The following is a 57,671-nucleotide window of genomic DNA, read 5'->3' on the forward strand; positions in this document are numbered from 1 at the left end:
TGAAGAAAATCACAGAAACACGTTTAAGTGTTCAGATAGCAAACAAATTGCACCTTTTTTGACTGAATTCGCCAGATTTGAGCCCAATAACTATAGTTTAGTTTTAGTGCTTTATTATGGGCCTTAGCTACCGTGACCATATATATGTTGGTTTTGTTGTAATACTGGGTTTACTTCACCTGTGTATTGGATACCATAGCCGCCCTTTTTCCTGTGGAGTCTCTTGCTGATGTCATTTTCTATCGGCCAACGCTGGATCAGTGATTCAGAATCTGAGTTAGGTTTAGGTACCGTAGTTGCTATTGAAGGTAGGATGGTTACCTTGTTGTTCCCTGCTAGCGGTGAGAATCGCTTTTATGCCATGGCGGACGCACCAGTTACTCGAGTGGTATTTAATGTTGGTGATGACATAACCAGTACTGAAGATTGGTCGATGACCATTACTGAAGTGGAAGAAGCGGATGAGTTGATTGTTTATCATGGTGTTCGTCACGATACTGAAGAAACGCTTCAGCTACGTGAAATGTTCTTAAGCCACTTCCTCAAGTTTAACAAACCTCAAGACCGACTTTTTGCTGGCCAAGTTGACCGCTTTGACAGCTTTGTAGTGCGTTACCAAACCTTAGTGAAACGCTTTGAGCAACAGCAGTCTGAGTTAAAAGGCTTAATGGGCGGTAAAGTTAGCCTAATTCCACACCAGCTTTATATCGCGAGCGAAGTAGGTCGACGTATTTCTCCTCGGGTATTGCTGTCTGATGAAGTGGGTTTAGGTAAAACCATTGAAGCAGGTTTAATTATCCACCAGCAACTTATTGCAGGCTTAGCTAAACGAGTATTGATTATTGTGCCAGACGCGCTGCAATACCAGTGGCTAATAGAAATGCTGCGCCGCTTTAACATGCACTTTAGCTTGTTTGATGAAGACCGCTGCATTGAAGCTTATGCCGAAGCAGACAACCCTTTTGAAACCGAACAATTAGTATTATGTAGCCTTAGCTTTTTACGTGGCAGCAAAAAACGTTTTGAACAGGTTGCCGAAGCTGATTGGGATTTGATGATTGTAGATGAAGCACATCACCTGCAATGGGATGAAGAAACACCAAGTCGCGAATACCAAATCATTGAAACACTGGCCAAACAAATTGCCGGCGTTTTGCTACTTACCGCGACACCGGACCAACTTGGCCACCAAAGTCACTTTGCCCGCTTAAGGTTGCTCGATCCTGACCGCTTTTACGACTATCAAGCGTTTATAGATGAAGAACAGCACTATCAACCGGTAGCGGAAGCTGCCCAGTCTTTGCTGGCCAGTAGCCCACTAAGTACCGAGCAAGCTAATCAACTTAGTGAACTGTTAAGCGAAAATGATATTGAGCCTTTGCTCGCGCTCATAAATGACAGCGCTTCAAGTTATGAACAGCAACAACAAGCGCGTGAAGAATTACTGCAACATCTTTTAGATCGCCACGGCACAGGCCGAGTATTGTTTAGAAATACCCGCAGCGCGATTGAAGGATTTCCGATGCGCCAATTGGCTAGCTACCCTCTCAGCTTACCTAGCCAATATAAAACTGCATTAAAAGTACAACAAATGATGCAAGGCAGTAACGCTGGTGCCAATAATCAATTAATGTTCCCCGAAGAGCTCTACCAGCAATTTGAAGGTGAAAGCGAAGGGGAAGCCAGCTGGTGTAAGTTCGACCCGCGTATCGACTGGTTAATTGGCTTTTTACTGGCACATAAACAAAAGAAAGTGTTATTAATCTGCGCTAAAGCTGCCACAGCGCTAGCTATAGAAGATGCAGTACGCACTCGCGAAGGTATTCGCGGTACCGTGTTCCATGAAGACATGTCGTTAATTGAACGTGATAAAGCCGCAGCTTATTTCGCTCAAGACGAAGCCGGTGCACAATTAATGGTGTGTTCAGAAATTGGCTCTGAAGGGCGCAACTTCCAGTTTGCGCACCATATCGTGTTATTTGATTTGCCAACGAACCCTGACCTCTTAGAGCAACGAATTGGTCGCCTGGATCGTATTGGCCAACAAAACGATATTCAAATTCATGTTCCTTATTTAGAAGGTACACCACAACAAACACTGTTACGTTGGTACCATGAGGGTTTAAACGCCTTTGAACAAACCTGTCCAGCAGGCTCAGCCATTTTTGCTGAATTTGGTGAAACCTTAACAGGCTTGCTTGGGCAAAATACGCCAGACGAAGCAGAATTAAACACACTTATAAAAGAAACAGCTAAGCGTTACCAAGAAGTAAAAGCCAAGTTAGATGCTGGTCGTGACCGCTTGTTAGAAATACACTCAAGTGGTGGCAACAAAGCTGCAGAGCTAATTGAGAAAATTCAAGCAGCAGAGCAAGACCCACATTTTGTGACGTTTAGCCTACGTTTGTTCGATACCATCGGCATCAACCAAGATGACAAAGGTGAAAATGCCTTGGTACTGCATGCGAGTGAACAAATGCTAGTGCCGTCTATTAATGGCTTGCCGGAAGACGGTTGCACTATTACTTATGACCGAGACACGGCGCTTAGCCGAGACGAAATTCAACTTATGTCTTGGGAGCACCCGCTGATTCAAAGCTGTATCGATACTATCTTGGGGGCCGACTTAGGCACAACGTCAGTAGCCTTACTCAAGAATCGCGCCTTACCAGTAGGTAGCTTATTTGTTGAAGGGATCTTTGTAGTAGAAACCAGCGCACCTGCCGAGTACCAAATTGAGCGATACTTGCCCGCTACACCGGTGCGTATTTTGCTGGATAAAAACGCCGGAAACTTGTCTGCCAATGTGGATTTTGAACAGTTCAATCAGCAGCTTTCTGCGGTTAACCGCCACTTAGCCGCTAAGTTGATTAGTGCTTCACAAACACAAATTCATCCTTTGCTTGCACAAGCCAATGAGCTCGCCCAACAACAATTAGCAACTATTGTTGAACAAGCGAATGAGCATATGAAGCAAAGCTTAAATGGCGAGCTTGAACGCCTTGAAGCCTTAAGCGCAGTAAACCCAAGCATTCGTAAAGATGAATTAGATACCTTACGAAGCTTACGTGACAATGCTGGCGACTACCTACAGAAAGCCCAAGTAAAATTAGATGCGCTGCGGGTAATATTGGTTTCGCACAACTAGCAAATCGAAATTCTATTTTATTTAATAGCAGGCCTTAGCTTACACTAGGGCCTTATTTTTTAGAGCTGTACTGATGCCAGATTTTGTTTATCGCCCTCCAATGTCCCCCTACTTTAGTGTTGTTTACCAAGACGAAGCTGTAATTGTATTTAACAAAGCCAGTGGTTTACTGTCGGTACCTGGTCGGCTTGAGAAAGATAGCTTGTGGGATCGCGCTCAACGAGTTTGGCCAGACATTAAAGTTGTGCACCGGCTAGATATGGCAACCTCGGGGCTAATAGTTATGGCCTTAGGCAAACCAGCTCAAAGCCACTTAAGTCGTCAGTTTCAGCAACGACGCACCACTAAAACCTACTATGCCGAGATCTTTGGTCATCCAGAACAAGAGCAAGGCGAAGTGAACCTACCACTACGTTGTGATTGGCCTAATCGCCCCAAACAAATTGTAGATTTTGAACAAGGCAAAGACGCTTTAACACACTGGCAGATTATTGAGCAAAGGCCTCAAACAAGCTTAGTTGAACTGAAACCGATCACTGGACGAACTCACCAACTACGGGTGCATATGCAACAACTAGGCTGCCCCATTGTTGGCGATGGATTTTATGCATGCCAACAGTCAAAAGCGCTAAGCGAACGCTTACACCTTCATGCTGCCAAATTAGGTTTTTATCATCCAGAAACTGAGCAATTTATGGAATTTGAGTGTGCTCCGCCATTTTAGTTAAAGCAAAGCTAGGTATTGTCCGATACATTAAGCATACACCCGCCAAGGAACCCAAATTGTGCAGCTTGCTAAGTATTGCTTTCTCTCCAGTTTATTAGCAATAAACTGCGCATTTGCTGAGGTTCAGCCTCAAGATTTTAGCCATTGGCCAGTAAATGGTGAATTAAAACAGCTGGATGTAGAGCAACAACAATTTGTTAGTTTGTGGCTAGAAGAAGAAACCCCGCAAAAACGTGGCACCATTATTTTACTTCCCGATTGGGGTATATCACCAAGCGCTCCCAACAGTATTGATTCACTTCGCCAGGCTCTTCCCAAACTAGGCTGGGAAACTGGGGCTATTTTACCTCCTAAGCCCATGTCAGGTTTAATGCAGCAAGCAGAAACCGAGAATGATGAGCAACTGCAGCAATACAAGCAAAGCTTACAAGCTGTTATTCAAGCAGCTAAACAAAATCAGGCTGAGCAGTTTGGTTTTCAAGTGATTATTGCACAGGGTGTTATGGGAGCATGGCTGGTTGAATTGCTAGCCGAAGACGAGCTAGAACAACCCGATGGCATTGTACTTATTAGCGCTTATTACCCTAACCAAACGCTGAATAAAAAACTGGCCGAGCAAACTGCAACACTGGCTATTCCAGTGCTAGATATTTATGCCGAGCACTATAACCATTGGCAGCAACAAGCCCGAGAGCAACGTTTAATAGCCAGTAACAAAAATCAAAAGCTAAACTACCGACAAACCCATTTACCCGCCACTGCCGATACCGCGCCCAACAGCGCAAAACTAAATAAAACCGTTTACGGCTGGTTTAACGCACTAGGCTGGTATTAAGCTAAGACTCCTCTCTAGTGCTGGAGGCAACCACAAGATATTGCTAAGCTGAGGGCCACAAACTCTCGCTAATAGCTTGCCATGAAAATAGTTTTTTTAGATCGCCTCACCCTAGCTAGCCATATCAACTTGGCGCGTCCCAGTTTTGCTCATCAATGGCAAGAGTACCCCAGCACCACACCACAACAAGTACTTGAGCGCTGCCAAGATGCAAACATCATCATTGTGAATAAAGTGCAATTAAGTAGGGATACCTTAACTCAATTGCCACAGCTAAAAATGATTGCGGTTGCAGCTACCGGGACCAACAACGTGGATCTAGCGGCAGCCGAAGAACTTGGCATCGTTGTTAGTAATATAAGAAATTATGCCGCTCAAAGCATTGCCGAACATTGCTTGGCGCTAATGTATAACCTTAGGCGCAATGTATTAGCCTACCATCAGGCGATTCAACAAGGTCGCTGGCAACAAGCCAAGCAATTTTGTTTTTTTGATTTCCCCATCGATAACTTGGCTAAGCAAACACTGGCAGTAATAGGCGGCGGTAACTTGGGCCAAGCGACCGCCCAATTAGCCAGCAATTTAGGTATGGAGGTGGTAATGGCAGAACACAAAGGCCAAACTCCTCGCCCTGGCAGAGTTGCCTTTGAAGAAGCAATTAGCAGTGCAGATGTGATTAGCATCCATTGTCCACTTACTCCGCAGACTAAGGATCTATTTGGCGAACTAGAATTGGCGATGATGAAGGAGACGGCCTTACTGATTAACACAGCCCGCGGTGGAATAGTTAACGAACAGGCTTTGTTGCAGGCTTTGCAAAACAAGCAAATTGCTGGCGCGGCAAGTGATGTCTCTGAATGTGAACCACCTGCGCACGACAGCCCACTGATGCAAGCACTTAGCCTAAATAACTTTATACTTACCCCACATGTGGGCTGGGCGAGCAGCCAAAACATGCAAGTTCTGGCTGACCAATTGATCGACAATATTGAAGCATTTGTAGCAGGAAAACCACGCCACCAAGTATTCGCTAATTAGCGCTCTTACGTTGCTGTTTGACTAACTCGTAAGCCTGTTGAATATCTTGAGTACGCTGCTTAGCTAGCTCCATCATTTCTGGTGGTAAGCCCTTGGCGACTAGCTTATCGGGATGATGCTGACTCATTAATTTGCGGTAAGCACGTTTGATTTGCTGGTCACTATCTTGTTGGTTAACGCCTAAGATTTGGTAGGCTTCTTCTAGCTGTTTAGCGCTACTTTGCGCGCTTTGGCGTTGACCACCATGGCGGTGAAACTTGAGCTCGGCTTCCCAGCGTGAAATCATCGCCTGAAGCTCTGCTTCCGAGAAGCCTAAAGCCTTGGCTACACGCTTTAATAAAGCATGTTCACTGTCGTCGATTACGCCATCTGCAAATACCCCTTGCAGCTGGATTTCCATGAACATCTGCAATAAATCACGACGACCATTAACTGCGCTAACAAAGCGAGAAATTTGCTCCTCCAAGGGGAAATCTGCATCTTTGCCTTGGCGAAAAGCATCTTGAGCTTGGCGCCTAGCTTCGCCTTGCAGCCGCATTTGATCCATCAAAAAGTTAGCGACCTGAATCTCTTGTTGAGTCACCACGCCTTTTGACTTAGCAATATGGCCAAGTACCGCAAAGGTAGAGAACAAAAAGGCTTGCTGAACAGCTTGGCTACTCGCTGCCGAGAAGGCAAAATTGCCGCCTACCGCTTTATCAAACCGATGGCCTAGCCATAGGCCAAGCAAGGCACCAAAAGGCCCACCAAACATAAAGCCAAAAAATACGCCTAATACTTTTCCCCAAATTCGCATCACTATTCTCTATCTTTGGTTAATTGCTGGTCTAGTTGTTGAAGCCGCTCAGGTGTCCCCACATCTACCCATTTGCCGCCTTGTAGTTGACCACTCACTTGTTGGCTTAACATTGCTGCACGCAATAAAGGTGCAAGAGCTTGTTTACCGCTAGGCACATGCTGAAAAAAGCGTTGATGATAAATGGCTACACCACTATATGTAAACTCAGGCTTATCTATCACCAAACCTTGCTCCAAGCTAAAATCACCCCTTAAATTGTGGCTCGGATTGGCCACCAAGTATAAATGGGCATCACTGTCTGTTTGACTATTTTGGCAAATAGCTTGGTAATCCCAATCATTCCAAACATCCCCATTAATCACCAAGAACTGCTCGCTAGCGATAATCGGTAAGGCGTTAACAATGCCCCCGGCCGTTTCTAAAGCACTAGGTTCATGACTATAAAGAACCTCTATTCCCCATTTGTCACCTTGGCCCACATGTGCTTCAACCATCTCGCCTAAATAAGCGGTATTTATTACAATGCGCGTTACGCCTGCGGTAACCAATTTGTCGATATGCCAGTTAATCAAGGCTTTGCCAGCAACGTTTAACAATGGTTTTGGGCAATTATCAGTTAACGGACGCATCCGCTCGCCGCGTCCCGCTGCCAAAATCATTGCGGTGCGAATTTGGCTCATGCTTTTAACTCTTTTGCGATAGGGCTAATCCACTGATGAAATGCCTGTAATTCAGGATAACGCTTGGTCACTTGAAGTACATATTCGAGTGTTTGAGGAATGGCTTCACGATAGGCAGTTTTACCATCCCGATGATCTAATCTGCAAAAAATCCCTAGCGCTTTAATATGCCGCTGCAATCCAGTGAGATCAAACCAGCGCTGCCAAGTGCTTGGTTCGATACCCTCAACCAAATATGCCGACTTTTGGTTGAGGTATGCTTGCTGCAAGTTGCTCACTAACTCTGGTGGCCAAGCGATATAACAATCACGCAGCAATGAAACTACATCGTAAGCAATAGGCCCCCAAACCATATCCTGAAAATCAATCATCACCATTTGCTGCTGATTGAGCATCAAATTACGACTATGAAAATCACGATGCATAGGTGCATAAGGCTGTTTTAAAATAGCTTGGCTAACAGTGTCACATAAGCCTTGCCAATCACAACGCTGCTGCCAACCTTCTCCCGCCTGCAACTCTGCTTTAACAAACCAATCAGCAAATATATCTAATTCACGTTGAATAAATGCTTGGTCAAACTCTTCCATTTCTACCAAATCTTCACGCTTAGTAGCCTGAAGTTGAACGATTAATGCAAGCGCTTGTCTATAAAGTTCAGAAGCAGTATCGGCACTTAGCACTTGCTCAAGCATGGTGGAGCCGAGGTCTTCGACACATAGAAAACCGGCATCAATATTTGCTGCTAGCACTTTAGGCACAGGCAGCACTTGTGCGCTTAAGGCATTAGCAATATCAACAAACTGTTGGTTTTTCTCGGTGGAGGGCGGCGCATCAACGGCAATGGCAGTGTCACCATTAGAAAGTTGAAAACGAAAGTAGCGCCTAAAACTGGCGTCGCCACTGATCATCGTTAGCTTAGGAGAAACAATGTCTAAGGTTTTTGACAGCCATTGCTGTAAAGCAGATTCGCGCACTAAATTACTCATAATTTCTTATACTAATAACAGCCTTTAAATAGCCGCTCACCAATAAATCCAGTATTATAAGCGGCTAACTTTAACCACAGAATTCATTAAGCACAACGTTGACGTTACAAGCTTGGAATTTGTTTATATCAGGGAATGGTTCACATTTATATGTTCGTAACTAAACGGTGCCTGCAAACATCGCTAGGATTAGCGGCGTTGCTTTCCAGCCTCAGTGCCCACGCAGAAACACCGTTATCCATGCCTCAGTGCCGAGCACACATCCCAGAACGTGTTAAATCCGGCCCGGTAGATCCTGCCGCGCCTTATGTTATTGCCGCCGATGAGTTACATGCGAAACAAGGTGATAAAGCCAGCTTCAGCGGTAATGTTGAGTTCTCTCAAGGCCCTCGCGCATTAAAAGCCGAAAACACTGTATTAGATGAGCAAGCGCAAACCCTAAAAGCGAGCGGCAACATTGAGTTTCAAGATAACTTAGTGAGCGTGAAAAGTGATACTTTTGACGCCAACTTAAAAGATCATCAAGCCTCACTTAACTCTGCTGAATACCAACTGTTTGAACAACAAGGTCGTGGCGAAGCCAGCAACCTGATGATCAATGATGAGCAGAACTTATCATTAGAAGATGCCAGCTATACCGCTTGCCCCCCTGATGATGTTACTTGGGAAATTCGCGCAGAGAAAATTGATATCGACTCAAGTGAGCAGTGGGCCACCACAAAAAATGCCACTGTTAGGTTATTTAACGTGCCGGTAATGTACTTACCGTATTTCTCTTACCCCATCGGCGACCAACGCCACAGTGGTTTCTTATTTCCGAGTATTTCTACTTCAACTAAAAACGGTGTGGATGTCTCCACCCCATACTATTGGAACATTGCTCCGAATTTTGATGCAACCATTACCCCACGTTTGATGACACGCCGTGGTTTACAACTGCAAACTGAGTTCAGGTATTTGCTCGGGCAAAACAACGGTAACTTAAATGTAGAATATCTAGCTGATGACCGTGAACTAGACCGCGATCGATACTTACTTCACTGGGACCACAAAGGGCAATACCAGCGTCATTGGCGCTTTAATACTGATTACACCCGTATTAGTGATGATAACTACTTTAATGACTTAGGCGACAAGCTTGGAAAGGTTAACGAGAACCAATTGCTGCAAACCGGCGATGTGGGTTATCACACTAAGAACTGGTATACCGAGCTGTTAGTGCAAGACTTTCAGGTACTTGGTAACACCGAGCAACCACATACTCTACTTCCGCAGTTAAGCTTTGTGGGTGACTGGGATTTAAACTGGCAAACGCTGCAGTTTGGCTTTGATTCAGAAATCAGTAATTTCACCCACAGTGACAGTAGCTTATACACTGCTCAACGGGTGCATTTTGAACCTAGTTTAAGCTTGCCATATGTTGTGCCAGCAGGCTTTTTCAAAGCTGACTTAGCCTTAATGCATACCTACTATAGCCAAGATAAAGGCAGTAACTTTGAGTATGATTATTTAGCCAGCTCGGTTAATCGCACCTTACCTAAAGTGAGTGTTCAAGGTGGCTTAAACTTCGATCGAAATACCCTTTGGTTTGGTGATAACTACACCCAAACCCTAGAACCGGTGATTAAGTACTTATATATCCCTTATACCAATCAAGATGATATTGGCATTTATGATACCGATAACCTGCAACAAGATTACTACGGCTTATTTAGAGACAAACGCTATAGCGGCTTAGACCGGATTGCCGATGCGAACCAAATCACTCTTGGGGTGCATTCGCGCTTTTTATCGCCCAGTAACCAAGAGACATTGCGTTTGAGTCTAGGTCAAATCATTTACTTTGAGCCAAGCCGTACCACCTTAATTCCGGGTAGTGAGCCCTCTGATAACTCAAGTTCAGCATTGGCCTTTGAGGCTGATGCAAACATCCAACAAGATTGGTATGGCCATACCGGCTTTCAAATCGACACTTTGGAAGGTCGACTTAACAAGGCGAATGCGGCTATAGAATGGCGCCCGGAAGCGCAAAAGCTAGTGCAAATGAACTACCGTTATTCTCAAGCCACTGAAACCATGGTTAGCGACGTAAACCAAGTAGGAACTAAGGTTGCTTGGCCAATTACCGATAGCGTTTCCGCTGTAGGTAGTTACTATCGCGACATGATTTTAGACCGCAGTATCGAGAGCTACTTGGGTGTTCAATATAACTCTTGTTGTTGGGGCATTCGCCTTACATATCAACGAGGCTTACAAAGCACCTATGTGGATGACTCCTCAGGCGTTGACCGAGTGGGCGAATTTGACACCTCGTTACGCCTCGACTTTGAAATTAAAGGCTTAGGTGGCAGCGATACCAGTAGCCGAGAAGAAATGCTAGAAGGCGGCAATTTCAAATACGGGCGCCCCTTTTACCTCAACAATTAAAACCTTTAACCCAAATATGGTAGAGTAAGCGGCGTTTTGCTCGCAGTAATGATAGGAACGAAATGAAAAGATTAATTTTGCTTAGTGTAAGTGTGTTTATGCTTGCTACTGGGCTAGTTCAGGCTCAAGAGCAATTGCTCGATAAAGTTGTCGCCATTGTCAATAATGATGTGATCACTCAGAGCCAAGTTGATGAACTCACCAATAAAGTTCTGCGCAATGCCCAAGGGGCAGAACAAGAGCTACCACCTGAAGATGAATTACAGCAACAAGTGATGGACAGGCTTATTTTGGAGAGCTTGCAACTTCAATTGGCCGACCGCCTGGGTATTAAAATTAGCGACAGCCAGTTAGAAAACACCATCGACAACATTATTGCTGGTGAAAACAAAACCCGTGAAGAGTTCTTAGATGACTTAACCAAGCAAGGCATTAGCTATAACCAGTTTCGTGAAGATATTCGCACTGAAATTGTTCTTGGCGAAGTAGGTCGCAGCCAAGTACAGCGTCGAGTTAATGTTTCAGAGCAAGAAATTGATGCCTTAATGAAACTGATTGAAGAGCAAGATAAAGGCACTGTTCGCTATCATGTTGGTCACATTTTACTGCGTATCTCTAGTGACGAACAAGCCACTCAACAGCTGGCAGAGAGCCTAGTTCAACAGCTTAAAGATGGTGAAAACTTTAACCAACTGGCAATGACACATTCGCAAGGTCCAAAAGCCTTAGAAGGTGGTGATTGGGGGTGGATGACCATTGAAGAGATGCCTACTTTGTTTGCGGGTGTGGTAAGAAACCAGCACCAAGGGTCAGTAATGGGCCCTATTCGCACAGATTCTGGGCTGCATATCATTATGGTATTGGATGCTGAAGGTTTACAAAAGGTAGAAACCTTGGAAGTGAATGCTCGTCATATTCTAATTAAACCTTCAATAATTCTGAGCGATAAAAAGGCGCAGAGTTTATTATCAGAATTCCGCCAACAATTAATCTTAGGTGAAGTGACATTTGAAGAGCTAGCGCGCCAATACTCTGAAGACCCAGGCTCAGCCGTACGTGGTGGTGAATTGGGGTGGTCTGATCCTAGTGTATTTGTACCAGCATTCAGAGACACAGCAACACGTTTGGAGGTAGGAGAATTAAGCCAACCTTTCCGTTCTACCTTTGGCTGGCATTTGATGGAAGTTCTAGACAAACGCACCACCGACACTACCAATAAAGCCAGCAAAAACCGTGCATATCAGATGATCTTCAATCGTAAGTTCAATGAAGAAACTCAATCATGGCAAGAAGAGCTGCGCGAAGAAGCCTACGTAGAGATATTGGACGGTGATGCATGAGTAAGGCCGTTGCTAGAATAGCCATCACCCCTGGTGAACCGGCTGGTATTGGTCCAGATTTAGTGCTGGCCATTAGCCAACGTGATTGGCCAATGGAGTTAGTGGTAGTTGCTGACCCTCGCTTGCTAAAAGAGCGCGCTAATGAATTGGCAATGGATATTACCCTACTCCCTTATCAGCCAGAACAAGCCGCTAAACCGCAAGCGGCTGGCACCTTAACGGTTGCGCCAATTGCGATGGCAAGTCCGGCAGTAACTGGTCAGTTAGATGAGGCCAATGGCCACTATGTGCTAAATACCTTAAAATTTGCTAGTGATGGCAACATGAATGGCCAGTTTGCTGCAGTAGTTACCGGCCCTGTGCACAAGGGTATTATTAATAAAGCTGGCGTGTCTTTTAGTGGTCATACCGAATTTTTTGCTCAGCAGTCAGGTACTGCCGATGTGGTTATGATGCTGGCAACTGAAGGCTTGCGGGTTGCCTTGGCAACCACTCACCTGCCCTTAGCTTATGTAGCCAAAGCCATTACTCATGAGCGACTACATAATATTATCAGCATTTTACATCACGACCTGCAAACCAAGTTCGCGATTAAACAACCTAAGATATTTGTCTGTGGCCTAAATCCCCATGCTGGTGAAGATGGCCACCTTGGTCGCGAAGAGCTAGATATTATTATCCCTTTGCTTGATGAAATGCGTGAGCAACATGGTATGAACTTAATCGGTCCATTACCTGCAGATACACTCTTCCAAGATAAGTATCTGGCAGAAGCTGATGCAGTGTTAGCCATGTACCACGACCAAGGCCTACCAGTGCTAAAATATAAAGGTTTTGGTCAATCAGTAAACATTACCCTTGGCCTACCCTTTATAAGAACCTCAGTTGACCATGGAACAGCCTTAGAGCTAGCGGGAACTGGTAAAGCCGATCATGGAAGTATGATTACCGCCATCGAACAAGCCATTGATATGGTAGAGCGAGAACATGAATAAACAAGTTCATCAAGGGCACCGCGCCCGTAAACGTTTTGGTCAAAACTTCCTTAACAACGACTCGGTTATTAGCCAAATTGTCGCGACTATTTACCCTCAAGCAGGTGAAAACCTGGTTGAAATTGGCCCAGGCTTAGGCGCTTTAACTGAGCCCGTTGCTACCACTGCTGGCCACCTACAAGTGGTAGAGTTAGACCGCGATTTAGCGCAGCGTTTACGCGAGCACCCAACGCTAGCTAGCAAACTAACTATTCATGAAATTGATGCACTTAAATTCGACTTCATGCAGTTAGCCAAGCCTGAGCAGAAAATGCGGGTATTCGGTAACTTGCCTTACAACATTTCTACACCGCTTATTTTCCACTTGCTTAGCTTTACTAGCGCTATTTCTGATATGCACTTTATGCTGCAAAAAGAAGTGGTGAAACGCATGGCTGCTGGCCCCGATAGCAAAGCGTACGGCCGTTTAAGTGTAATGACCCAAGTGCAATGTAATGTAATGCCAGCTCTAGAAGTACCGCCTGAAGCGTTCGCACCACCACCAAAGGTTGATTCAGCGGTAGTTCGCTTAGAGCCCTACGAAACGACTCTTTATCCGCTGAACTCATTAGCAACCCTAGATAGAGTATGTAAAGAGGCCTTTAATCAGCGCCGTAAAACAATTCGTAATGCTTTAGGCAATTTACTTACGGTTGAGCACCTCGCCGAGCTCGATTTAAAGCCCACGCTGCGACCAGAAAATTTAACTATTCAGCAATTTTGTGATATTGCTAATTACATTGATAAAAATCAGTTATTGCAGGCTTCTAGCAGCGATGAGTAATACGCCAGAATATGATTTGGATATTGAAGTTGAATCAGGCTTTTTACCTGAGCACTCTGTTCCAGAAAAACAACAATTCGCTTTTTTTTACACCATCACTATTTGCAACTGCAGCGCTGAAGCGCTACAACTATTGCGTCGCCATTGGGTAATCACCGATGGCGACGGTAAAGTAAATGAGGTGAAAGGCGACGGTGTAGTAGGTAAGCAACCCCACCTCAAGCCTGAAAAACCTTTTTCCTATACTAGCAGTGCAGTGTTAGCGACCGAAGTAGGCGTAATGCAAGGCAGTTACACCCTGATTGACGAAGCTGGTAACGAGTTTGAAGCGGAGATCCCACCGTTTCGCTTATCACTTCCAAATAAGCTTCACTAATTATAGGTGAGCCATGGCGACTTATTTTGTTGGTGACATCCAAGGTTGCTTGGATGAATTAAAAGCACTACTAAAACAGTGCAAGTTCTCCACTAAAAAAGATCAACTCTGGCTCGCCGGAGACTTAGTTGCACGAGGCCCTAAATCTCTAGAAACCTTACGCTTCGTTAAGGAACTAGGCAGCGCTGCTCAGGTAGTTTTAGGTAATCACGATTTGCACTTGCTAGCCGTAGCCAACGGTATTCACCGGGCTAAACGTCGCGATAAGCTACAAGATTTACTCGAAGCCCCCGACAAAAACGAATTACTATATTGGCTGCGCCAGCAACCCTTAATTAAGAAACACCCAGACTTCGATGTAGTAATGGTGCATGCGGGCATTTACCCCAAGTGGAAAGTCAGCAAAGCACTCAAACTCGGCAAGGAAGTTCATAAACAGCTTTCAGGTAATGACTACTTGTCGTTACTTAAGAATATGTACAGTAATGAACCTGCTCATTGGAGTGATGAATTAGTGGGATATGACCGCCTGCGGTGCATTATCAATGTGTTTACCCGGATGCGTTATTGTTTCCCTGATGCTAGCCTTGATTTTGAATCAAAGTTGCCTCCCAACAAAAATACTAACCCTAACCTAAAACCTTGGTTTGAAATCCCCGGAAAGCACCTTAAAGAAACGCACATTGTATTTGGGCACTGGGCTGCGCTAATGGGCAAGAGTAAGCACGACTTAGTCTCTGGGCTGGATACAGGCTGTGTATGGGGTAATCATTTATCCATGCTGCGCTGGGAAGACCAGCGCATGTACACTCAAGATTGCTTAGACAAAAATATAAGCAACTAAACGCGCTCTAAAGTAACAAACTCATAGTTGTAAGGATTCTTCTCATCAGCTAGGTGCTTTTCGCTAGCAAGTTGTTGCCATTGATACTTTTGGTAATCTGGGAAGTGGGCGTCTCCTTCCACCTCTTTCTCGATAAAAGTTAAATACAGGGTATCGGCAAACGCTAAACACTGTTGGTAAATATTTCCGCCACCAATAACCATCACCTCGGCTTCGTCTTTAACTAAATCTAAAGCCGCCTGAACGGTGTTAACTACCGTAACCCCCTCTATGACCAAATCCACATTGCGACTTACCACTATATTTAATCGACCCGGCAGTGGGCGACCAATTGACTGATAAGTTAAGCGCCCCATAATTACCGGCTTGCCCATAGTAACCGCTTTAAAATGCTTAAGATCGGCCGGTAAATGCCAAGGCATTTGGTTATCTTTGCCGATGACTCGTTGCTTCGCCATTGCCGCTATCATTGCTACTTTCACTGTTTTACCTTTTTTAAACTTAGGGCTCTAAACGATTGGCCGACCACGGTATATCACTACCGATGGTATCGCCAAGCCAAAACTCAAGGCCATTAAAATAAACATTGTTCTTAAACCATTTTCGATAATGGTAGCTAATAAAGGTTCACTAAAACCATTGCTGTATAAGCTAATAATGCCCACCATGGTAGTAAATGCATAACTACCCGGAATCATCGGAATAATAGAGGCTACCGTAAATACTGGCCGTGGAATTAAATAACGACGAGACCAATAAACGCCAATTAAGCCCACGCTGGTAGACGCCACTAAGGTTGCCCATTCGAGTGGTACTCCCCAGTAAATACATAAAGTTCTAAGGCTATGTGCAAACGCACCACCAATGGCACAAAAACCTAACATGCGAGTAGGCACATTAAACACCATAGCGAAGCCAACCGCAGGCACCGCTGAAAACAGCGCATCTTCGAGTAGTAATGCTAGTAATTCAATCATCTTATAACCACCCGCTTACGCCAGTAGCCCACATCGACAATGCGATTCCCATGGCCACGCCCAAACTAAGCAGAGAGGCAAAAAACCAGCGTGAGATCCCCATACTGATATGACCTTTAACCATGTCTGAAACAGCATTAATTAGTGGGAAACCTGGTACCAACAGTAACACCGAAGCTGCCATTACCGTTTGTGGCTGATTGCCTATATCATAACGCACCGCTAAACCCGCGATAGTAGTAGCAACAAAGGCGGTCATGCCAAAATTAAGAATGGGGTTATGGTGGCGATGCGCCATTTCTTGGCGAAACAACATAGCAACAGCAGAGGCGACAAAGGTCATTGCAAATACCGCCCAATCACCGCCAAATAATCGGCTAAAGCACGCGCAAGACATACCAATCATAAACACCACTAACCAGCGATTATGTTTGTATGGCTGCAAGCGTTCTAAACGTTTAACTACGTCATCAACATCTAATAGCTGCTTCTCCGCCATAATGGTGATCCGCTGCACTTCGCATACCATATGCATGTTAATGCCGCGATCGTACACCCGGCGAGTAGTTGTAATACAACGCCCTTGAGACAAACCTGTGAGGATCAGCGCATTAGCAGTGATTGCCAACTCTACGCTATCCAGCCCTAAGGCTTTGCCTAAACGGACTGTCGTTTCTTCAATTAGCTTACTTTCAGCGCCATGCTGCTGCATGATTCTGCCAGCTTGCACTGCAACACGACAAATTCGAGTTTGTTGTTCTAGAGAAATAGTACGAACCGGAGCCTGAACAGGCTCCGGAGAGTTTCTAAATGAGCGTAACATGTAACGATCCAAGTAATACTACCACTACAGATAGCTTACTATGGCTGGTAGATAACCTCTACATCATAATCGTCATCATCCCAATCATCATCGTCGTCTTCATCATCCCAATCTTCTTGGTTTGCTTTGTCGATTTGTTGTTGATGATAGTCATCCCACTGAAACTTAACTTCTTCACGCTCGGCCATTTCTTCTTCAACCACTGGTAGGGTTTCGATAAATTGACCAATCGCTTTACAAATGTCTTTAGTTCCATTGTTTTCTAAAGCAGAAATTGAGAAAACCTCTCCTTGCCAATCTAGTGCTTCAATCACTTTTTGGCGGATCTCTTCAGCTTCTTCTTCTAGCACTAAGTCGACTTTATTAAATACCAACCAACGTGGTTTTTCGAATAGCTTTTCGCTGTATTGCTCTAGCTCGTTGATAATGGTGATGGCATTTTCCGCTGGGTCGCTACCATCTGCCGGCAGCACATCTACCATATGCAACAATACACGACAACGCTCTAGGTGCTTCAAGAAACGTACACCAAGCCCTGCACCATCTGCAGCGCCCTCAATCAAACCGGGAATATCAGCAATAACAAAACCGCGGTTTTCTGATTGACGCACCACGCCTAAATTAGGAATAAGTGTGGTAAATGGGTAGTCTGCCACCTTAGGTTTAGCAGCAGATACACTGCGAATAAAGGTGGATTTACCCGCATTTGGCAACCCCAACATGCCTACGTCGGCAAGTAGCAATAGCTCCAATTGAAGGTTGCGAACTTCACCGGGAGTACCGTTAGATTTACGACGAGGCGCACGGTTAGTACTGCTCTTAAAGCGAGTATTACCTAAACCATGAAAACCACCTTTAGCCACCAACAAACGTTGTTTATGTTGGGTAAGATCGCCAAGGATCTCTCCAGTGTCTTGATCACGCGCTCGCGTACCAACCGGCACAGGCAGCTCTAAATCCTCACCACGCTTACCAGTACAATTAGAACCCTGGCCATTTTCGCCACGCTCTGCTTTATGAAAACGTTCAAAGCGGTAATCAATCAAGGTGTTTAGGTTTTCATCGGCAACTAAATATACACTGCCGCCATCTCCGCCATCACCACCATCAGGACCGCCACGTGGAACATACTTCTCGCGACGGAAACTAATGGTGCCATTGCCGCCGTCACCCGCGTCTACTTTAATTACCGCTTCATCTACAAATTTCATTTTTCACTCCAGCATTATCGCTTAACTATAATGCACCACGCCTACTTCGTAAGCGAAATAGTGGTTTCTTGGAAAAAAAAAGCCCCGCAGTTGCGGGGCTTTTCAAATATCGAGTTGGACGTTTATTCAGCTTCGATGCTTACAAACTTACGGTTTTTAGGACCTTTAACTTCAAATTTCACTTTGCCTTCGGCAGTTGCGAAAAGAGTATGGTCTTTACCGATACCAACGTTAGAGCCAGCGTGGAACTTAGTACCACGTTGACGAACAATAATGCTACCCGCTAATACAGACTCGCCACCGAAACGCTTAACACCTAGGCGTTTGCTTTCCGAATCGCGACCGTTACGAGTACTACCACCAGCCTTTTTATGTGCCATGAGTATTTTCCTCTAAATTAACCGTTAATGCCTGTAATGCGAACTTCAGTGAACCACTGACGGTGGCCCTGTTGCTTACGTGAATGCTTACGACGACGGAACTTAACGATTTTAACTTTATCGCCACGACCATGAGAAACAACTTCAGCTGTTACTTTGGTACCATCTACATAAGGTGCGCCTACTTTAACGTCTTCGCCATTAGCAACTAGTAATACGTTATCAAATTCAACTGTGTTACCAGTCTCAACGTCTAGTTTCTCAAGGCGAAGTGTTTGACCTTCGGCCACACGGTGCTGTTTACCACCACTTAGGATAACCGCGTACATTTTCTTCAAACTCCGCTTACACCTGATATTTCAAGGTGTCTATAATTCTCAACAATGACGGCGGATTCTACGGAAAAAGATCTGTTCCCGCAAGGGGAATTTCAAAAAAGTTTAAAAATCACGCAAGGCCAAGAATTTTAAGCGGTGAAAGCTGCTTAAACAAAGGAATTGAGATACTATTACAGCATTAAATTATCACCATAATATTGCTGAATCATCGGCAACAACCTCTAATAAGAAATTATGCAATTGGATGCGATAAAAAAGCTGTCTGATCAAGACATGTCTGCGGTAAACGAGCTTATCTTTAAAGAACTCGAATCAGATGTGGCTCTTATAAACCAAATCTCTTTTTATATTGTAAATAGTGGTGGCAAAAGGATCCGACCGCTGTTGACCGTATTGGCAGCGCGAGCTTTAGGTTATCAGCAAGATCAACACATCAAACTTGCGGCCATTATTGAATTCATTCATACCTCTACTCTCTTACACGATGATGTAGTTGATGAGTCCGAATTACGCCGCGGTAAAGATACTGCCAATGCACGCTTTGGCAACGCAGCCAGTGTATTAGTTGGCGACTTCCTCTACTCACGCTCTTTCCAGTTAATGACCCAACTGCAAAACCTTAAAGTGATGGACATACTAGCCGATGCCACCAATGTTATTGCGGAAGGTGAAGTATTACAGCTAATTAACTGCAACGACCCTGATACCGATGAAGCACGTTACTTTGAAGTTATTTACTGCAAAACAGCCAAACTGTTTGAGGCGGCCACTCGCTTAGCAGCAGTAATTGGTGAACAAAGCGCTGAGATAGAACTTGCAATGCAAGACTACGGTAAATACCTAGGCACAGCATTTCAAATTATGGATGACGTATTGGATTATGTTGCAGACCAAGCTGAGATGGGCAAAAACGTGGGTGACGACCTAGCAGAAGGTAAGCCAACCCTACCGCTTATCTACGCCATGGAACAAGCTGAGCCAGCCGATAAGGCGCTAATTAGCGAAGCCATTAAACAAGGCGGCTCGCGCGACCAACTCGACGCGATATTAGCGATTCTAGACAAAACCAAGGCACTTGATTACTGCCGAGAGCGCGCAGCTGAAGAAGCACAAAAAGCGATTGACGCTTTAGCCTTGATTGCTGACAGTAACTACAAGCAAGCGCTTATGAGCCTAGCCAATATCGCAGCCGACCGTGCCGCTTAGCTAGTTTTAATAAATGGATACAAAAAAGGCTGCCTAAGGGCAGCCTTTTTATTAGCTCAACATTAATTAAGCAAAAGGATGGCGTAAAATAATAGTTTCTACGCGATCTGGGCCAGTTGAAATAATGTCAACCGGCACTTCTAATAGCTCTTCAATGCGCGCTATGTAGTTTAATGCTGCTTGTGGCAGTTGCTCGCGAGCAGTTACACCAAAGGTGTTCTCCGACCAACCAGGCATTGATTCATACACAGGCTCAGCCACTTCGTAACCTTCAGCTGCCATAGGCGGTACTGAAAGCACATCGCCATTAGGCATTTTGTAACCGGTACAAATCTTTAACTCTTCCAAGCCATCTAGCACATCAAGTTTGGTTAAACACAAACCTGACAGGCTGTTAATTTGTACTGCGCGACGCATAGTTACTGCGTCTAACCAACCACAACGGCGTTTACGGCCAGTGGTAGCACCAAACTCATGACCTTTCACACCTAAGTGTTGGCCGATGTCATCATCAAGCTCTGTTGGGAAAGGACCAGAACCCACACGCGTGGTGTAAGCCTTAGTAATGCCCAAAACATAATCTAAATGGCAAGGGCCAAAACCACTACCTGTAGCTACGCCACCCGCAGTAGTGTTTGATGAAGTAACAAACGGATAGGTACCGTGGTCAATGTCTAATAAAGTGCCTTGAGCACCTTCAAACATAATTGAGTCACCACGACGACGTGCCTTATCTAGCAAGTCAGTAACGTCTGTTACCATAGCCGTAATTACTGGCGCCATCTTGGTCATTTGCTCAAGCACTTCTTCATAACTTACGCTTGGCGCGTCGTAGTAATGATTAAGTTGAAAGTTATGGTACTCCATCACTTCTTTTAGCTTGGTAGCAAATTGCTCCATGTCGAACAAATCGCCAACACGTAAACCGCGACGAGCAACTTTATCTTCATAAGCTGGACCGATGCCACGACCAGTAGTACCAATAGCGTTTTTACCACGCGCTTTTTCGCGCGCCATGTCTAAGGCAACATGGTAAGGCAAAATTAGAGGACAAGCTTCACTGATCACCAAGCGTTCTTTTACAGGAACGCCGCGCTCTTCGAGCATAGCCATTTCTTTAAATAGCGCATCAGGTGCTAATACCACACCATTACCAATTACACAGGTAACGTTGTCGCGAAGTACACCAGATGGTATTAAGTGGAGGACAGTTTTTTCACCGTCAATAACTAAGGTATGACCAGCATTGTGACCGCCTTGATAGCGCACCACATAGCTTGATTTGTCGGTAAGTAAGTCTACGATCTTACCCTTGCCTTCGTCTCCCCATTGGGAGCCAAGGATCACTACGTTCTTTCCCATTGTCTTTTGTCGTCTCAGTTAAAAAGCGATTCTAGCAGAAATCGGACAGTCAAGGGGTGCATGTTATACCGATTTTATGTGCCAAGGTCAAAGATTAATCACATACAAGAGTATAATAGAAACACCCACTAAGCCGAGTCCAATTTGCCGAATATTACTCGCCGGCGCTTCCGTTAATAATTTTAGTAGGCGTTTCCAACGCTTAGGAAACAATAAAGGCCCTAGGCCTTCGATAAGGCACACTAGAGCCAATGCAAGTAATACAGAATCTGTCATAAAAAAGCCCAGCGTTAACTGGGCCCTCAGTATTATTGTTTCGCAGGTTCTTTCATATAACGGAAGAATTCGCTATCTGGTTCTAGCACCATTACGTCTCCACCGTTATCGAAACTGGTGCGATAAGCCATTAAGCTACGCCAGAACTTATAGAACTCAGGGTTCTTAGTATAAGCGTCTGCGTAAATTTTAGCGGCTGTAGCATCACCTTCACCACGCATTTCGCGACCACGCTTATCTGCATCGGCCAGCAATACATTTACACGGCGGTCAACGTTAGCGCGAATAATTTCGGCTTGCTCTTGACCTTGCGAACGGTGCTCTTTAGCTACTGCTAAACGTTCTGCACGCATCCGTTGGTAAATACTACTACTTACTTCATCAGGTAAGTTGATTTGCTTAATACGCACATCGGTAACTTCGATACCAATCTCAGAAGAGCGCGCCATACGTTTAAGCGCATCTTCCATTACTTGGCCACGTTCACCAGATACGATATCGCGAATAGTACGCGCACCAATTTCGCTACGAAGACCATTGTTAATCTTACGCGTTAACAGAGACTCAGCTTGAAGTACTGAACCACCTGTTGATAGGTAGAATTGTGAAAAATCAGCGATTCGCCATTTCACGTAAGAATCAATAATTAAGTCTTTTTTCTCAGAGGTTACAAAACGGTCAGCGTTGCCATCTAAAGTTTGAATACGTGCATCTAAAGTACGCACAGAATCAATAAATGGAACCTTAAACTGTAAACCCGGTGGGTAAACCTTGGTTGCGCCATCAGCGGTACGTTTTACTTTACCAAACTGAATTACAATACCGCGCTCGCCTTCGTTCACTACAAATACCGACGAGTAACCCACCAACAAGGCTAAAATAATGCCAAAAATAGCTAATTGTTTCATGGCTTAGTTTCTCCCCGAACTAGAGCGGTCACTGCTTCGAATCGACGAAGGGCGCGACGGAATCGAGCTAGCAGGCTCTGAACTTATAGTAGATGGTTTGTTGCCCGAGCTAGATTTACGTTGAGTAGGCTGCTGGCCTTGCTCCATTAGCTTGTCGATAGGCAAGTAAAGCATGTTGCTGTTATTTGAAGCATCAATCAGCACTTTGTTCGACTTACCGTAAATCTCTTCCATCGTCTCTAGGTATAAACGGTGGCGAGTTACGTCTGGCGCATTTTCGTACTCTGGAAGCAATTGCTCAAAACGAGCCACTTCACCTTGAGCACGTAATACAATCTGCTCTTGATAACCTTGGGCTTCTTGCTCAATACGCTGAACTCGACCACGTGCTCGCGGTTCAATTTCACGTTGATAAGCTTCAGCTTCACGAATGAAACGCTGTTCATCTTCTTGTGCAGAGATAGCATCATCAAAGGCATCTTTAACTTCTTCTGGCGGACGAGCCGGCAGGAAGTTCACGTCAACCACTTCAATACCTAAGTTGTAAGGTTCGATGATTTTGTTTAATAAGGCTTCGGTTTCGCTACGTACAACTTCACGACCCGTGGTTAAAATATCATCCATGGTGGTGTGACCGATCACGTAACGCAAGGCACTGTCGGTAGCTTGTGCCAAGCTATCATCTGGCGCAGTTACACTAAACAGGTAAGCATGTGGGCGAACCACTTTGTACTGCACATCCATCTCAACGCGTACAACGTTTTCGTCTTCAGTCAGCATAAAGCCCGATGCTGGTAAAGAACGAATAGCCTCTACGTTCACTGGAATCACTTCTTGAACAAAGGTTGCTTTCCAGTTCAAACCAGAATCTACCAAACCTGATTCAGGGTCGTATTTACCAAAGGTAAGAATTACGCCCTTTTCAGCTTCTTTAATGGTGTAGAAACCGCTCGCTACCCAAATAACAGCCAAGATGACCACTACTACAGCAATGCCAAAACCACTCACACCACCGCTGCTGCCACCAGATGATGGCTTTTTACCACCACCAAAAATGCCACCAAACTTACGGCTTAGCTTAGTAATTACTTCATCTAAATCAGGCGGACCCTGATTACCATTCTTATTGTTATTGCCCCAAGGGTCACGGTCACCGCCGCCACCTTTGTTGCCAGGCTCATTCCAGGCCATCTGTGTCTCCAGAAATTAAAGTTAATGCCTACTCACATTGAGCAATAAAACTTTCCAAACTATGGTCGAACTGTTTATCTAACCGTTGCCATGCAATAGCATCAAGTCGGATATCTACAACGATATTTCCTTCATCGTCTAAACGTTCACCTGCTACGCAGTCTAACTGATACAGACGACTACGCAAGCGCCCTTCGCTAGGAGGCAAACGTAAAGTGTGGTTAACCATATCACCGACCAAACGCTCGCTGATTGCCTTAAACAACAAAGGCAAACCTTCTCCCGTTAACGCCGACACCCACACTTTTTGGGGTAAACCTTGGTCATCACGCTCAATGCGCGGACTCATATCAGGGTGTTGATCTACTTTATTGTAGACCTGCAAGAAAGGGATCTCTCCTGCCCCTATTTCATCTAATACTACCTCAACCTGCTCAACGTTTTCAGCCATTCTTTCATCACTACAATCAATCACATGTAATAATAGCTGGGCTTCACGGGTTTCGGTTAGGGTGGCTTTAAAAGCCGCCACTAAGTCATGAGGAAGGTGGCGTATAAAGCCCACAGTATCGGCAAGTATCACCTTACCTACGTCCTCAATATCGATTTTCCGTAGTGTTGGATCTAGGGTTGCAAACAACTGATCTGCGGCATAAACCTTAGATTCAGTAATTCGATTAAACAAGGTCGACTTACCTGCATTGGTGTAGCCAGCTAAGGAGACAGTGGGTAACTCGGCACGTTGCCTTGCTCTTCTGCCCTGCTCTCGTTGTTTACCAACCTTTTCTAAACGCTGTTGAATTTGTTTAATACGCGCACGCAATAAACGTCGATCGGTTTCCAACTGAGTTTCACCTGGGCCGCGTAAACCGATACCGCCCTTTTGTCTTTCTAGGTGAGTCCAGCCGCGTATTAATCGGGTCGACATGTGGCGCAATTGCGCTAGCTCAACTTGCAGCTTACCTTCGTGGGTTCGCGCGCGTTGGGCAAAAATATCTAAAATGAGGGTGGTACGATCTAAAACCCGCGCCTCACAGAGCATTTCTAAGTTTCGCTCCTGTGCTGGCGATAAAGCGTGATTAAAAATAATCACATCCGCTTGGGCACTTTTCACTAATTCTGCGATTTCTTCTGCTTTTCCGGCACCTACAAAGTACTTAGGGTGGGGAGAAACTCGGCTACCGGTGATGGTAGCCACCGCATTTACGCCTGCAGAGCTGACTAACATCTTCAGCTCTTCCAGGTCTTCTCGCTCATCTTCGTCACTAAAATTTACATGTACTAAGATGGCTTGTTCACCTGCTTCATAACGGTCAAACAAGCTATTTTACTCCTTGGCATTTACCAAGGCTGATAAGCCTTCGCAAATGCTATTCGTCGTTCTTCGAGTCGTCAGATACTGGGGTATGGTGTGGAACAGCGCGAGCTGGTACCACAGTAGAGATAGCATGTTTGTATACCATCTGGCTGACAGTGTTCTTCAACAAGATGACAAACTGATCAAATGATTCAACTTGGCCTTGCAACTTAATACCGTTTACTAAATAAATTGAAACGGGAATACGCTCACGTCGTAACGCATTCAAAAATGGGTCTTGTAATGATTGCCCCTTCGCCATGTTATTGTTCCTTTTTTCTTATTAATTAATTGGCATAGATCAAATTCGATTATATACCACTAACTTGGAGCCTTATAGCGACAATTTCAAGTATCACTTAGCGAATTAGTAATTATTTTGTTATTTCTTGGATCACCACTCTGTAACCAAGTGAGATTTGACCAGCTTTTTAACCAATTCATTTGTTTTTTAGCCAGTTGCCGTGTAGCCACTACACCACGAAATACCATTTCATCATAATCCATCTCGCCACTTAGATATTGCCACATTTGGCGATACCCAACGCTCCGCATAGACGGCAAACTTAAATCTAAATCCCCCCTCTGCATCAGCGATTTGACCTCGGCTTCAAAGCCAAGTTCCAACATCATCTTAAATCGCACTTCTATGAGATGGTGCAGTTGGGCTTTTTCTTTCGGCGCTATAGCAAACTGATGGATTTTATAAGGTAAAGGGGCAAGCGGTTGATTATTAATCTCAGTCAGCGATTTACCGGTTAAACGATATACTTCAACCGCCCTCATTAAGCGCTGATGATCGTTTACATTGATCCTTGCTGCGGAGGTGGGATCGTATTGGCTAAGTTCTTGATGCAAACTTTCCCAAGAACCGTCTGCTGCTTGCTGCTGAATCTCACTGCGTAAGGCTGCATCAGCTTCTGGCAAATCAGCAATGCCGTCCACTAAGGCTTTAAAATACAACATGGTGCCGCCCACCAACAGCGGGACATTACCACGCGCATGAATGGCATCAATTTGCTCGAGAACATCGCGGCGAAAATCGGCGGCTGAATACACTTCAGTAGGATCGCAAATATCAATTAGAGCGTGTGGGGCTTGCTGCTGTTCTTCGGCAGTTGGCTTAGCGGTGCCGATATCCATGCCACGATAGATTAATGCAGAATCAACACTAACCAATTCAGCGCCCATTTGCTGATGAAGCTGAATAGCTAATGCGGTTTTGCCTGAGGCTGTAGGCCCCATCAACGTAATAACAGGCAGGCTAGTTGTCATGATTGAAACTCTCGATGCTGGCACTTAAATCCACCGCTCGCCAAAGATGCTTAGGAAGTTGACTCGGATAGTGACTATGCAATTGTTGGCTTAGCTCTATCGCCTGTTGCCAAGTGTGCTCTTTAGGTTTGCTTTGTAGCTTAATTAGCCCACTTAACAAGGCTTCGGCTTGCTGCCATTCTGAATCCGGAAGCTGACTCATCGCCGTTAATAAACTTGGGATTAACTGAGCAAAGTCAGCTTTGCGTATCAACTTTGGCACTTGAGCCACGATAACTTGCTGCTTGTTAGCAATATTAAACACAAAGCCGATACGCCGCAGTGCTTCTTGTTGTTGGCTTAGTAAAAGATGCGTCGGCTCATCTAAAGCTAGTTTTAGCGGCAATAGCAAAGGAACGCTATCTAATCCTTGCGGCCACTGCTGCATTGCTTGGGTATAGGCCAAGTGTTGCTGGCAAGCCCAAAGGTCTAGCAATATCAACTTCTCGCCAGTACGCGCTAACAAATAGGCGCTTTCAACTAAATGCAAAGGATAAAGCGCATCGGCCTGTGGCTTAGCACTCACAGAACTCACTTGGCTAGTAGAGTCTGCTCTAGCTGCTTCACGAGTAAAATCAGCAGAACTGCTCAACCACTGATGATTAGCTGATAATTCTGAGGTTCGCGGCTTATCAGCTCGCTGTAGGCTTGACTGATAGCTCTGGCGACCTTCGCTCACTTTCGGCATGGCAGGAGCTGCACTGGCGTAGCTATGAGCAACTTGCGCTAGTGGTGGAGCGAATATTTCATTTACTGGTTCATCTTGGCAAATCGGCAGTTCGCCAGAGTGATTATGGGCCGGTATTTTGCTTAAGGCTGATGCCAATACTTGTACGATGTAGTCATGCACCAAACGGGCTTGATGAAAGCGCACTTCATGCTTAGCCGGATGCACATTCACATCGACTTGGTCTAATGGCAACTCTAGAAATAATACATAGCTGGCATATTGTTCATCGGGTAAATAGGCTGCAAATGCTTGGCGAATAGCGTGTTGTAGCAACTTGTCGCGCATCATTCGACCATTCACATAAAAATACTGCTGGTCGTTTTGCGCTCGTGCCACTTCCGGTAAACCTAACCAACCGTGTAAACGTAATTGGTCATGTTGATTATCTAAATGCAAACAGTAGTTGGCAAAAGGAGCACCAAATACCGTGCTTACTCGCTTCAGCTGCTTATCCAAGTTTGTGGCTATGCGATACTGACGGATTAATTTGCCATTGTGTTTTAAACTCAGCGCCACATCAAAACGGCTTAAGGCTAAACGCTTCAACAGCTCGTCAATGTGCGAAAACTCGGTTTTCTCAGTACGTAAGAACTTGCGTCGTGCAGGCGTACTAAAAAACAAATCGAGCACTTCTACCGAACTGCCAATAGGATGAGCGCAAGGTTGCAAACTAACTTGCATGTCACGGCCAGCAGCTTGAGCTTGCCAAGCTTGTTCTTGCTCAGCAGTACGAGAACTTAAACTTAAGCGAGAAACCGAGCTAATACTTGCCAAGGCTTCACCGCGAAAACCCAAGGTGGCTATCGCACTTAAATCATCAAGGCTGTCTATTTTGCTGGTTGCATGGCGACTAAGCGCTAAACCCAACTGCTCTTTAGCAATGCCGCTGCCGTTGTCGCGAATTAGTATGCGCTTTGCGCCACCCTTATCAATGTCGATATCGATACGTGTTGCGCCGGCATCAAGGCAGTTTTCAATTAGCTCTTTAACTACCGAAGCAGGACGTTCTACCACTTCTCCGGCGGCAATTTGGTTAGCCAGCTGCGCTGGCAATATTTGAATAGGCATCGAATTAACTATTTGGGATGGTCAGCACTTGACCGATACGCAAGGTATTTGAAGTTAGTTTGTTGGCCTTTTTCAAACCCGCAACGCTGGTATTGTAACGAGCAGCCAACACCGATAAAGACTCGCCCTTTCTCACGGTATGCTTACGCACGCCATAGGTTTGCGCATACAAAGTGCCCGCCAAAGGCTTAGTACGGTAATGGGCTTTAATGCCTTTCACTACCGCCTTGGCAATCTTTTCTTGGTGATTACCCGTTTTTAGTAACTTTTCTTCTTTGTGGTTGGTAATGAAACCGGCTTCCACCAAAATAGAAGGAATGTCTGGCGACTTAAGCACTGCTAGGCTGGCATGCTCGGGACGTTTTTTATGTAGCGAGGTTACTTTGCCTAGCTCACCCAATACTTTTTTAGCCACTTCATAAGCGGTGTTCATTGAGTAGTCCATCTGCATATCAATCAAAGCGAAGTTAAGATGAGCATCATTTTCCACACTGCCCATTACTTCGCCCACACCACCCAAAAGGTCAGACTCAGCTTCATGCTGCTCTAAATGTCTACCTACTTCACTTTTTGCCCGGCGAGTAGAGACCACCCAAACCGACGCGCCTTTGGGTTGAGAGGAGGTAAATCCATCAGCATGAATCGACACCAAAAAGTCGGCTTTGTTTTTGCGCGCTATTTGCGAGCGTTTATTTAGATTAACAAAGTAGTCACCTTCTCGAATCAACACCGCTTTTAAACCGGGCTCTTGATTAATAAGGCGTTGTGCACGCTTAGCGATAGCCAGCGTGATGTGTTTTTCGTAGGTTCTTTTGTTGCCGATGGCACCGGGGTCTTCCCCACCATGACCAGCATCGATAGCAATAATAATGTCACGGTTGCCCGCTAACTGTTGCTGCGTTTTAGCTTTAGAAATCTGCTGTTGTTGCTTTTTAATTTGTGCGCTACCGGCTTTGTCCGGCAAGTCTATCACCAAGCGATGGCCATAATTTCCGGTAGGCTTAAGGGCAAATACAGTAGGATTAACCGCTTGTGAAAGCTCAATAACCAAGCGAAAATCGCCTTTAGCCTTTGGGGTACTAGGACGGATTTTTTTAACCAAGTCGCCAGATAAGGGGACTTTACTCAAATCACTGAGCATTTTACTAGCGGAGAGATCCAAGACAAGGCGGTTGGGTTTACTTAAGTTGAAATGGCTAAACTGTGGCGCGCCAGATAAATCCAATACAATACGAGTGTTATCTGGGCCGCTCCAAACACGCACCCCAGATACATCGCTACTGGCCATTGCCAGCCCACAAAGCAAATACAATCCTAAGCCTATCCAGCGACTTAATCTAAAACTACCCTGCATGTTGACTCAACCACTCCACTACTTTTTGTCCTTGCTCGCTCAATGCTTTCACTTGAGCACTGCGCTGCTCGCCTCGATAAGCTAGCTCAACCAACAAGTCTGCTGCTGGTAAAAAGCCCAGCCCCTTTTCAGGCCACTCCACCAAACACAAACAATCGTCGGCAAAGTAATCGCGAATACCAATAAATTCTAGCTCTTCAGGGTCGGCCAAACGGTACAAATCAAAATGATTGACTCGCCACTCACCTAATTCATAAGGTTCAACTAAGGTGTAGGTTGGGCTTTTTACCTTACCGGTGTGGCCTTTACCTTGAATAAAACCACGGGTTAAAGTGGTTTTCCCAGCGCCTAAATCACCTTCTAAATAAATAACTGATGCCTGCTGACAAGCTTTAGCCAATAATGCGCCTAAAGCTACCGTTTGTTCTGCGTCAGCTAATTCAATATGCCACGTTTTCATTACAATTTTGGATTCACTAGTTGTCTTATAAAAGGCATTAGATCTGAGGCCAGCATGCCTCTTTCTCCCTGTTCTGCAGCTTCATCTGCAGCCATACCATGAATACACACCCCAAGGCAGGCAATATCAAACAATGAGTGCTTGGCTGCAAATTGGGCGATTAAGCCGCCGATTATACCAGACAAAACATCTCCCATCCCGCCCGAAGCCATGCCGGGGTTACCTACTGTACAAATTTTCACTTGTCCTTGCGCGCCTGCTACAACGGTGCCGGCACCTTTTAATACACATACACCGCCAAAACAGCGCTGTATGTTTTGAGCAGCGACAATTCTATCACTTTCTACTTCTGCCACAGAGCAATTCAACAAACGCGCTGCCTCACCTGGGTGTGGAGTTAGTACCCATTGCTCATGCTGCATCGGTGCTTTAGCCAACAGATTAAGTGCATCGGCATCTACTATGCAGGCTTTGTCCTCACTTAATACAGCTGAAAACAGCGCTTGCGCCCACTCATCTTGTCCCAAGCCGGGACCTATCACCTTACAGCTAGCCTGGATTAAACTCCTATCTAGCAGCTGCAGAGAATGCTTAGTCACTGCTGCAACCATTAACTCTGGTCGTCCGCTACTCACCACCGACTGATTTTGCGCCTGAGTAAATACATTAACCAAACCAGCACCAGTGCGTAAACAGGCTTCGGCGGCCATACGTATAGCGCCGGCCATTCCAGTATTACCGCCTACTAAAGTCACTCGGCCACAACTACCCTTATGAGCTGTTTTTGCCCTAGGCGTAAGCATCGAGCGTAACTGAGCATAATCTGCGCGGCTAACTTCAGTAGTATTTTGTAGCCCGAACAAATCACTTAGCCCCAAGCCAGCAAATACAAGTTTGCCAATATATTCAGGTGCTTGCCCAGTAAACAAACCTTGTTTGGCAGCGATAAAACAAATCGTAGCGCTAGCTTTTATCGCACTACCTAACAGCTTTCCGGTATCTGCAGATAAACCTGAAGGTAAATCTAAGGCAAGCACTGGCACGCCGCTTTGATTGACTTGAGCAAACAGCGCTTGCAATGGCGCACGCACATCACTGTTTAAACCAATGCCCAATACGCCATCAATAATCACATCACAAGGCCAATCAAAAAGTTTGCTAAGATCAAGCTGTCCGCCCTCAGCTTGCCAAGCAGCTAAGGCTTGTTGTGCTTCACTAGGCATTCGGTCTAAATCACCTAAGGCGAGCACGTTTACCTGTTTACCCGCTTGCTTGGCCAACCGCGCAACCACCAAGGCATCTCCGCCGTTATTGCCACCGCCCACTAATACCAAAATACGCTTGGCATTGGGCCATTGGCACTGCATCAGTTTAAAGGCAGCCAACCCCGCCTGTTCCATCAAAGAATACAAGCTAATACCTTGCTGCTCAGCCAGCACTGCTTCTTGGCGTTTCACCACTTCGGCGCGCCATAAACTCTGTGGTAAACTGTGCGAAAACAATCGGTGCTCTGGAGCCATGTCCCTACTATCCGAAATCGACCTAAAACAGCTGGTTCAACATATCAAGCTAACCGCTAAATCGCTAGGTTTTCAGCAGATCGGCATAACAGATGTGGATCTTAGTCAACATCATCAAGATGTTGAGCAATGGCTGGCAAAAAACTACCACGGAGAAATGGACTATTTAGCCCGTAACCTTGAGCTTCGCAAACATCCAGAGCAGCTGCATGAAGGCACTCAACGGATCATTTCGGTGCGCATGGATTATCTACCAGAGGACGCTAAGTTTGCCCAAAGCCTCAGCGCCAGCGATCAGGCATATATTAGCCGTTATGCGCTAGGGCGCGACTACCATAAACTAATGCGTAAACGGCTAAACCAACTGGGAAAAGCGATAAATGATTACTGCCAACAGCAGCTAAATATGCGCCCATTTGTCGACTCAGCCCCGGTAATGGAGCGCCAACTGGCCACTAAAGCAGGCTTAGGTTGGACCGGTAAACACAGCTTAATCATCAACCAAGATGCTGGTTCGTGGTTTTTTTTAGGTGAGTTGTTTGTTGATTTACCCCTGCCCATAGACCAACCAGTAGACGAGCAATGTGGTGATTGTGTTGCCTGCATCACCATTTGTCCCACCCAAGCCATTGTTGAGCCCTACCAAGTGGATGCACGTCGCTGTATTTCTTATCTCACCATTGAATACGATGGGATCATAGATGAAGAATTACGACCGCTAATGGGCAATCGCATCTACGGCTGCGACGATTGCCAGCTTACCTGCCCTTGGAATCGCTACGCCCAGCTAACTCAAGAAGCCGATTTCGCTGCCCGAGAGCAACTGGATCAACCAACACTGTTAGCGTTATTTACCTGGACCGAAGAAGAGTTTTTAAAGAAAACCGAAGGCTCGCCAATTCGTAGGATCGGCTATCAACAGTGGCTACGTAATATCGCAATTGCCTTAGGCAACGCCGCCTATTCACAACAAGCTATTGATGCGCTAAGCGCCAAGCAAGGGCTTGAAGCCGTTGCCCAACACCATGTTTATTGGGCGATAGAGCAACAACAGAATAAAGCGGCAAAAGCTTCTCGCAAAACCGCACGTTTGATCCGTATTATAGAAAAAGGATTAACTCGTGATGCTTAATGCATCAGTAGAATAAGTTCTGTTACACTTTTTAAGAACAAATAAAATGGAAGCAGCTCATGCACTTACTTGGCGTTGATATTGGTGGCACCGGCATAAAGGCAGCCATCGTAGATTCTACCACTGGCGAGCTTATTAGCGAGCGTCACCGCATTGCCACCCCACAGCCTGCCACGCCCAAAGCAGTAGCCCAAAGCTTAAAGCAAATGGTTGAGCACTTTTCTTGGCAAGGTCCTATTGGTTGCGGCTTTCCTGCAACGGTTCACCATGGGGTTGCCCAAACCGCCTCTAATATTGATAAAAGCTGGATTGGCACCAACGTTGAAGCCTTATTCGCTGAATATACCGACTGCCCGTGTTATGTAGTGAACGATGCCGATGCGGCCGGTATGGCCGAAATGGCCTTTGGCGCAGGTCACCAACACCAAGGTGTGGTAGTGATTATTACCGTTGGCACCGGCTTAGGTAGCGCTGTGTTTGTAAATGGCGAATTGCTTCCCAACACCGAGTTTGGCCATATTATTTTGGAAGGGCGAGTAGCCGAGCACTATGCCAGCGCCAGAGTGCGCGAAGCAGAAGAGCTAAGCTGGAAGAAATGGGGCAAGCGCTTCAACCTTTACCTACAGCGCCTCGAGTTTTTAATGTCGCCCGATTGCTTCATTATTGGTGGCGGTGCCAGTAAAAAATTCGAAAAGTACCAAGCGCAGCTCAATTTAAAAGCTGAAGCATTGCCTGCACAGGGCTTAAACCAAGCAGGCATTGTTGGCGCAGCCATGTACGCCCAACATCAAAGCTAATTAAGATTCGAGGATAGAGCCGCTTAAATAAGATTGGCGAAGCGGCTCGTCAAAATGCTCAATGCTATAGCGAAGCAGCTCTCTGGGCAGTTCGCTAAGATGCTGTTGCAAAAATGCCTCTACCGCTGGCTTATCTCGCTTGGCCAGCTCTCTCAGCATCCACCCCACCGCTTTGTGCATTAAGGGGTGAGCATGGGTATGAAAGCGCTTAGCTAGCGCAATTGTTAAATCAACATCATTTTGGCGTATATAGTAAAAGCAACTCACCATAGCAATACGTTGCTGCCACATACTACTGCTGCTAGCGAATTGCTCAAGCAGCTCCCAGTCTTGATGCTGCCAGATATAAGGACCAACAATTTTAGGCGCTGAGCAGTCAACCAAATCCCAATTATTCACATACTCTATGTAGCGCTGGTAAAACGCCAACACCGCGTGTTGTTGCTGATGATTTTTCGCTTTTTGATAATGTTGACACATTACTACCAAGGCAAAAAAGCGCTCCTCATGAAAGGCTGAGGAGATTAAGTCTGTAAGCTCCTCTAGAGGCAAAGGATAGGCTTTGGCAACCCTTCTAGTATTAGGCACACGAACACCTAGAAACTGATCACCTTCGCCATAACCACCTGGCAATGCTTGAAAAAATTTCGGCAAGTAAACTGCTTTTTCTGGCTCAGCATATTCACGTAAAGCTTTTTGAACTTGTTCTACTTGATTCATCACCCACCCTTTTATGCTCAACAAAATGCTTACCTTTAACACAAGCTTATACCAATCACACTAAGTAAGTGATCAGAAATAACGCAGGAAAAATACTCGAGAATAAGACAGAAACTTTCGATAAGTAGTTATTCTACAATCAAAAATTCTAACGCAGTGATCGAGTATTTTAACCAGATAGAATGAACAGGTACTTAGTACGATTGGTATTAACCCACCATCAACCGCGTGAGTATTTGATTGACCATAAACAACAGGCAAAAAAAAGCCCCGCATCAATGATGCAGGGCTTCAATTTGGAGCGGCACATCGGGTTCGAACCGATGACCTCAACCTTGGCAAGGTTGCGCTCTACCAACTGAGCTAGTGCCGCTTAATTTTTATCACTATTGAGCGCTGTGTTCTTCCACGCTGAGCTAGTGCAGCTCAACTTCAACTACTTGGTATTAGTTAAAGTTTTAAATTTGGAGCGGCACATCGGGTTCGAACCGATGACCTCAACCTTGGCAAGGTTGCGCTCTACCAACTGAGCTAGTGCCGCTTAAATCTTTATCACTATTTAATGTGTTGAGAGCTTAGCCAAAGGTTGCGCTACTCTTTATATCCACACTGAGCTAGTGCTGCTCAACTTCAACTACTTGGTATTAGTTAAAGTTTTAATTTGGAGCGGCACATCGGGTTCGAACCGATGACCTCAACCTTGGCAAGGTTGCGCTCTACCAACTGAGCTAGTGCCGCTTAATCTTTATCACTATTTAGTGCGTTGAGAGCCTAACCAAAGGTTGCGCTACTCTTTGTTACCACACTGAGCTAGTGCCGCTTAATTTGCTAAATCAAAGTTAGGCCATGCCTTCACGTTGTTTAGGGCTGCGAATTATACGAGGAAATTTTGCCTTTGCAAGAGCTGCAAAAGAAAAAATTACAGCTCTTAAACTGTTTGTTTAGTTTTCGCCCAGTTTAAAGAAGGTTTTTTGATAATGCTGCATTTCTGCTATTGATTCGCGAATATCATCCAAAGCTAGATGAGTACCGCTTTTAGTAAAGCCATCTAAAATTTCTGGCTGCCAACGGCGAGCCAATTCTTTTACCGTACTTACATCTATGTTTCGGTAATGAAAGAACTGCTCAAGCTCAGGAAGGTACTGGTGCATAAAGCGACGATCTTGACCAATGCTATTGCCACACATCGGAGATACACCCTTAGGCACCCATTGCTTGATAAAATCAATCGTTTGCTGGGCAGCTTGCTTCTCATCAACACAGCTGGCGCGAACTCTAGCAACCAAACCAGATCCAGTATGAGTATTAGTACACCACTCATCCATGCCCGCTAAAACTTCGTCAGATTGGTGAACAGCAATCACCGGCCCTTCTGCAAGAATGTTTAATTGAGCGTCGGTAATAATCGTCGCGATCTCTAAAACGCGATCAGTCATGGGTTCGAGACCAGTCATCTCCATATCAACCCAAACTAAGTTCTGTTCACTAACAGTCATGTTGACCCTATTTATATTTCGGAAATATTTTCCGCAAATCTTTGATAAGCGGTATCATAGCGATTTATTACACTTACTTGAATAGCAGTTTTCGTGACAAAGAGAAAGAAACTGAGCCAAGGTCAGCTTCGCCGTGTGCGCAGCAACCAAGAAAAGCGCTTAAAAAAACAAGATAGCCACCAATGGTTAGATGACCAATTAGGTCCTCAACAAGAGGGAACTATCATTAGCCGCTTCGGCCAACATGCCGATGTGGAAGCTAACAATGGAGAAATATTCCGTTGTAATATGCGCCGTTCAGTAGGCTCTTTAGTCACTGGAGATGAAGTTGTTTGGCGAGCCGGCAACGAAGAACAATCCGGTATTCGAGGGGTAATTGAAGCCTGCCACGAACGCCGTTCGGTACTAACCCGCCCTGATTTTTACGACGGCATTAAAGCCATTGCCGCCAACATCGACCAAGTAGTGATAGTTTCTGCGGTATTACCCGAATTCTCCACCAGCATTGTAGATCGCTACCTAGTTGCCGTTGAAGATGTAGATCTTGAACCCATTATCCTGCTGAACAAAGTTGATCTGCTTGATGCCGAGCAACGCAAAGTAATTGAAGAGCAACTCAAAAATTACCAGCAGCTTGGCTACAAAGTTATTTACGCTAGCACCAAACAAGCTGAAGGGCTTGATGATTTAAGCCAACAATTAAGCAATAAAACCAGTATTTTTGTTGGCCAATCAGGCGTAGGCAAAAGCTCCCTGGTAAATAGTCTTCTGCCAGAGCAAAGCATCGATACCAAAGAAGTATCTGAAGTATCAGGCCTAGGCCAGCACACCACCACCACCGCTCGTTTATATCACTTAGTATGTGGCGGCCGCTTAATCGACTCCCCCGGAGTACGAGAGTTTCAACTTTGGCACCTTGAAAAAGACCGAGTAGCTTGGGGCTTTATCGAATTTCGTCCTTGGTTAAATCAATGCCGTTTTCGTGATTGCAAGCACCAAGGAGACCCTGGCTGCGCGATGCAAGAAGCGATAGACTCAGGCAAAATTTTGCAACAGCGTTTCGACAGCTACCAGCGTATTCTCGAAACGATGGAAAATAACAAACCTTCTCGGGTTATTCCCGGAAAGAAATAATTAAACCAATAAACAACGAGAACGTAGCGTGTTAGACAAAATTAAAGTTGCCGCCCAGTACTGCTTCCCTCAACACGGTTTATCCCGCTTAGTGGGTAAGCTTGCTCAAGCTGAAGCAGGAAAGTTGAGTCATTGGATCATTAAAAAGTTCATAAACCACTATCAAGTAGACATGAACGACGCGGTTCACAGCGAAGCCAATGCTTATCCAAGCTTCAATGCGTTTTTTACTCGTCCGTTAAAGCCTGGCACCCGCCCTATTGTTGAAGGCAACAACAAGCTTGCTCACCCGGTGGATGGCGCAGTAAGCCAACTTGGTCCCATTCAGCATGGTCAGTTAATTCAAGCCAAAGGTCATGACTACAGCGCCCGTGAGTTGCTTGGTGGAGATAAAGCCTTAGCAGAAGAATTTAGCGACGGCGACTTCGCTACCATCTATCTAGCTCCCAAAGACTACCACCGCATTCACATGCCTTGTAAAGGCAAATTACGCAAAATGGTGTATGTACCAGGGCAACTTTTCTCGGTTAACCCTCTCACTGCTGCCAACGTGCCCAACCTATTTGCCCGCAATGAGCGCGTCGTGGCCATTTTTGATACTGAGTTCGGCCCTATGGCCATGGTATTAGTAGGTGCAACTATTGTTGCTAGCATAGAAACCATTTGGTCTGGCACCGTAACGCCGCCGGGCGGGAAACAAGTATTCACTTGGGATTATCAAGACCAAGATATTAGCCTAGACAAAGGCGCCGAAATGGGCCGCTTTAAATTAGGCTCGACCGTAGTGATGCTATTTGCCAAAGACGCCATAGAATTTGAGCAATCATTAGCGCCAACAGTTGCCACCGTAATGGGTACTCACTTTGCAACTAAAGCTGAATAGCTACTATAAGCCTTGGTAATTCTTTACCAAGGCTTATTCAATTCTGCTTATTATTACGCTATTTCAAATATTTAATATAAAATAACTAACAAAGCTAAGCGCAATGATGCGGTCTTAACCATGGCTGTTTACCAATGACTTTATCGATTTTCTCTCGCGGTTTCCTCGTATCGCTACTGTTTTTTTGCTTAGCAGCACAAGCAAACGTGGGCGGAGAATCTCATCTCAAAGGCTTAATCAGCTCCCTAGATACCCAGCCTAGCAACTTAAACACCCAGCAGCAGCAACTCATCTATGAGGAATCCTTAGCGCTATTAAAAGAGGGCAATAGTTACCGCGAAAAAGCCAAATACTACCGCGGAATTATCAACAACTTCTCCCGCCTACGAAAAGAGCAACAAGAGCAACTAAATCAATATCAAGCGCCGGTCATTGAAAACTTAGCTGAGCTAAACTCGAATCAATTAAATGAACAGCTCACTATTTGGCAGGCTAAGCTCAGCAATACCAATAGCCAAATTGACGAGCTAAAACAGCGCCAATACCGCATCGATTTAGACGTTAGCGAAAACCACCAGCGCAGCGGACCGCTGCGCGAACAATTAACCACGGTTCGCGCGAAGCTAGAGCAACTTGAATTTGGCGTGCTTAACGAAGTGGAAGAAGCCGAGCGAGTTCGAGCTCAAGTTAACGAAGCTAGCCTAACGGCCCAGTTAGCGATGCTGGAACTCGCTGCGCAAAGTGCTAACCACCGAAACGAGCTGCTACAGCTTGAAATAAGCTTGCTACAACGCACTCAGTTGGCAGAAAAGCGGATTGTAGAAAGTGTTAAAAATCGCTTGTCACTAGAGCATCGAGCAGAAGCTCAACGGCTATCTGATCAGCTAGCTTTTGCCGCTCCCGAGTTACTTAATGACCCGATAGTGAAAAACTTAGTAGAACAGAATCAGTTACTACAAACAGAGCTATCAGCCTTATTTGAACAAAGTGAAGAGATTGCCGACTTACAGGAAGAGGTAAACGACGAGCTTGAACACATCAAACTCACCTTTGCCAATTTTAAAGAACAAGTATCCTGGTTAAAGGTCACTCGCTCCTATGGTGAATACCTAAGAGAGCAGATCTCGAGTTTGCCAAAATTCAAAGCAGTTGCGCCAATAGAGCAACAGATCATTGAAGTGAGAATCAGTAAACATCGTCACCAAAATCTACTTTATACCCAACGTAATCAGAGCCAAAGAAAGGCTCAGCGCGAGTTCATCGCCACCTTAAATCAAGAACAAGCCAGAATATTTAACAAACATTTGAAGCTTAATCAGCAGCTTTCAGACAAATACTTACTGGAGTTAGACGCAAGACTATTTGAGTTAGCTCGACTTAAACTGGATTACTCAAAACTAAACAGTCAACTGAACACCATTAACCAAGAAGCCAACCAAGAGCTATTTTGGACGGCCGATGTAAAAGCCATCGATTTAAGCTTTTTCAGTGATATTCGTTACTCTTTGATATGGTTATTTAGCGCTCAGCAATACTCACAACTCAGCGATGCCATCGCCAAACTGTCTTGGCTATGGTTAGGCTGGTTATTGCTAGTGGCAGCCAGTGTTGCTTACATCTACTACCTAAAAAAACATTGGCTGAAAGGCTACCTTCAGCGCATCGATTCAAAAACCGGCAACATTACCCGTGACAAATTTAGCTATACCCTCGCCAATTTGTTAGTCAGTGCGGTATTTGCTACTCCCGTGGCACTATTTATTGGCAGTGTGGGTTTTGCCCTGATGTATGAATGGGAGTCTTCCTTCGCTCGCGACTTGGGAGATGCCCTATTTAACGTTGCCATCGTGTTATGGCTATTTCATTTGTTACAGCAGTTTTGCCAGAAAAACGGCCTGCTAAATACCCATTTCAAATGGCCTTTGGTAAACATCAGCCAAGCAATTACCTTAATCCGCCGCGTGGTTTATGTAAGCTTGCCCTTAGTATTCATCCTTAATCTGTGCATATTACAAACCAGTCAGCCGGCCTATAGTGGCTTGGCACGTTTGGCCTTTATTGCATTGTTATTGTGGGTAGCTTACGGCTTTCACAGTATTTATCGCATTGAGCTTCCGGTGAACTATCACTTGGATATTTTTAAAGCTCCGCAACTAGCTAAAAAGCTGATTTGGGGCGCCGCCATAAGCATCCCCTTAATGGCAGCACTCGCCTCTGCAGCAGGCTTTTTTGCCACCGCATTTACGGTTTATTGGCAAGTTGTGCTTAGCTTCATCATCGCTGCGGTTTTCTTATTGGGCTATTTGCTTATTCATCGCTGGATGCTTTTACAACGCCGCCGAATTGCCTTTGACCGAGCCAAGGTGCGCCGCGCTGAAATGATTGCCCAGCGCCAATCTGAAGAAGAGGACCCTTCTAGCTCAAATGAAGGAGTGATTGATTCAATCGAAGAACCAGTCATCGACCTCGACACCATTAGCGCCCAGTCTTTGGGTCTACTGCGTGCAGCCTTGGTACTGTCTCTAGTATTGGTTCTGCTGTTGAGTTGGTCAGAAATGACCAGTGCGTTTTCGTTTCTAGACAACATTACATTGTGGGAAAGTAGCTCTAGCCGCGCCGGTGTAGCCACGGTAGACGCCATTACCCTGCGATCTCTAGGCTCTGCCCTATTGGTATTCTTTTTTGCAGTAGTGCTTATCCGCAACTTACCTGGTTTGTTAGAACTGATGGTCTTGCAGCATTTATCACTTAACCCAGGCACCGGCTTTGCCATCACCACCATGATTAATTACATGGTAATACTGTTTAGTATTTTCAGTGGTTTTGGTTTGTTGGGCATCGAGTGGTCAAAACTTCAATGGTTAGTTGCTGCGCTTACCGTAGGTTTAGGTTTTGGTCTGCAAGAGATTTTTGCTAACTTTATTTCAGGCTTAATTATTCTGTTTGAAAAGCCAATTCGAATTGGCGATACCGTGACAATTCGCGAACTTACCGGCACTATTTCTAACATTGAAACTCGCGCTACCACTATTGTGGATTGGGATCGCAAAGAAATTATCGTGCCTAACAAGGCCTTTATCACAGAACAATTTATTAACTGGTCGCTCACCGATCCAATCACCCGTGTGGTGCTAATGGTGCAAGTTAAACAAGGCTCTGATAACCAGCTAGTGAACAAACTATTGCAAGAAGCGGTAGATGCTAACAGCTTGGTACTAGCCAACCCCGCACCAGAAATATACTTTACCGAATACACCAACAACGGAATGAAATTTGAAATGCGTGTTCACGTGAGTGAAATGCGCTACCGCTTACCGATGACCCATGAACTGTACACTTTGATCAATGACAAGTTTAAGGCGAATAACATAGAGATAGCCTACCCACAATTAGATATATCTCTCAATCCCTGAGCACGGTTTTGTTATCTTAAGGGCTATAAAAAACCTCTATTTCAATTAATTAGCCCAGAGACCCTCGATCATGGCCGTGCAAAAACATTTCAAGCTGCTGGTTTGTTTTATTGTTCCCCTGTTAATACTGGCACTTCCCACCAGTGCCATTCCACTACCAGAGTTAACCGTGGTTCAACACCGTATCATTGCTATCTTTGTACTGGCGGCGCTGTTATGGATTTTTGAACCCGTGCCGGTGTTTGCTACTTCATTATTAATTATCACCTTGGAACTGGTGCTTATCTCTAACCAGGGAATTAGTGCCATTGTGGCCGATACAGGCCCAGCACCAATGGGTGAACTGCTGCCCTATACCAGTATCTTTAATGCCTTTTCATCGCCAATTATCATCCTGTTTATGGGCGGCTTTGCCCTAGCGATTGGCGCTTCTAAGTTTGAGCTAGACAACAACTTAGCCCGCGTACTTCTCAAGCCATTTGGCAAACGCATTCCAATGATCATGCTCGGCATTATGCTAATTACTGCCGTGTTCAGTATGTTTATGAGTAACACTGCAACCACCGTGATGATGCTGGCCATTGTAGGCCCCTTAATTGCCGCTGCACCGCGTAATGACTTGGGCATGAAAGGCCTAATTTTAGCTATTCCAGTAGCGGCTAATACCGGTGGCATAGGTACTCCAATTGGTACGCCACCCAACGCCATTGCCCTGCAATACATTCCCGAAGGGCAAATTACCTTCGCTTCTTGGATGGCATTTGGTATTCCTTTTGTGATCATTCAACTAGCGATTGGCTGGTTTTTACTGTGCAAGCTCTATCCCTCAAAAACCGGTGTATTAGAGTTAAATTTGAAAGGTCATTTTCAACGAAGTACTCGCGCTTACATTGTGTATGCCACGTTTGCGCTCACCATCTTACTGTGGCTAAGCACCGCGTGGCACGGCATGAACAGTTACGTAGTGGCTATTATTCCTTTAGCGGTGTTTACCTTAACGGGAGTCATTGGCAAAGACGATCTCAAGCTATTTAACTGGGACGTTTTATGGTTAGTGGCCGGTGGTATCGCCATGGGTATGGCATTGGAAAAAAGTGGCTTAGCAGCCAAAATAGCTACATCTATCGACTTTGCTAGCCTGCCCACGTTAGCGGTAATTGTGGTGCTATCGATTATTTGTGTGGTGATGGCGAACTTTATGTCGAACACGGCCACCGCCAACTTAATTATGCCCATTGCGGCGGCAGTTGCCACTAGCTTGCATGGTTTGGATGGTGACGGCGGCATCACAACCCTACTAATTATTGTCGCCCTGTCGGCTTCCTTAGGCATGATGTTACCCGTTAGCACCCCGCCCAACGCCTTGGCTTACTCAACCGGCTTTATTGAAACCAAAGACTTAATAAAAGTAGGCGGGATTATTGGCTGTACCGGCTTGGCGCTACTGTATGTGGCTATGATGATATTCCTATAACACCAAAATAAACGGGAGCACAGCTCCCGTTTATTTGTTTACGCCCTGTCTACACTAAAGCTTTGCACCGCTTGAATGTTAGGCGTGCCTAACGCCAACATCAACAGGCGGTCGATGCCTAGAGCAACGCCTGCACAAGCGGGGAGGCCTGCCGCTAAAGCAGCTAAAAAATGCTGATCCACTTGCGCAGCAGCCAAGCCCATATTTTCCCGAACCTGCTGGTCTTTAGCAAAACGCGCGGCTTGCTCCTTAGCGTCGGTGAGTTCATGAAAGCCATTGGCTAACTCTATGCCTTTAAAATACAGCTCAAAGCGCTCTGCTACTTGCGGGTCTTTTGCTGAAATTTTAGCTAGCGCGGCTTGTGATGCTGGAAAGTGATAAACAAAGCAAGGGCGCTGCTGGCCAATTTTAGGCTCAACGCCCAAGCTAAATAACAGCTGCAAAATGGTGTCTCGATCAGGCTCATTCACCACTAAATCTTCAACCGATAGGCGTTTAGCTACAGCAACAAACTCAGCTTGGCTAGCATTAATGGGATTGATGCCAAGGTGTCGCTCAAAGGCTTCAACATAGCTTAAACGCTCTGCCTTATCACAAGCCAAGACCTCGGTGATTAACTCATCCATTTCATCCATTAAGGCAAAATGGTCAAAGCCAATACGGTACCACTCCAACATAGTGAACTCTGGGTTATGAAAACGCCCAGCCTCTTCATTACGAAAAGCTTTTGCCAGCTGATAAATGCAGCCACTGCCAGCAGCTAATAAACGCTTCATATGAAACTCGGGCGAGGTTTGTAAATACAAAGGCATGGTTTTGGGTGCTGCCGGCCCAGACAAAGTTGTGCTGAAGCTATGCAAGTGCACGTCACTCACGCAGGCCTGGCTTAAACAAGGTGTGTCTACTTCCATCACTTCACGCTTGGCAAAAAAACATCTGATTTTGTTAATGATTTTTGCTCTTTGCTGAAGTACTTGAATACTTGCAGAGGGTTGCCAAAGTGTTTCAGACATGCAAATTTTTTCCTGCATTGAGTTAGAAATTGTCGCGGGGTTTTATACCACTTTGCTAACAAAAGCGGGAGTTATATCTCAAAAGCTAAATTATCTCAGCAGCTTGCACAAAGTAGCGTCAATATTTGATTTTAGTCAAGCATCAAAAAGCTAATACCCGCACAATCATTGTAGGCTTATTTCGTATGGAGAAAAGCGTGGAAGTAATCAAAACTGATGTCGCCATTGTTGGCGCTGGGGGCGCAGGTTTACGCGCCGCCATTGAAGTTGCAGAACAACACCCCGAGTTAGAAGTAGCATTAATTTCAAAAGTATATCCAATGCGCAGCCACACTGTTGCCGCAGAGGGTGGTGCTGCAGGTGTAGCTCAAGATCACGATAGCTTTGATAACCACTTTAACGACACCGTATCGGGTGGCGATTGGTTGTGTGAACAAGACGTGGTGGACTTTTTTGTTGAGCGCGCTCCCAAAGAACTCACTCAGCTAGAACACTGGGGTTGCCCTTGGTCACGTCGTCCCGACGGCAGTGTAAACGTACGCCGTTTTGGTGGCATGAAAATCGAGCGAACTTGGTTTGCAGCCGATAAAAGTGGCTTCCACATTCTTCATACCTTGTTTCAAACTTCAACCAAGTACCCGAGCATTAAGCGCTACGACGAGCATTTTGTGCTCGACCTAGTCGTAGAAGACGGCCAAGTAAAAGGGGTTATCGCCTTAGATATCGCCGAAGGTGTAGCCAAGCTTATTCAAGCTAAGTCGGTGATTATTGCCACTGGCGGTGCAGGTCGCGTTTATCGCTTTAATACCAACGGCGGCATTGTGACTGGCGACGGTATGGCCTTGGCTTATCGTCATGGCGTAGCACTGCGTGATATGGAGTTTGTCCAATATCACCCTACTGGTTTACCCGGCTCAGGCATTTTAATGACCGAGGGCTGTCGTGGTGAAGGCGGCATTCTTACCAACAAAGATGGCTATCGTTACTTGCAAGACTACGGACTAGGGCCTGAAACGCCAGTTGGCGAACCTAAAAACAAATACATGGAGCTAGGGCCTCGTGACCGTTTAAGCCAGTGCTTTTGGCAAGAAGCGCAACTTGGTCGCACCATTGAAGGACCAAATGGCGACTACGTAAATCTCGACCTTACCCACTTAGGCGAAGACTACTTACTAGAACGCCTACCGTTTATTTGCGAATTGGCGAAAGCCTACATGGGCGTAGACCCCGTTAAAGAGCCGATTCCAGTGCGCCCAACCGTGCACTACACCATGGGTGGCATTGAAACCGACGGCCGCTGTGCCACATCACTAAAAGGCTTATATGCCGCAGGTGAATGTTCATCAGTTGGCTTGCATGGCGCCAACCGTTTAGGCTCTAACTCACTCACCGAAATAACCGTATTTGGTCAGGTGGCGGGCGAATCGGCAGCACGCAATGCCATTGTGAGTGAGCATAGCGACAGTGCTTCATTGCTTGAGCAAGCAGAGCAAACGCTGGCTAAGTACCAAGCCTTAAAATCGAATCAAGGTGATGAAAAAACCTCAGACATTCGCAACGAGTTAGGTCGTACCATGGAAGCTGGCGTGGGCATTTACCGCACCGCAGAAACCATGCAACAGACCATCGATAAAATTGCCGAGCTAAAACAGCGCTACAAAAACATTAAGTTGGTAGACGACAGCGAAGTGTTTAATACCGAATGGCTCTACGCTGTAGAACTTGGTTACTTACTAGACGTAGCCGAAGCGATGGCGGTCTCGGCGATTAACCGCAAAGAGAGCCGCGGCTCGCACCAGCGTATTGACGGTTATGAGCAGCGTGATGATGTGAATTTCCTTAAACACACTTTAGCTAATTACCGCCCTGACAGTGCACCAGAGATTAGCTACAGCGATGTGAAGATCACCAAATCTCAACCTGCCGAACGTGTTTACGGCGCAGCCGCCGATGCCCAAGAAGCAGCCAAAAAACAAGCGGAGGCAAATTAACATGGCCGAAACGATGAAAATCGATATTCTGCGCTACCGCCCAGAAAGCGACAACGAGCCGGTATGGCAAAGCTACGACGTTCCTTACACCCGCGAAATGTCGCTGCTAGAAGCCTTGGCTTACATTAAAGACGAACTTGACCCAACCCTTAGCTACCGCTGGTCTTGCCGCATGGCTATTTGTGGTAGCTGCGGCATGATGGTAGATGGCGTTCCTAAGTTAGGCTGTAAAACCTTCTTGCGTGATTACCCCAATGGCATGAAGGTAGAAGCGCTAGCAAACTTTCCCATCGAACGTGATTTAGTGGTAGACATGAGCGACTTCATTGAGAAGTTAGAAGCCATAAAACCATACATCATCAACGATAATCCACGCGACTTAGAAGATGGCTGTCACACCCAATCACCTAAGCAAATGGCGCAATATCGTCAATTCTCGATGTGCATTAACTGTGGCCTTTGTTACGCGGCATGTCCGCAATATGGCTTAGACAAATCTTTCACTGGACCGGCTGCACTAGCACTATTACACCGCTACAACCAAGACAGCCGTGACGCAGGCAAGGCCGAGCGTATGAAAATAGTCAACGCTGAAGAAGGCGCATGGGGCTGTACCTTTGTGGGTTACTGCTCAAAAGTCTGCCCGAAAGACGTCGATCCGGCCGCCGCTATTCAACTCGGCAAAGTAGATAGCGCTAAAGACTATGTGATAGCCATGTTCAAGCCAGGAGAGTAAGCATGAGCAAACGTAAACCTTATGAACGTAAGTTGGGTGCAACTTGGTGGCTAAAAAATACCTTTCATACCAAGTACATCATCCGTGAAGGCTCAAGCCTAGTGATTGCCATTTACAGCTTTGTATTGCTGTTTGGTCTATTTCGTTTAAGCCAAGGGGCCGAGGCCTTTAACGGTTGGCTAGATGCAATGAGCCAACCAGGCTGGGTAGTATTTCACATACTTAGCCTTGCCTGGACGCTTTATCACAGCATTACCTGGTTTAGCTTAGCCCCTAAAGCCGCCAACATTTGGCTAGGCCAAAAGCGCGTACCCGACAGCTGGATAGTAAGCGGGATGTACGGCGCTTTGGCAGTAATTAGCTTAGCTGGCTTAATCTTGGTTTTGATTTAGGAGACACCAATGAAACGTTCTAATGAACCTGTATTTTGGGGAATGTTTGGCGCTGGCGGCATGGTTGCTGCGCTATTCACACCTATCGCTATTTTAATTACTGGCTTACTGGTGCCTATGGGGATTATTCCGGGCGAACAATTCTCTTATGAGCGACTCCTAGCCTTCTCCCAACACTGGTTAGGCGCAGCAGTAATTTGGATAGTGATTAGCCTGCCGTTATGGTTATGTATGCATCGCCTCTATCACACCCTGCATGACTTCGGCATTCACGCTGGCAACTTAGTAAAAGCATTGTTCTATGGCGTAGCCTTCGCTGGCTCCATCGCCTGTGCAACACTGCTGTTACTGGGCTTAGTATAAATAACTAAAAACAAAGTGGGCTAAGTTAATTGCCCACTTTGTTTCACCACTACATCATCCCTAACTGCTCGCAATTTATTACTGCTACCCGCTAAATGCTTCGATAAAACATATCGTACTAATCAGTCCAAATGCCAGCCAAGACAAGTGTTTGGCTTTGGTAAAAAACAGGGCTAGCAAAGCGCTCAGTAAAAACACACTGCCAATAATTAATAACAACAAAGTGTCGGCGGGTGAAGCGGTAAACAATAGAGCAGCAAAGCCCAGTGCGCATACAGACAATATATGCCAACAAAACCGCAGAGTGCCCTTGGTAAAATGATCACCACCCAATAAATGCGGAATGTTATCGCGTTTAAACAAACGGATAAGAATGTACTTTTCACCTAAATAGGAATGCACCACCGCAATTAAGAGCAATATCAGTGACGCAACAGCAAGCAGCATATCTACTCCTTGGATTCGGAATTTAAAAAACTTAGTACCTAATATACCTTGTCAAAACATAGAACAGCGTAGCACTGCTGCTAAGTGTTGTTAGAGGAGTAAAAAAAACTGACTCCCTACAGCAACACCCAAGTTTAGTCATTTTGGTGAAAAATAGATGTAGAGAAAAAATGCGATAAAGCTGCTTTAGCTGCGGATGCCGGAAGGATTAAAATATAGTTAAGCCTAGTAAAAGGGCGGCCAGTGCAACAATACACTCAGTTAAAAACCAATTATCACAGATAACACTTTTACTAGCTTAAAGAGTAAATACGCTTAGCTGGGCTCAGCCTACTTTCATGTCTCGTTGGCAGTTACGTTTAAGTAAACGAATTTCTGATTCTAACTGCATCTCTCGCTGTTTAAGCATATCCAATTCTGCTTCTTTACAAGCTAACTGCTCAAACACCCCGGTTGGGTAATCACCTGCACCTTTTGCAAAACTCAGTTTATGGGAGTAACGCTTACTTACATGCCCTACAGGTGCTTCTATCACTGCTTCCATACTGATAACCTTTTTGTCATTAAGTGGGTCGTTGATTAAGCATTGCAGACAAATGGCGTTTGCGCAAAGTTTAAAATTGACTTAAATCAAAGCGATTAACGAGGGAATTTTATTCAACTAGCAAACATATTTTTCATCTAAAAAGTTAGTTGATCAAACTAGATCTTAAACAAAAAACGAAATAAAAAAGGGAGCCGAAGCTCCCTACTATTTTTTAAGTAGTGATTACTTTACACGGCCTACATATTCGGCGCTGCGAGTATCAACCTTAACCACTTCACCAATCTGAATAAACAATGGCACACGCACAACCGCGCCAGTGCTTAAAGTAGCAGGTTTACCACCTGTACCGGCAGTATCACCCTTAAGGCCTGGATCTGTTTCTGTCACTTCTAACTCTACAAAGTTAGGTGGCATTACAGCAATTGGATTTTCGTTCCAAGTGGTAATAACACATACGTCTTGCTCAACTAACCACTTGGCCGTATCGCCCACTGCTTTTTCGTCAGCGGCAATTTGCTCAAAAGTATCGTTGTTCATGAAATGGTAGAACTCGCCATCGTTGTATAAATAGGCTAATTCGTAATCCATTACGTCGGCAGCTTCTACAGATTCGCCCGACTTAAAGGTTTTTTCTAATACTTTACCGGTTAATAAACGGCGTAACTTAACGCGGTTAAATGCTTGGCCTTTGCCTGGTTTTACAAATTCGTTTTCTAGAATTGCGTATGGTTCGCCGTCGAGCATAATTTTTAGCCCGCCTTTGAATTCACTGGTACTATATGACGCCATTTGGTCCTCTACTTACAAGGTAATATCAATTTCAATGTTGCGAATAATACCGCGAAACGACGCTGCTGTGCAGGGTAATTGGCAAAAAGAGCTGGCAAACGCCATCACAGATCCCAAAGATCTGCTGCAATTTTTGCAATTAGACCCGGAAAACTTCCAATCAGACATTGCAGCCCGCAAATTATTCCCAATGCGTGTGCCTTTAAGCTTTGCCAAACGCATGCAAAAAGCCAATCCTAATGACCCACTGCTACTGCAAGTTTTGCCTCAACAGGCTGAGTTTATGGAAGTAGCAGGCTTTAACGAAGATCCATTAGAAGAGCACCAAGCCGCTGTACCCGGTTTACTGCATAAATATAAAAGCCGAGTATTATTTATTGTACGTGGCGGTTGTGCAGTTAACTGTAGATATTGTTTTCGTCGCCACTTTCCTTATCAAGATAACAGCCCAAACAAACAGGGTTGGCAACAAGCGCTAGATTACATCGCACAAGATCAAGCAATTAATGAAGTGATTTTTAGTGGTGGCGACCCACTAATGGCTAACGACCAACAGCTTGCTTGGTTAATAGAACAACTAGAACAAATTCCTCACTTAAAACGGCTGCGTATTCACACTCGATTACCCGTGGTTATTCCAAGCCGAATTACTCACGAGCTGACTCAGCTACTGGCACAAACTCGCTTGCAAACCATTATGGTAAGCCATATCAATCACCCCAACGAGATAAACCAAGAACTAAGCAGCGCCTTTGCCAAGTTACATCAAGCAGGCATTACCTTGCTTAACCAAGGAGTGCTGTTAAAGGGTATAAACGATGATGCCTGCATTCTAGCGCAATTAAGTGAGGCCTTATTCTCGGCTAATATTTTGCCTTATTACTTATTTTTGCTCGACAAAGTTGCCGGTGCTGCCCATTACGATATTGACGAGCAAAGCGCAGTAGCGATAATGCAGGACTTATATCAACGCTTACCTGGCTTCTTAGTTCCTCGCTTAGCCCGCGAGCAAGCAGGCAAACGCAGTAAAACACCCATAGATATTGGCTTGAGCTAAACTAAAGCAACAGAACAAGGCTTAACTCCTTTTTAAGTTAAGCACGTATTCACCTAAATACAGCGACCACATTCATGGATAAAACCAAGCTCATTGAGCAAATTCAAGAAAACCTCAAAGACATCTACCACAAGGCCATTGATGCCGACACGGTGATTCAGCAGCAACAAGAGCAAGGCAAAGCCAAGTATACCGAGTTGTTTAAAGACAGTTTATTTAAGGCCAAAGATCGTCAGTTTTTGCCTTATGTGGAAGAGTTAGCGAGTGATTTGGTGCTACTACAAGAAAGCCAAGACGATGAACACTTTGTGACTCAACTAAAAGTAATGGTTGCCAAACTAGAGCAAATCCACGGCTTACTGGCCAACTTTAAACAGCTTACTCGCTAGGGCTTTCTGCAAATGCTCTCAGGTAGGGGGAGAACTCTTCGGCTGGCGCCCACGCAGCGACAGCCGCTCCCAATACCAACACTTCTTTTGTAATCTCTTTAAGCTGCTCTAAATGCTGTTGATTCTCTACGCCATCTACCACTAATTTCACTCCCAAGCGATTGGCAAACATCACCGTGGCAATCAACATAGGCTGTTTGTCGCTGGCATTAAGCAAATCCGACATTAAGGATTTAGCACCGCGCAAGTACTGTACTGGCAGGTGATTAAGCAACTCCAAAGGACATTCTGCACTACCAAAATTATCCAGTGATAAACTCACTCCAATTCGGCGTAACTCTCGAATCGCATCCACACAATCTAACAACATTTGTTGGTCGCTATCGATAATGTTAATGATTAAGCGATGCGGCAATATTCGGCTCTCAATTAATACTTTATTCACCAGTACTAATAAATCGTTGTGTAAGGTGGATGAAGAAATCGACACTGCTAATTGCAAATTGGTATTTAAGCCATGCTGCCAACGCTTAAGTTGCTGAGTAGATGCACGAAGTACCCAAGATTCTAACGCCACTACACAGCCACAAGCGTGAGCAATGTCCACCAATTCGGCCTGCTCTACCCAGCCATAAACCGGATGTTCCCAGCGCGCTTGCACCTCGGCACCCACTACTTTGTCATTCGCTAAGTCCAAAATAGGTTGATAAAACAAGCTCAAATGCTGGTTTTCTAGAGCATCACGAAACTGGCTAAGTAAATGCTGCTCTCGCTCTTTGGCCAATTGCATTTGCCCTTCGAAAAACTGCCAAGAGCTGCAACGTGACTCTTGCTTAGCCTGATACATGGCGGTATCTGCTTGGCCCAATATAGTGAGCCAATCATCCTGGCTGTCTAAGGCGGTGCTAATACCGATGCTGGTACCTACAAAGCACTCTCGGTCTTCCAAAGACATTGGTTTTTCTATGACATTAATTAAACGCTGCGCAAAGCCAGAGCAGTCTTCACTTGAACGCACGCGTGTTTGCACAATGGCGAATTCATCACCACCTAAACGCACCGCGTAATCACAATGGCGCATTTGCCCGTTTAAACGCTGCGCCACCACATTTAAGATGCGGTCGCCATACTCGTGACCATAACTATCGTTAATGCCTTTAAAGCCGTTAAGATCTAGCACCATAATCGCGTAATCTCGGCGATTGTTTTCTAGGCTTGCAATAAATTCTCGTAATCCGGCCCGGTTAGGTAAGCCGGTGAGAACATCGTGATTAGCAAGATAGCGATTAATATGATTCTCACGCACTATCATCACAATTAAAATGGAGCCGCTAATTAACAGCGCACCAATGGCAAAAGACAAAATCAGCTGTAGTTGCAATAACTTAAAGTCAGTTTTCTTATCAAACTCGCTGTTTCGCTGAAACTCTTTATTCACCAAGGTATTGATAGGGGCAGAATACATGTTCAGCCGTTCAATCACCTGTACAAACTTCTCGTGACTAGGCGGTAAGGCTTGTAGCAGAGGCTCGATGCGCTGAACCTCTTGAAACAGCTCTCTAACCAGTTGTCTGGCAGACTTTATATTGTGAAAACCGGCGTTTTCTTGGCCTTCTAACAGCACCGGAAAACGGCTCCACAAAATGTCATAACGCAGCATTAAATCAGAATGCTTTACGCCACCAAGTCGGTAAAGTTGCAGCGCATTAATAAAGCGTCGATGCTCCATTTGCAACTGAACCACTGACCAAGACGTCGACGACTTAGGCGACTCAAGTAGCTGAATAATTTGCCTTAATTGATAAATACTGATGACCGCACTAACCACAAACAGCGATACAACTAAGGAAATTAAGAACTTCTTATATTTTTGCGGAAGCTGGGTAAGCCAATTCATCAATAGCTAGGCTCACTTAACAATAATGCTGCGCAACTGCCAAATCATAAAATCGTTATAAGGCATTTGCAGTAGTTCTGGGTGGTCGTCTATCGGCAGCATTAACCATAACGGGCCTTTATCACGCACCCGCATAGGGCGATCGTTATCAGACCAAGCCAAAATAGGCTCAAACTTTTCGATGTCGGAAAAGTCGATTTCAACTTCATAGTTATTTAAGGCCACTAGGGTAAGCTTGCTCGATTGAGCTCCCGCTAACTCGAGTACTTCGGCTACTTTTGGGCCTTTGTAGTGATGGCGGGTTTCAACCCAAGGATGGCGCGTAACAATGGTGTGCTGCGGCAAGGCCTGTAACATCTTTAGGTCAAAGTCTGCTGCGCCTTGGTTATTTCCATGCAGAATAAGCCCGGCAATAGTTAATATAGGTTCGTCTTGTGGGCTTGGTAATTCAGCAGAGCTGAAAGAGGAACATACCAATAAACTTAATGCTAACAAAAATCGCATAACTCGTTCTCCTTAACGTGGTTAGCTGCGCTATATCTAGTTACTTCATCATAAACCATAGCGCATTTGCTGCAGTTGTATCCTGAGTATGCGGGAGTTTTAGCCAATAAAAAAGGGCAAGCTAAAAAGCCTTAGCTTTTTAGCGGTTAATAAAGCCAATTAAAGCAAACCATCAATAATAAACCAACAAACTAGTTTTTGATTGGCTATGGATGGCCCAACATCTGAAAGTTAGTCAGAAAAGTGATAAGCGACTTAACTCGCTGGCTCTCCTTTGTTTATTCAGAGCACTTTTTAGCTCTCTATTACGCCAAGCTAGCTCAGTTTTGAACGATAACGAGAACATTATTTCTGGCTTAGATAACTCCCCTCATCACTACTCACCAACACTTTCATCAATAACTCGAACTTAGCTGTTTGTTTTTGGCTCTAGTTGATGCAATATTACGCAGTATTTACTGATATTTGGTGTAAGTTGTTGTTAGTAAGCCAATTAATCATGTAATCACCAAACAAAAAACAGCCAATGCTAAAATGGAGTTTTACATTAGATGAAATGCAGAAATATTACTCAATTCACTCTTCTGGGATTGAGTATCGCTTTAGTGGCCCCTATTGCTCATGCAACCGACGCCGACATGAACAAATGTATCAACCGAGCTGCACAAGCGGTTAGCGGAAACAAACTCGCGGGAGCTAAATCAGCCATCCCTCGCTGCTGGCGAACGTTACAGTCCAGCATCAACCAGCAAAACAATATTGATATTGAAGCGTATAGCAGTCAGCTAAACCAAATCCAACAAGATTTTGAGCAAGCAGGCGGTGATGCACTAGGCAAATTCTTGCTGATCACTGAGGTTGCACCGCTAGATACCAAGTACCATAAAGTCTTGGAGCAGATGCAAAATGAGCTGCGACAATTGCAGCGAGCCATTCAAAAGGGAAGCAGCGACAAGACGGTTAATCGGCACAATGAGCGCTTTGAAGGCTACGCTAAGCGCGTTAAAAAAGCCGATCCCGATTATGACTTAAGCAGCAGCTATGCCCTACGCGACCAGCTTGTTGCAAAAATTGCACAGGCTGAGCCAAGTGCAAGTGCAACCGCAGCTTCAGTAACTGCATCTTCAACTACCACAAAGCAAGCTGAAGTTGACCAACAAGTTGCTAACAGCTCCGAGCAAAGCTCTAAGCAAAAGAAGAAAACTGCGCGCAGCACTGGTAACAAAACCAACGACGCTCTAAACAAATGTTTTAGCCAGTTGGATAGCGAGCTTCAATCAGCTCGTAACGATGGCTTTAGTCGTCAGTTCACCCGCTGCCAACGCGATCTGCAAAAAGCAATTAACGCCCAAGATACCGACAACGCAGAGCACTATATTGCTCAATTAGACAACTACCATAAACGTGGCACTAACGAGCTAAAGATAGAGCTATTACCACCGCTAGTATTCTACCCACTTGAGCCGATTGACCGTAAAGCTAACACCCAAGTAAAGAACTTACAGAATGCCCTACAGCAAATCCATCGTGATATTTTTAAAGGAGCGCCACTCGCTTCCTTGTCCAACACGGTCACTCGCTATGAACGTACACTTCAAAAACTTCAGACTGATTATCCAGACTATGATTTCAGCTTATACACCGAGCTAGCAGCCCGCTTGGACGCACAAGCCAATGCTGCCGATGCCGAAGCACAAGAAGTTCGCCAGCAACGTCTGATGCTCCAACAGCTAGATAGACAACTAATGGCCTTATCAAGCCAGTTCTACATCTCAGACAGCTACATCGAGCAATGGGAAGCGATTGGCCCCTCTAGCGAATACACTGAAGGCATCGCAGAGTTCCGCGAGCTATACGCCGATGATGAAAGTATTCAATTCTCCTTAGGCTTTATCGAAAAGTACTTTGCAGCCCTAGAAGATAATGCAGATAAACACTATCAGAAAGATCTGCTACCAATGCTGACAGCAATGGCCGAGTACCAAGATAACTCCGCGCAACGCTACTTCAGCAGCGCGCAAGCCGATAAGATGCGTGATGCCGATGCCCAGCTGAAGGCCCTTTTACCCCGCTTGCAAAACGTGCATGGTCACTCAGACGTTCTCAAGGAGATCATCGCTAACCACCAAGAGCTATCAGCCGCACTTGAACAAAAAATCTCAGCTGGAGAGGCTACTATGCGCCAGCGCCTAGAGAGTGAGTTAAAAGACGCACGTATGCCAAAAGCAGCCAGCAGCCAAGATAAGACCCATCAGCAGCAAGTTGAAGAACAGCTAGCCAAGGTGATTGGGCGCACCGAAAGCTATGGCAAGCTAATATCTACTCCCATCCGTACCAACAGTAATTGGACGCAAGAGAACCACCCGTTAACCGGCTTACCACAGCTGCAAAAAACTGTCTTCCACGCAGCGATGCAAGACCCTGAAGGTAATTGCCACATAATGCAATTGCACGTTGAGCGTGTTTACACAGGTGACGGCTGGAGCGGATTAAACCTAACCAACTGGTGGAACGAATACCCCATCATGTGCTCGAAGACTTAAGCCTCATGGAGTAACAACAAAACGTTCGTCTATCGAGCGTTTTGTTACCTTTCGCCAAGCACCACATCTAGAAATAAGCCCCTTGCTTCTATCAGTGTTTTACGCACCTTTAAAAGGCTTGTATACATAGGTGATAGTTCTTTAGCAGCTAAGTTACATGTTATATCAATTTCTTTTCATAGGCCTTTTAACACCTAGTCTTGTGGATACCACCTCATCCACAGCTAGCCTACGCAATACTAAACACCCAAGGTTTAAGCATAAAAAAAGCCCGTAAAGCAATGCCTTACGGGCTTCAAGAAACTTTATGAGTTTCTATGAATAGCTGGAGCGATGATTACATCATGCCGCCCATCTCTATAAACTTGTACTAATTAATATTCAGTAAACTTACTGCCACGTACCAGCACGAGACTCGGCCACCACAAGCTGTTGTTCTACTGTTAAATTAACAACACCACTTTCTGGTTTACCTATATCACTCATTATCGCCGACAACGCATCTATACCTTCAATATCTATGCTTTTACCGTCAGCAACTGACAACAATGCTAGGCCAGAAGTAGCCCCTTGAACACTTACCGTATCCTCACCAGCTAATAGATAAATGTTCAATATCCCACTCTCTTTCACAAACCAAAGATCTTCCGCAGCAATGCCATTTTCAAATACAATGTTATCGCCACCAACTACTGAAAGAGTATCTTGGCCATCCCCTCGCTCAAAATAGTAAGTATCTTCACCTGCGCTAGCCTGCAGTACATCATTACCTTTACCACCTCGAACCTGGTTATTATCGCTTGAGCCAGAAATAACATCATTTCCAGCTCCACCATCAATAAGGCTAATTCCAATTAAATCGGTAGCACTAAAATCGAGAATGTTGTTTCCACTGGTTCCGAGTATACGATTCTGGCCGTTACCACCATTAATAATTTCTACAGTGTTTTCACCAGAAAAATTATTTAGAATAATTGTATCATCGTTAGCAGTACCCACAAGAACATCGATGCCTTGGCCTCCGTTATAGCTATCTATACCCGTATCACCAATGCTAAGTTCAAAGCGATCATCACCCTCATTTCCGTATAAAAAGTCATTTCCTAAACCACCAATAATCACATCAGCATTAGCACTACCGCGAATCGTGTCATCACCTTCGCCAGCATCTATTACACTAATGTTAAGGAGTTCAGTTAATGTGAAGTCCAAACTGTTATTGCTAGCAGATCCAACGATACGATTAACACCTTTCCCGCCATCAATTCTTTCTACGCTTTGTTTATCGAACTTACTCAACAACAGGTCGTTATTTTCATCTGTGCCCAAGATAATATCAAAACCATCTCCACCATCGTAAATATCGTAATCCAAATCTCCGGTGGTCAACTTAAAGATATCATTGCCTGCATTGCCGTATAGGTTGTCTTTGCCAAGCCCACCAATGATTAGGTCATCACCGCTACTACCTCGAATAGTGTCATTCCCCTCTTTAGCATCTATCGAGTAAATATTCGTGAGTTCTGTATCAGAGAAATTGAAATTATTTGAGCTACTAGATCCAGTAATAACATTCACACCAGCTCCACCATCAATTTTCTCAACCGTTGCAGCGCCGTAAAAATATACTAAACCTATATCATCGTCTTCATCACTTCCAAGTATTAGATCTATTCCGCTACCACCTTCGATTCTGTCGAAACCAGTGTCCGAGGGTTTCAGTTTGAAGACATCATCACCTGCTTCACCATACAAATAATCACCACCATCTCCACCGTAAATAACATCATTTCCTTGGCTTCCCCAAACCCTATCGTGAGCGCCACCAGCATCAATGTAGGCGATGCCAAGTAACTCAGTGGCAGAAAAATCTAGCTTGTTATATACGCTAGAGCCAACAATGATGTTATGTCCGCTTCCTGCGTCAATTTGTTCTACAGTAAAGTCGCCATTAAAACTACTCAGGTTAACTACCACATTAGAATCGTCACCCTTAATAATATCAAAGCCTTCCCCACCAGAAATTGCATCAAACCCAGTATCACCAGGGGTCAATTCGAATATATCATCCCCTGCTTCACCATAAAGGTGATCTGAGCCCATACCACCTCGAATAACATCCGCAGCCTGACTTCCATGAATAGTATCGTCTCCATCATTACCATCAATAAGAGCAATGGATTCCAAGGTTACTTCAGAAAAATCTAGCTTACTGTATGAAGTGTTTCCGAGTATTACATTATGGCCTAATCCACCTTTGATATGCTCGATGCCTGATAGCGCACCAATGCGGAAAATGTCATCGGATTCTGTACCTTGAATAGTGTCAACGCCTTCTCCGCCATCGTAATGGTCAAAATCCAAATCGTCAGCTGATGTAACAAATACATCATCTCCTGCAGCACCAAAAAGCGAATCTAAACCACTGCCGCCCTTTATCACATCCGCTCCGGCACTA

The 57,671-nt window shown here is 45.2% G+C and carries 53 protein-coding genes and 3 tRNA genes (1 of these 56 running past the window's edge); 24 read left to right on the plus strand and 32 right to left on the minus strand.

Annotation, left to right across the window (positions count from 1 at the left end; translation table 11 throughout):
* The first annotated feature begins 229 nt into the window (after positions 1-229).
* The 4 genes from rapA to ACYFDN_RS20425 all read left to right on the plus strand — a co-directional run bounded on the left by rapA (position 230) and on the right by ACYFDN_RS20425 (position 5,748).
* A complete protein-coding gene (gene rapA, locus ACYFDN_RS20410; RefSeq protein WP_483512516.1) occupies positions 230-3,148 on the plus strand; it encodes an RNA polymerase-associated protein RapA in 2,919 nt (972 codons plus the stop codon).
* A gap of 73 nt (positions 3,149-3,221) precedes the next feature.
* On the plus strand, positions 3,222-3,872 hold the full coding sequence (locus ACYFDN_RS20415; RefSeq protein ID WP_483512517.1) for a pseudouridine synthase: 651 nt from the start codon (positions 3,222-3,224) through the stop codon (positions 3,870-3,872).
* Between the two features lie 61 nt (positions 3,873-3,933).
* A complete protein-coding gene (locus tag ACYFDN_RS20420; RefSeq protein ID WP_483512518.1) occupies positions 3,934-4,710 on the plus strand; it encodes a DUF3530 family protein in 777 nt (258 codons plus the stop codon).
* Between the two features lie 81 nt (positions 4,711-4,791).
* On the plus strand, positions 4,792-5,748 hold the full coding sequence (locus ACYFDN_RS20425; protein WP_483512519.1) for a D-2-hydroxyacid dehydrogenase: 957 nt from the start codon (positions 4,792-4,794) through the stop codon (positions 5,746-5,748).
* Here the strand turns inward: ACYFDN_RS20425 and djlA are convergent.
* Genes djlA through ACYFDN_RS20440 form a run of 3 tightly spaced genes read right to left on the minus strand, consistent with a single transcriptional unit; the run spans position 5,741 to position 8,216 of the window.
* Positions 5,741-6,544 (minus strand): co-chaperone DjlA, encoded by an 804-nt coding sequence (djlA, locus tag ACYFDN_RS20430; protein ID WP_483512520.1) that lies wholly within the window; start codon positions 6,542-6,544, stop codon positions 5,741-5,743. The two genes, ACYFDN_RS20425 and djlA, sit on opposite strands and share 8 nt — an antisense overlap.
* A 2-nt stretch (positions 6,545-6,546) precedes the next feature.
* Positions 6,547-7,227, minus strand: a complete 681-nt coding sequence (gene murU / locus ACYFDN_RS20435; RefSeq protein WP_483512521.1) for an N-acetylmuramate alpha-1-phosphate uridylyltransferase MurU — start codon at positions 7,225-7,227, stop codon at positions 6,547-6,549.
* On the minus strand, positions 7,224-8,216 hold the full coding sequence (locus ACYFDN_RS20440; RefSeq protein ID WP_483512522.1) for an aminoglycoside phosphotransferase family protein: 993 nt from the start codon (positions 8,214-8,216) through the stop codon (positions 7,224-7,226). The genes murU and ACYFDN_RS20440 overlap by 4 nt, the downstream gene beginning before the upstream one ends.
* Positions 8,217-8,414: 198 nt before the next feature.
* Between ACYFDN_RS20440 and lptD the strand changes: the two genes are divergently transcribed.
* From lptD to ACYFDN_RS20470, 6 genes are all read left to right on the plus strand, one after another.
* Complete coding sequence (gene lptD / locus ACYFDN_RS20445) at positions 8,415-10,643, plus strand: LPS assembly protein LptD (protein WP_483512523.1); 2,229 nt, start codon at positions 8,415-8,417, stop codon at positions 10,641-10,643.
* A 62-nt stretch (positions 10,644-10,705) separates the two neighbouring features.
* Positions 10,706-11,983 carry a peptidylprolyl isomerase SurA gene (gene surA / locus ACYFDN_RS20450; protein ID WP_483512524.1) on the plus strand — a complete coding sequence of 426 codons (1,278 nt, stop codon included), beginning with the start codon at positions 10,706-10,708 and terminating at the stop codon, positions 11,981-11,983.
* Positions 11,980-12,978 carry a 4-hydroxythreonine-4-phosphate dehydrogenase PdxA gene (pdxA, locus tag ACYFDN_RS20455; RefSeq protein ID WP_483512525.1) on the plus strand — a complete coding sequence of 333 codons (999 nt, stop codon included), beginning with the start codon at positions 11,980-11,982 and terminating at the stop codon, positions 12,976-12,978. Before surA ends, pdxA begins: the two co-directional genes overlap by 4 nt.
* On the plus strand, positions 12,971-13,801 hold the full coding sequence (gene rsmA / locus ACYFDN_RS20460; RefSeq protein ID WP_016403734.1) for a 16S rRNA (adenine(1518)-N(6)/adenine(1519)-N(6))-dimethyltransferase RsmA: 831 nt from the start codon (positions 12,971-12,973) through the stop codon (positions 13,799-13,801). Before pdxA ends, rsmA begins: the two co-directional genes overlap by 8 nt.
* On the plus strand, positions 13,794-14,177 hold the full coding sequence (gene apaG, locus ACYFDN_RS20465; protein ID WP_483512526.1) for a Co2+/Mg2+ efflux protein ApaG: 384 nt from the start codon (positions 13,794-13,796) through the stop codon (positions 14,175-14,177). Before rsmA ends, apaG begins: the two co-directional genes overlap by 8 nt.
* Before the next feature lie 13 nt (positions 14,178-14,190).
* The gene (locus tag ACYFDN_RS20470; RefSeq protein WP_472589994.1) at positions 14,191-15,021 is read left to right on the plus strand and encodes a symmetrical bis(5'-nucleosyl)-tetraphosphatase; all 831 of its coding nucleotides are present in this window, start codon (positions 14,191-14,193) and stop codon (positions 15,019-15,021) included.
* On the opposite strand, the gene folA is transcribed toward ACYFDN_RS20470, so the two are convergent.
* The 6 genes from folA to rplU form a co-directional block, all read right to left on the minus strand.
* The gene (gene folA / locus ACYFDN_RS20475; RefSeq protein WP_016403737.1) at positions 15,018-15,503 is read right to left on the minus strand and encodes a type 3 dihydrofolate reductase; all 486 of its coding nucleotides are present in this window, start codon (positions 15,501-15,503) and stop codon (positions 15,018-15,020) included. The two genes, ACYFDN_RS20470 and folA, sit on opposite strands and share 4 nt — an antisense overlap.
* Before the next feature lie 27 nt (positions 15,504-15,530).
* Positions 15,531-15,998 carry a threonine/serine exporter family protein gene (locus tag ACYFDN_RS20480; protein ID WP_016403738.1) on the minus strand — a complete coding sequence of 156 codons (468 nt, stop codon included), beginning with the start codon at positions 15,996-15,998 and terminating at the stop codon, positions 15,531-15,533.
* Position 15,999: 1 nt separating this feature from the next.
* Positions 16,000-16,821 carry a threonine/serine exporter family protein gene (locus ACYFDN_RS20485; protein WP_016403739.1) on the minus strand — a complete coding sequence of 274 codons (822 nt, stop codon included), beginning with the start codon at positions 16,819-16,821 and terminating at the stop codon, positions 16,000-16,002.
* A gap of 38 nt (positions 16,822-16,859) precedes the next feature.
* Positions 16,860-18,032, minus strand: a complete 1,173-nt coding sequence (gene cgtA / locus ACYFDN_RS20490; RefSeq protein ID WP_016403740.1) for an Obg family GTPase CgtA — start codon at positions 18,030-18,032, stop codon at positions 16,860-16,862.
* 122 nt (positions 18,033-18,154) lie between these two features.
* The gene (gene rpmA / locus ACYFDN_RS20495) at positions 18,155-18,412 is read right to left on the minus strand and encodes a 50S ribosomal protein L27 (protein WP_016403741.1); all 258 of its coding nucleotides are present in this window, start codon (positions 18,410-18,412) and stop codon (positions 18,155-18,157) included.
* Between the two features lie 17 nt (positions 18,413-18,429).
* Positions 18,430-18,741, minus strand: coding sequence for a 50S ribosomal protein L21 (rplU, locus tag ACYFDN_RS20500; protein WP_016403742.1), 312 nt, complete (start codon positions 18,739-18,741; stop codon positions 18,430-18,432).
* A gap of 243 nt (positions 18,742-18,984) precedes the next feature.
* Between rplU and ispB the strand changes: the two genes are divergently transcribed.
* Positions 18,985-19,956: an octaprenyl diphosphate synthase gene (ispB, locus tag ACYFDN_RS20505; RefSeq protein ID WP_483512527.1), complete on the plus strand. Its 972-nt coding sequence runs from the start codon at positions 18,985-18,987 to the stop codon at positions 19,954-19,956.
* Positions 19,957-20,022: 66 nt separating this feature from the next.
* Here the strand turns inward: ispB and ACYFDN_RS20510 are convergent, their stop codons facing one another.
* From ACYFDN_RS20510 to ACYFDN_RS20560, 11 genes are all read right to left on the minus strand, one after another.
* Positions 20,023-21,318: an adenylosuccinate synthase gene (locus ACYFDN_RS20510; RefSeq protein WP_040307643.1), complete on the minus strand. Its 1,296-nt coding sequence runs from the start codon at positions 21,316-21,318 to the stop codon at positions 20,023-20,025.
* A gap of 87 nt (positions 21,319-21,405) precedes the next feature.
* Complete coding sequence (locus tag ACYFDN_RS20515; RefSeq protein WP_483512528.1) at positions 21,406-21,594, minus strand: DUF2065 domain-containing protein; 189 nt, start codon at positions 21,592-21,594, stop codon at positions 21,406-21,408.
* 32 nt (positions 21,595-21,626) lie between these two features.
* Entirely contained in the window at positions 21,627-22,502 is an 876-nt protein-coding gene (gene hflC, locus ACYFDN_RS20520; RefSeq protein ID WP_016403745.1) for a protease modulator HflC, read from the minus strand.
* Positions 22,503-22,505: 3 nt separating this feature from the next.
* Complete coding sequence (gene hflK / locus ACYFDN_RS20525; protein ID WP_016403746.1) at positions 22,506-23,693, minus strand: FtsH protease activity modulator HflK; 1,188 nt, start codon at positions 23,691-23,693, stop codon at positions 22,506-22,508.
* 28 nt (positions 23,694-23,721) lie between these two features.
* Entirely contained in the window at positions 23,722-25,014 is a 1,293-nt protein-coding gene (gene hflX, locus ACYFDN_RS20530; RefSeq protein WP_152785517.1) for a ribosome rescue GTPase HflX, read from the minus strand.
* Positions 25,015-25,063: 49 nt separating this feature from the next.
* The gene (hfq, locus tag ACYFDN_RS20535) at positions 25,064-25,312 is read right to left on the minus strand and encodes an RNA chaperone Hfq (RefSeq protein WP_016403748.1); all 249 of its coding nucleotides are present in this window, start codon (positions 25,310-25,312) and stop codon (positions 25,064-25,066) included.
* Between the two features lie 86 nt (positions 25,313-25,398).
* Entirely contained in the window at positions 25,399-26,325 is a 927-nt protein-coding gene (gene miaA / locus ACYFDN_RS20540) for a tRNA (adenosine(37)-N6)-dimethylallyltransferase MiaA (protein WP_483512530.1), read from the minus strand.
* Positions 26,315-28,162 carry a DNA mismatch repair endonuclease MutL gene (gene mutL / locus ACYFDN_RS20545; protein WP_483512531.1) on the minus strand — a complete coding sequence of 616 codons (1,848 nt, stop codon included), beginning with the start codon at positions 28,160-28,162 and terminating at the stop codon, positions 26,315-26,317. The genes miaA and mutL overlap by 11 nt, the downstream gene beginning before the upstream one ends.
* Before the next feature lie 4 nt (positions 28,163-28,166).
* Positions 28,167-29,516 carry an N-acetylmuramoyl-L-alanine amidase gene (locus tag ACYFDN_RS20550; RefSeq protein ID WP_016403751.1) on the minus strand — a complete coding sequence of 450 codons (1,350 nt, stop codon included), beginning with the start codon at positions 29,514-29,516 and terminating at the stop codon, positions 28,167-28,169.
* Entirely contained in the window at positions 29,506-29,976 is a 471-nt protein-coding gene (gene tsaE / locus ACYFDN_RS20555) for a tRNA (adenosine(37)-N6)-threonylcarbamoyltransferase complex ATPase subunit type 1 TsaE (RefSeq protein ID WP_152785525.1), read from the minus strand. Before tsaE ends, ACYFDN_RS20550 begins: the two co-directional genes overlap by 11 nt.
* Positions 29,976-31,496, minus strand: a complete 1,521-nt coding sequence (locus tag ACYFDN_RS20560) for an NAD(P)H-hydrate dehydratase (RefSeq protein ID WP_483512532.1) — start codon at positions 31,494-31,496, stop codon at positions 29,976-29,978. Before ACYFDN_RS20560 ends, tsaE begins: the two co-directional genes overlap by 1 nt.
* Between ACYFDN_RS20560 and queG the strand changes: the two genes are divergently transcribed.
* Both queG and ppgK read left to right on the plus strand, forming a co-directional pair.
* On the plus strand, positions 31,495-32,628 hold the full coding sequence (queG, locus tag ACYFDN_RS20565) for a tRNA epoxyqueuosine(34) reductase QueG (RefSeq protein WP_483512533.1): 1,134 nt from the start codon (positions 31,495-31,497) through the stop codon (positions 32,626-32,628). The genes ACYFDN_RS20560 and queG overlap by 2 nt on opposite strands.
* Positions 32,629-32,687: 59 nt before the next feature.
* Complete coding sequence (ppgK, locus tag ACYFDN_RS20570) at positions 32,688-33,425, plus strand: polyphosphate--glucose phosphotransferase (protein ID WP_338623710.1); 738 nt, start codon at positions 32,688-32,690, stop codon at positions 33,423-33,425.
* On the opposite strand, the gene ACYFDN_RS20575 is transcribed toward ppgK, so the two are convergent.
* From ACYFDN_RS20575 to orn, 5 genes are all read right to left on the minus strand, one after another.
* Positions 33,426-34,145 carry a DNA alkylation repair protein gene (locus tag ACYFDN_RS20575; protein ID WP_483512534.1) on the minus strand — a complete coding sequence of 240 codons (720 nt, stop codon included), beginning with the start codon at positions 34,143-34,145 and terminating at the stop codon, positions 33,426-33,428. It lies immediately after the preceding gene.
* 297 nt (positions 34,146-34,442) lie between these two features.
* Positions 34,443-34,518, minus strand: a tRNA-Gly gene (locus tag ACYFDN_RS20580).
* Between the two features lie 92 nt (positions 34,519-34,610).
* Positions 34,611-34,686 (minus strand) — tRNA-Gly (locus ACYFDN_RS20585).
* A 121-nt stretch (positions 34,687-34,807) separates the two neighbouring features.
* Positions 34,808-34,883 (minus strand) — tRNA-Gly (locus ACYFDN_RS20590).
* A 203-nt stretch (positions 34,884-35,086) separates the two neighbouring features.
* Positions 35,087-35,641, minus strand: a complete 555-nt coding sequence (gene orn / locus ACYFDN_RS20595; protein WP_483512535.1) for an oligoribonuclease — start codon at positions 35,639-35,641, stop codon at positions 35,087-35,089.
* A 93-nt stretch (positions 35,642-35,734) separates the two neighbouring features.
* On the opposite strand from orn, the gene rsgA reads away from it, so the two are divergent.
* The 4 genes from rsgA (at position 35,735) to ACYFDN_RS20615 (ending at position 42,545) form a co-directional block, all read left to right on the plus strand.
* Positions 35,735-36,775 carry a small ribosomal subunit biogenesis GTPase RsgA gene (gene rsgA / locus ACYFDN_RS20600; protein ID WP_338623706.1) on the plus strand — a complete coding sequence of 347 codons (1,041 nt, stop codon included), beginning with the start codon at positions 35,735-35,737 and terminating at the stop codon, positions 36,773-36,775.
* Positions 36,776-36,803: 28 nt separating this feature from the next.
* Positions 36,804-37,658: an archaetidylserine decarboxylase gene (asd, locus tag ACYFDN_RS20605; RefSeq protein ID WP_483512536.1), complete on the plus strand. Its 855-nt coding sequence runs from the start codon at positions 36,804-36,806 to the stop codon at positions 37,656-37,658.
* Positions 37,659-37,792: 134 nt separating this feature from the next.
* On the plus strand, positions 37,793-41,071 hold the full coding sequence (mscM, locus tag ACYFDN_RS20610; protein WP_483512537.1) for a miniconductance mechanosensitive channel MscM: 3,279 nt from the start codon (positions 37,793-37,795) through the stop codon (positions 41,069-41,071).
* A 70-nt stretch (positions 41,072-41,141) separates the two neighbouring features.
* Complete coding sequence (locus ACYFDN_RS20615) at positions 41,142-42,545, plus strand: SLC13 family permease (protein ID WP_016402018.1); 1,404 nt, start codon at positions 41,142-41,144, stop codon at positions 42,543-42,545.
* A gap of 38 nt (positions 42,546-42,583) precedes the next feature.
* Here ACYFDN_RS20615 and epmA read toward each other — a convergent pair whose 3' ends face one another.
* A complete protein-coding gene (epmA, locus tag ACYFDN_RS20620; RefSeq protein ID WP_483512538.1) occupies positions 42,584-43,558 on the minus strand; it encodes an elongation factor P--(R)-beta-lysine ligase in 975 nt (324 codons plus the stop codon).
* Between the two features lie 197 nt (positions 43,559-43,755).
* On the opposite strand from epmA, the gene frdA reads away from it, so the two are divergent.
* Genes frdA through frdD form a run of 4 tightly spaced genes read left to right on the plus strand, consistent with a single transcriptional unit; the run spans position 43,756 to position 47,040 of the window.
* A complete protein-coding gene (gene frdA, locus ACYFDN_RS20625; protein WP_016402021.1) occupies positions 43,756-45,549 on the plus strand; it encodes a fumarate reductase (quinol) flavoprotein subunit in 1,794 nt (597 codons plus the stop codon).
* A gap of 1 nt (position 45,550) precedes the next feature.
* Entirely contained in the window at positions 45,551-46,285 is a 735-nt protein-coding gene (locus ACYFDN_RS20630) for a succinate dehydrogenase/fumarate reductase iron-sulfur subunit (RefSeq protein WP_406610310.1), read from the plus strand.
* A 2-nt stretch (positions 46,286-46,287) separates the two neighbouring features.
* Positions 46,288-46,677 (plus strand): fumarate reductase subunit C, encoded by a 390-nt coding sequence (locus ACYFDN_RS20635; RefSeq protein WP_483512539.1) that lies wholly within the window; start codon positions 46,288-46,290, stop codon positions 46,675-46,677.
* 9 nt (positions 46,678-46,686) lie between these two features.
* Positions 46,687-47,040 (plus strand): fumarate reductase subunit FrdD, encoded by a 354-nt coding sequence (frdD, locus tag ACYFDN_RS20640; protein WP_152785545.1) that lies wholly within the window; start codon positions 46,687-46,689, stop codon positions 47,038-47,040.
* An 84-nt stretch (positions 47,041-47,124) separates the two neighbouring features.
* Here frdD and ACYFDN_RS20645 read toward each other — a convergent pair whose 3' ends face one another.
* The 3 genes from ACYFDN_RS20645 to efp form a co-directional block, all read right to left on the minus strand.
* Positions 47,125-47,487: a hypothetical protein gene (locus ACYFDN_RS20645; protein WP_483512541.1), complete on the minus strand. Its 363-nt coding sequence runs from the start codon at positions 47,485-47,487 to the stop codon at positions 47,125-47,127.
* 325 nt (positions 47,488-47,812) lie between these two features.
* Complete coding sequence (locus ACYFDN_RS20650; RefSeq protein WP_338623693.1) at positions 47,813-48,031, minus strand: hypothetical protein; 219 nt, start codon at positions 48,029-48,031, stop codon at positions 47,813-47,815.
* A gap of 225 nt (positions 48,032-48,256) precedes the next feature.
* Positions 48,257-48,823, minus strand: coding sequence for an elongation factor P (efp, locus tag ACYFDN_RS20655; RefSeq protein WP_040307242.1), 567 nt, complete (start codon positions 48,821-48,823; stop codon positions 48,257-48,259).
* A 34-nt stretch (positions 48,824-48,857) separates the two neighbouring features.
* Here efp and epmB point away from each other — a divergent pair, with 34 nt between their 5' ends.
* Together epmB and ACYFDN_RS20665 are read left to right on the plus strand one after the other, a co-directional pair.
* Positions 48,858-49,880 (plus strand): EF-P beta-lysylation protein EpmB, encoded by a 1,023-nt coding sequence (epmB, locus tag ACYFDN_RS20660; protein WP_483512542.1) that lies wholly within the window; start codon positions 48,858-48,860, stop codon positions 49,878-49,880.
* 74 nt (positions 49,881-49,954) lie between these two features.
* The gene (locus ACYFDN_RS20665; RefSeq protein ID WP_016402029.1) at positions 49,955-50,269 is read left to right on the plus strand and encodes a primosomal replication protein PriC; all 315 of its coding nucleotides are present in this window, start codon (positions 49,955-49,957) and stop codon (positions 50,267-50,269) included.
* On the opposite strand, the gene ACYFDN_RS20670 is transcribed toward ACYFDN_RS20665, so the two are convergent.
* Together ACYFDN_RS20670 and ACYFDN_RS20675 are read right to left on the minus strand one after the other, a co-directional pair.
* Positions 50,259-52,166, minus strand: a complete 1,908-nt coding sequence (locus ACYFDN_RS20670; protein ID WP_016402030.1) for a putative bifunctional diguanylate cyclase/phosphodiesterase — start codon at positions 52,164-52,166, stop codon at positions 50,259-50,261. The genes ACYFDN_RS20665 and ACYFDN_RS20670 overlap by 11 nt on opposite strands.
* 12 nt (positions 52,167-52,178) lie before the next feature.
* Entirely contained in the window at positions 52,179-52,670 is a 492-nt protein-coding gene (locus ACYFDN_RS20675) for a putative pterin-binding protein (protein ID WP_152785556.1), read from the minus strand.
* A 551-nt stretch (positions 52,671-53,221) separates the two neighbouring features.
* On the opposite strand from ACYFDN_RS20675, the gene ACYFDN_RS20680 reads away from it, so the two are divergent.
* Entirely contained in the window at positions 53,222-55,213 is a 1,992-nt protein-coding gene (locus ACYFDN_RS20680; RefSeq protein WP_483512544.1) for a hypothetical protein, read from the plus strand.
* Positions 55,214-55,603: 390 nt separating this feature from the next.
* On the opposite strand, the gene ACYFDN_RS20685 is transcribed toward ACYFDN_RS20680, so the two are convergent.
* On the minus strand, positions 55,604-57,671 hold the 3' portion of the coding sequence (locus ACYFDN_RS20685; RefSeq protein WP_483512545.1) for a hypothetical protein. The gene runs 5,246 nt beyond the window's last position; 2,068 of the gene's 7,314 nt are visible here — the last part of the coding sequence; its start codon lies beyond the right edge, outside the window; the stop codon is at positions 55,604-55,606.

It is taken from the genome of Agarivorans sp. D1326 (assembly GCF_056958115.1).

Coding starts and splice junctions, on each gene's coding strand:
- ACYFDN_RS20515 (WP_483512528.1), bottom strand. CDS start 21,594: ATGACAGATTCTGTATTACTTGCATTGGCTCTAGTGTGCCTTATCGAA.
- ACYFDN_RS20645 (WP_483512541.1), bottom strand. CDS start 47,487: ATGCTGCTTGCTGTTGCGTCACTGATATTGCTCTTAATTGCGGTGGTG.
- tsaE (WP_152785525.1), bottom strand. CDS start 29,976: ATGAAAACGTGGCATATTGAATTAGCTGACGCAGAACAAACGGTAGCT.
- cgtA (WP_016403740.1), bottom strand. CDS start 18,032: ATGAAATTTGTAGATGAAGCGGTAATTAAAGTAGACGCGGGTGACGGC.
- rpmA (WP_016403741.1), bottom strand. CDS start 18,412: ATGGCACATAAAAAGGCTGGTGGTAGTACTCGTAACGGTCGCGATTCG.
- epmB (WP_483512542.1), top strand. CDS start 48,858: ATGTTGCGAATAATACCGCGAAACGACGCTGCTGTGCAGGGTAATTGG.
- ACYFDN_RS20470 (WP_472589994.1), top strand. CDS start 14,191: ATGGCGACTTATTTTGTTGGTGACATCCAAGGTTGCTTGGATGAATTA.
- frdD (WP_152785545.1), top strand. CDS start 46,687: ATGAAACGTTCTAATGAACCTGTATTTTGGGGAATGTTTGGCGCTGGC.
- rapA (WP_483512516.1), top strand. CDS start 230: ATGTCATTTTCTATCGGCCAACGCTGGATCAGTGATTCAGAATCTGAG.
- ACYFDN_RS20665 (WP_016402029.1), top strand. CDS start 49,955: ATGGATAAAACCAAGCTCATTGAGCAAATTCAAGAAAACCTCAAAGAC.
- surA (WP_483512524.1), top strand. CDS start 10,706: ATGAAAAGATTAATTTTGCTTAGTGTAAGTGTGTTTATGCTTGCTACT.
- ACYFDN_RS20480 (WP_016403738.1), bottom strand. CDS start 15,998: ATGATTGAATTACTAGCATTACTACTCGAAGATGCGCTGTTTTCAGCG.
- queG (WP_483512533.1), top strand. CDS start 31,495: ATGTCCCTACTATCCGAAATCGACCTAAAACAGCTGGTTCAACATATC.
- ACYFDN_RS20560 (WP_483512532.1), bottom strand. CDS start 31,496: ATGGCTCCAGAGCACCGATTGTTTTCGCACAGTTTACCACAGAGTTTA.
- pdxA (WP_483512525.1), top strand. CDS start 11,980: ATGAGTAAGGCCGTTGCTAGAATAGCCATCACCCCTGGTGAACCGGCT.
- ACYFDN_RS20575 (WP_483512534.1), bottom strand. CDS start 34,145: ATGAATCAAGTAGAACAAGTTCAAAAAGCTTTACGTGAATATGCTGAG.
- epmA (WP_483512538.1), bottom strand. CDS start 43,558: ATGTCTGAAACACTTTGGCAACCCTCTGCAAGTATTCAAGTACTTCAG.
- orn (WP_483512535.1), bottom strand. CDS start 35,641: ATGACTGTTAGTGAACAGAACTTAGTTTGGGTTGATATGGAGATGACT.
- ACYFDN_RS20675 (WP_152785556.1), bottom strand. CDS start 52,670: ATGCGATTTTTGTTAGCATTAAGTTTATTGGTATGTTCCTCTTTCAGC.
- ACYFDN_RS20550 (WP_016403751.1), bottom strand. CDS start 29,516: ATGCAGGGTAGTTTTAGATTAAGTCGCTGGATAGGCTTAGGATTGTAT.
- ACYFDN_RS20650 (WP_338623693.1), bottom strand. CDS start 48,031: ATGGAAGCAGTGATAGAAGCACCTGTAGGGCATGTAAGTAAGCGTTAC.
- djlA (WP_483512520.1), bottom strand. CDS start 6,544: ATGCGAATTTGGGGAAAAGTATTAGGCGTATTTTTTGGCTTTATGTTT.
- ACYFDN_RS20635 (WP_483512539.1), top strand. CDS start 46,288: ATGAGCAAACGTAAACCTTATGAACGTAAGTTGGGTGCAACTTGGTGG.
- rplU (WP_016403742.1), bottom strand. CDS start 18,741: ATGTACGCGGTTATCCTAAGTGGTGGTAAACAGCACCGTGTGGCCGAA.
- ACYFDN_RS20680 (WP_483512544.1), top strand. CDS start 53,222: ATGAAATGCAGAAATATTACTCAATTCACTCTTCTGGGATTGAGTATC.
- ispB (WP_483512527.1), top strand. CDS start 18,985: ATGCAATTGGATGCGATAAAAAAGCTGTCTGATCAAGACATGTCTGCG.
- ACYFDN_RS20415 (WP_483512517.1), top strand. CDS start 3,222: ATGCCAGATTTTGTTTATCGCCCTCCAATGTCCCCCTACTTTAGTGTT.
- hfq (WP_016403748.1), bottom strand. CDS start 25,312: ATGGCGAAGGGGCAATCATTACAAGACCCATTTTTGAATGCGTTACGA.
- miaA (WP_483512530.1), bottom strand. CDS start 26,325: ATGACAACTAGCCTGCCTGTTATTACGTTGATGGGGCCTACAGCCTCA.
- hflK (WP_016403746.1), bottom strand. CDS start 23,693: ATGGCCTGGAATGAGCCTGGCAACAAAGGTGGCGGCGGTGACCGTGAC.
- ACYFDN_RS20670 (WP_016402030.1), bottom strand. CDS start 52,166: ATGAATTGGCTTACCCAGCTTCCGCAAAAATATAAGAAGTTCTTAATT.
- mscM (WP_483512537.1), top strand. CDS start 37,793: ATGACTTTATCGATTTTCTCTCGCGGTTTCCTCGTATCGCTACTGTTT.
- hflC (WP_016403745.1), bottom strand. CDS start 22,502: ATGAAACAATTAGCTATTTTTGGCATTATTTTAGCCTTGTTGGTGGGT.
- efp (WP_040307242.1), bottom strand. CDS start 48,823: ATGGCGTCATATAGTACCAGTGAATTCAAAGGCGGGCTAAAAATTATG.
- ACYFDN_RS20615 (WP_016402018.1), top strand. CDS start 41,142: ATGGCCGTGCAAAAACATTTCAAGCTGCTGGTTTGTTTTATTGTTCCC.
- apaG (WP_483512526.1), top strand. CDS start 13,794: ATGAGTAATACGCCAGAATATGATTTGGATATTGAAGTTGAATCAGGC.
- ACYFDN_RS20630 (WP_406610310.1), top strand. CDS start 45,551: ATGGCCGAAACGATGAAAATCGATATTCTGCGCTACCGCCCAGAAAGC.
- ACYFDN_RS20425 (WP_483512519.1), top strand. CDS start 4,792: ATGAAAATAGTTTTTTTAGATCGCCTCACCCTAGCTAGCCATATCAAC.
- murU (WP_483512521.1), bottom strand. CDS start 7,227: ATGAGCCAAATTCGCACCGCAATGATTTTGGCAGCGGGACGCGGCGAG.
- ACYFDN_RS20510 (WP_040307643.1), bottom strand. CDS start 21,318: ATGGGAAAGAACGTAGTGATCCTTGGCTCCCAATGGGGAGACGAAGGC.
- mutL (WP_483512531.1), bottom strand. CDS start 28,162: ATGCCTATTCAAATATTGCCAGCGCAGCTGGCTAACCAAATTGCCGCC.
- ppgK (WP_338623710.1), top strand. CDS start 32,688: ATGCACTTACTTGGCGTTGATATTGGTGGCACCGGCATAAAGGCAGCC.
- ACYFDN_RS20485 (WP_016403739.1), bottom strand. CDS start 16,821: ATGTTACGCTCATTTAGAAACTCTCCGGAGCCTGTTCAGGCTCCGGTT.
- ACYFDN_RS20440 (WP_483512522.1), bottom strand. CDS start 8,216: ATGAGTAATTTAGTGCGCGAATCTGCTTTACAGCAATGGCTGTCAAAA.
- rsmA (WP_016403734.1), top strand. CDS start 12,971: ATGAATAAACAAGTTCATCAAGGGCACCGCGCCCGTAAACGTTTTGGT.